The sequence below is a fragment of the Chryseobacterium piscicola genome, assembly GCF_900156685.1.
In the GTDB taxonomy this organism is placed as follows: domain Bacteria; phylum Bacteroidota; class Bacteroidia; order Flavobacteriales; family Weeksellaceae; genus Chryseobacterium; species Chryseobacterium piscicola.
Genome location: NZ_FTOJ01000004.1, coordinates 173,015 through 230,685, shown reverse-complemented (window position 1 = coordinate 230,685; position 57,671 = coordinate 173,015). Strand labels below are relative to the sequence as shown.

Here is a 57,671-nt window from a genome sequence, read left to right as displayed (position 1 = left end):
AACGCCTTCATGATAAGGTTGACAGGCTTTTGATTGATGCGCCATGTTCTGGTTTGGGTGTTTTGAAAAGAAACCCAGACAGCAAATGGAAAATAAATCAGGATTTTATCGACAGAATCAAAAAAGAACAGCAACAGATCATTCAAGACTATTCTAAAATGCTGAAGATTAGTGGAAAAATGGTTTACGCTACTTGTTCTATTTTACCGTCCGAAAACAATAAGCAGGTAGATGAATTCATTAAAAACAATCCGAATTTCAAATTGATAAAAGACGAAAAAGTGATGCCTAGCGAAGGCTATGACGGTTTCTACATGGCTCTTATTGAGAGAGTTTCTTAATTAATCGAGCTTAATAAATATAAATCCGCTTCAAAATTATAGTTGAAGCGGATTTTTTTTTTCATTCTTCAGCACGACTTTATCAATAAATCGCCGTTGTTTACTCGATGAAAATAAATCAAGCCCATCAAAAAAAACATTACTAATCATTAAAACTTGAATATTATTAAATAATTTTTATTATTTTTAAACAATCATTACCATTTTAACAACATAATTTAATTTTAATATAAAAAGTATGAAAAAAATTCTATTCTCTGGCTTGCTTTTATCCGGCCTTTACGCCAGCGCACAAGTGAATGTTTCTGCATCAGCAGGCACACCAACCGCTACCTATACTACTTTAAAGAGTGCTTTTGATGCCATCAATTCCGGAACACATCAAGGTAATATTAATCTCAGCATAACTGCAAATACTACAGAAACCGCATCAGCAGTTTTGAACGCAGCTACCACATACACTTCAATCAACATTAAGCCTACAGCTGCAGTTACAGTTACAGGAGCTGTAGCTTCGGCACCATTGATCACTATTTTGGGATCAAACGTTACTATTGACGGCTCATCAACTGTGGGTGGAACAACCAAAGACCTTACTTTCAGCAATACTGCAACTACAGCAGCATCAGTAGTATATATGGGATCTGCGACAAGCACCTCGCCCCTTACAAACGTCACTGTAAAAAATTCAATTCTTACCAGCGGAGGAAACACAAGTACTAATTTTGTGATTGCCAATGGTGCTACTGCTGCCGGTTTCTTTAATAATATCACTGTACAGAACAACACATTTAATTCTGGGTATAACGGCGTTTTTGTTTTAGCTGATACAACTAGCGCAACTAACGGAAATAATTTATTGATTACAGGAAATACAATCACCAACAATTTTGTTCAAAACGGAATCTACATTGCTGGAGTGGGAGGCTCTTCTACGGTAACCAACAACAATATTGCGATTGTACGCCCAAGCAGCGGCACAACTACTACACCAGCAGCCTCAGTAGGCATTAACCTTGGAGCAGGCACCAATTCGGCATCCATATCAGGAAATACAATAAGTGTGAAAAACACAGCAACTTCAACTACAGGAATAAGCTATGCTTCAGGGATATACGTTACACCTGGAGCTACAAATGTTTTAACCAATGTATTCAACAACACTATTACCGAAATCAGCGGAATACTCACTTATATCAACAGTAATGGTATATATGTGGGAGGCGCCACATCAAATGTGAAAGTGTACGCCAATAAAATAAGTGGATTAAAAAACAACAACACCGGAGGCACCCCAATGCAGGGAATTTTATTAGGATCAAGCGCTACTGCTGCTAACGTAGTTGCTTATAATAATTTAGTTTCAGACATCCAAGGTACAGCAGCTTCTCAAGTAGCAGGAATTTATGTTTTTTCTGGTGGAGGGTATCGCATTTACAGCAATACCGTAAACCTTAATACTTCAAATGCAGAAACAGGAATAAGCACGGGACTCTATGTAGTTTCTACAGCAACATCACTCGATGTACGAAATAATCTTTTCATCAACAACAAAACAGCAGGAACACGTTATGCAATCTATTCTGCAGCTGCCAATACCGCGTTTTCAAACATTAATTATAATGATTATTACACCACAGGTACAGCTTTAGGTTTTATTGGATCTGCAAGAGCAACTTTAGCAGATGTGCAGACGGGGTTTGGTGGTAACGCAAATTCTGTAAATATATCTCCAGCTTTTGTAAGTGCTACAGATCTAAATTTGAATTCAACAGATATTGCTAATGCCAGTTTAAGCAATAGCGGAACACCACTTGCTGAGGTTACGATAGACTACGCCGGAGCTCCGAGAGGAACGGCACCAGATTTGGGAGCTTATGAATTTGCTTTTAGTCTTGCTGTAGCCGAGACAAGCAAAAAAGCACATGCCATTTCTGTATACCCTAATCCTTTTGCTGATTTTATTAAAATTTCTGATGTGAAAAATATGAAAACCATTAATATTTCAGACTTGTCTGGTAAAATTGTAAAAACTTTATCCCCGGCTAATGAGCTTGACCTCAGAGATCTGAATGCAGGAATTTATTTAATATCATTCCAATTTGATAACGGAACGTTTAAGACTACAAAAGTGATTAAAAGATAAGTTTTCAAAAATTAAAAACTCAGGATACGAAAAGCATCCTGAGTTTTTTAAAAAAAAAAAATTCTGATTGTCCTCAAACCGTCATAATTGAAAAGCCTTTGTATTCTTTGCTAAGTTTATGCCCTTACCGATAATTTTTTAAAAATATAATAAAATCAGTGACTTTTCAAATCTTAAATATAAATCTCCACCTTATCTAGCTCTATTCTGATCATCAAATTTCAATTGCTTTGTAGCCCCCTTCACATCGTTATTTCCAAATTTATAGGTGAGTGATAAACTCAAATTCCTGCTAATACCTTTAAAATAATATTGTGTACCGAAATCCTTATAAAACTCTGTACCTTTTTCTCTTTCTGTATTCAAAACATCATTCATTAAAAAATTGAGCATTAGTTTTTTATCCATTAAATTTAATTTTAACCCTGAATAAACTGAGGCAATACCTTTAAACGAAGTATTCCCCTCTTTGTACGGAATATTGCCCCAAGCTCCCAGCATGAACGAAATAGTTTTCGATTTATTGAGAAAAAAAGTATTGTCCACATTAAAATCTGAGCCGTAACTTCCAGGCATCTGAATGGCATCATCCACAAAAGTTTTTGATGTTACATAATAAGCATTTAGAAAGACATTAGCTTCCAGCCAGCTTAATTTTGTGTAATTATAACTCAGGCTGACACCAGTTTGGTTTTGATTATAAAAATTAAAGATGATGGTATATTTCATTCCGTTATCAATGCGCTGCAATCTGTCCCAATCATTTTTACTGTAATTGTGAAATGCGGTAATTGTAAAGTTATTTTTTAAAACATAGCTAAACTCTACATTATCGGTAAAAGACGGTCTCAAATAAGGGTTTCCTGAAGAATACTCGAAAGCCGAACTTATGTATTTGAAAGGATTGAGATCTCTGAACGAAGGTCTGTTAATTCTCTTAGAATAGTTTATAGAAAACGCATTATTATCATTCGGCTTATAGCCAATGTAAGCTGTTGGGAAAAATTTTCCGTAATGATTTTTTGTGGTTAGATTTTCATTGGGCGAAATTCCGGTGAGCTCGGTAAATTCATATCTCAAACCAGCTTTGACACTCCATTTTTCAGACAATTCATAATTACCAGAAACGTAGGCCGAATAATTATTTTCATCATAAAAAAAATTATTGCTTTGAGTAGAATTCATCGTTTGAATTCCATCATTTAAATCATAAAAATTAAAATAAGAATCATTTTTTATTTTGGTAAATTTCAAACCAGATTCTGTTTTAAACTTTTTAAAATTCTTTTCCAAATCCACCTGCCCAGAGTAAATTCTATACTGATTAATGGGATTAATATAAGTAGAAACCAACTGATCAGTTTGTGTATTGTAGAAGTCGTCGGCATTGGCATTATTTGAAATTAAATTCCCGGAAATACTAAGCTTACTGCCCAAACTATCTATTTTAAGGTCATAAAACAACGTTGCATAATGATTGTTTCTGTGATTAAGAGCCACGGCATCTGATGTAAAACGCCTTTCACCAGATTCGTCTTTAATTGAAGAAGAATTTTTCACCGTTTCCAACGGATTGGCAAAAAAATAGGTGTAGCTTCCTCCTATTGTGCTTTTATCACTAAGTTTATATTCCAACTTCCAATCTGTACTTTTATTTCGCAAATTATTGAAGAAATAGCTATCAGTATTCCAAAAGCTGTTATTGCCAGAACTGTATTCGTACCCTTTCATACGCCAATAGAAATTCCCGTCTGTGTAACTTGCAGACGCTGAAATTTTTTTGCCCTGATAATTAACCGTTGCTCCATATCTTGTAGAGACAGACGGAACATTCCAATACAGATTTTTCAGACTAGATTGCAGAGAAACATTCCACCCAAAACTTGTATTTTTCTTAAGAACAATATTGATAAGACCACTTTTTCCCTGCGCTTCGTATTTTGCAGGTGGCGTTGTAATCACTTCAATTTTCTGAATGTCATCGGATCGCAGATTTTTAAGATAATTTATCAGTTCATCACCCGAAATATTCAAAAGTCTGTCATTCACCATTACAGCTACTCCACTTTTCCCTGCAATGCTTATGCTTTTATCTGTAGTTCTTAGCATTGGGGTTTTTGCCAAAGCCTCCACAGCATCAAGACCTTGCGAGGCCACAGAATTTTCTACATTGAAAATCAACCGGTCAACTTTTCTCTCAATGATTTTCTTTTTACCCATTACCAAAACCCCTTCTATTTTATGCTCAGAAATTTTAGCTTTTTGTAAATCTGAATTGGGTATTTCTAAATTTCTATTCACATCGCCATCAACGTCTATTTCATCTGAAAGAATGAGTTCGCCATCATTAAAAACTTCTAAAGAATAATTTCCTTTCTCTTTGAGCTGAATTTTAAAATGACCTTTTTCATCTGAAATAGCCGAAAATTTTAACTGGTTCTTTTTAAGAATAATTTCAGCATAAGCAACCGGCTTTTTGTCTTTTAAAATAACATTTCCTTCAACATTTTGTGAAAAAATAAACGATGCCCAAAACAGCATCAACAGGAGAAAAAATCTAAACATTAAATTTGAGTTTGATAATAAGACAACACAATACAACCTTTTATTACATGTATCTTTATTTCTTTTACTCTATTTTCTGCAATTTCTTTTTATGAATATCATATATAAAGAAATCATCCCGATTGTAAATGATAATCTTACCCATTATCTTTTCGCGTGAGATACCAAAAGGGTACATATCCCTAGTACTATCAACTTCAATATCAGTCGCTTCATGATCTTCATTTCCATCAAAAAAGCTGAATAATTTTTCATTAGTGAAGACAACGAAAAAATTATTAGAATCAGATTGAATGTAATATTTAAAATCCCTCACCTTTAATTCATCTTTCCATAAATCCTTGTAAACATTATCAGATTTAAATCTCTCTAAGTTCATTTTAAAACAAAATTCGTTATTCACCCAATAAACTATTTGATCATTATCTTTAAAAACTAAATATAATGAAGTGAATGAAAATTTAACCGTTAAAATTTATCTTTGTGAAAATCATAATACATCATGCAAAAATCAATTTTCTTAGTTTGCTTCATACTTTTATCCATTTTAAATCACGCTCAAACGTATGAAATAGAGTACGAAAGCTCTTATAACGGAAAAGTACAAGCCGATCAACCCAAAACGGTAACATGGGTAAGCGAAACCGAAAATTACATTCTCAATACGAATATTAAAAATCAGAAAACAGAATTCCCTTTCGAAATCAGTAAAATCGAAAAACCCAGCAACACCATTATTTCCTACGGATTTTTAAATCAAAATAAAATTGTTTCCACTTCAGATGCAGAATCTATTGCGAAACAAGAATTTGAAGTAACTTCAGAAACCAAAAAAATTCTTGGCTACAGCTGTAAAAAAGCAGTCACCAAAATCAACTCAAACACCATTGAAGTTTGGTACAGCAATGATCTAAAATTGAAAGGCGGCCCATCAAGTCTCGGACAAAATCTAGGATTGGTTCTCCAGATTGAGAGAAACGGAAATTCTGCAACAACGGCAGTTTCGGTTAAAAAAATTAAGAAAACGGGGATTGAGAAAATCATCAATAAAGAACCTTCAAAATCAGATCTTTTAAGCTACAGAGATTTGCTTTGGAGAAGTAAATTTACCACAATAAAAGTTTTTGAAAATGAAACCATCAATTTCTCCGAAGAATCCAAATCAAACGACAGCATAAAAAGATTTGCCAACGGCACTGTTATTTTAAAGAAAGTAAAATTCCCAAAAATAACTGAAGGTGAAAATATCTTTGTTGAAGTGAAACAGCAATCCAACGGCGACGCTTACGACCGTACAGGAACGGTATTTTACATCCCCGAAGATAAAAAACAAACTTTCTTTGATGGACTTCAAAATGGTATAAAAACACTTCCACTATTTGAAAACGGTAACGGAAAACAATATTACGGCGTTACGGCAACAGAAAATTATCTTCCAGCTGTAGAAATGATGCGGTTTTTCACGTCTTTCGGTATCAATAAATTTAATCATATACAGTTAAAAGACAAAACATGGCAAACGGCAAGCCCGTTTCGTCAGGATATTACAGAGTTGAAACCAGCACTTTCAGAAAAAGAAATCTGGATAGGTACTTTCATTGGGAATTATGATAAAGGTGGTCACAAGGTAAGTTTAGATATTACCATTCACAAAAGTTCACAGCAAATACACAAAAACAATATCGTGATTCCGGTTTTCAGCACCATCAATATCATGGAAATGGCTGGTCAAGATTATGCCACCATGTTTAGTAGCGAAAAAGGCCTTGAGATGGAATTTACACTTGATAAAGAGATGAAAAACGTTACCATGCGATACATAACAACCGGACATGGTGGATGGGAAAATGGTGATGAATTTTTACCTAAAACAAATACTATTTTTGTGGACGGAATAAAAGCATTTTCATTCATTCCGTGGAAGTCAGAATGCGGTTCTTACAGGCTGTTCAACCCTGCATCGGGTAATTTTGCAGACGGTCTTTCTTCATCAGATCTCAGCAGATCAAACTGGTGTCCCGGCACCGTAACGAATCCTCAGTTTATAGAAATAGGAAATTTAAAAGCAGGAAAACATCACATTCAGGTTAAAATACCTCAAGGTGCTTCCGAAGGAAACAGTTTTAGCTCATGGAATATCTCCGCTGTTCTTTTGGGTAAAGACTAAAAAAACAAAACCTCCTTGCAATTGCTTGCAAGAAGGTAAAAACACAAATGATGAAAAAAAATTATTTCGGTCCAAAGTACGGGAAAATATTTGATATTCCATATACCCAATTACCATTATTTTTTAAAAAACTTTACTTTTCAATAAATTTTAAGCATTTAATATTAGTTGATTAAAAATTTCAACCAAATGCATTAAAATTAATTAAAAAAAATAAATTAATTAACAAATTACCACTATTTAATTTAAAATTTAAACCAATTCATATTTTTACTTGATATTTTTTAATTATAATTCTACTTTTGTTTTAAATAAATGAAATATGTGCGGAATTGTATGCTTGTTTGACGCTAAACAAAACACAGAAATCCTAAGACCTCAGGTTTTGGAAATGTCTAAAAAGATTCGTCATCGCGGCCCAGATTGGAGTGGTGTTTTTCAAAGTGAAAAAGTAGTTTTCTCTCACGAAAGATTGGCAATCGTAGATCCTTCTTCAGGAAAACAACCTTTATTTTCTAAAGACGGAAATATTGTTTTAGCAGTTAACGGAGAAATCTATAATCACAGAGAACTAAAAACAGAATTCCCCAACTACGAGTTTCAAACCGAATCAGATTGTGAAGTTATTATCGCTTTATACGAAAGACATGGCAAAGATTTTTTAGAGAAAATCAACGGCATTTTCGCATTCTCATTATATGATATAAAAAACGATGTTTACCTTATTGCAAGAGATCACATGGGAATTTGCCCGCTCTATCAAGGTTGGGATAAAAACGGAAACTATTATGTAGCCTCTGAACTTAAAGCTTTGGAGGGCGTTTGCAAAACCATAGAAACATTTTTGCCTGGTCATTACATTTATAGTCTTGAAGGATCAGAATTACAGCTGTGGTACAAAAGAGAATGGGAAGATTTTGATGCTGTAAAAGAAAATACTACAGACATTGCAGCCATCAGAAAAAGCCTTGAAGAAGCTGTACACAGGCAATTGATGAGCGATGTACCTTACGGAGTTCTGCTTTCCGGCGGCTTAGACTCTTCCATCATCTCCGCAGTTACTGCAAAATACGCAAGACAAAGAGTTGAAAGCGGAGACACACAAGAAGCCTGGTATCCAAGACTTCATAGCTTCGCTGTAGGACTGGTTGGCTCACCAGATCTTGAAGCGGCAAAAAAAGCAGCAGATCATATAGGCAGTGTACACCATGAAGTACATTTTACCGTTCAGGAAGGCTTGGATGCCATTCGTGATGTTATTTATCATTTGGAAACGTATGATGTAACCACAATCAGAGCTTCCACCCCAATGTATCTATTGGCTAGAGTAATTAAATCGATGGGAATAAAAATGGTGCTTTCCGGAGAAGGTTCTGATGAGCTATTTGGTGGATATTTATATTTTCATAAGGCTCCGAATGCAAAAGAATTCCATGATGAAACAGTAAGAAAACTCAACAAACTTCATCTCTATGATTGCTTGAGAGCTAACAAAGCTTTAATGAGTTGGGGAATTGAGGGAAGAGTTCCTTTTTTAGATAAAGAATTTATGGATGTAGCTATGAACGTGAATCCTGCAGATAAAATGATTAATAAATCTGAAGGGAAAATTGAAAAATGGGTTCTTAGAAAAGCATTCGAAGATCTTTTACCAGAATCTATTGCATGGAGACAAAAAGAACAGTTTTCAGACGGTGTTGGCTATTCTTGGATTGACAACTTAAAAGAAGTTGCCGAAAAATATGTGACTGATGAGATGATGACGAATGCCAAATTCAGATTTCCTATCAATACCCCACAGAACAAAGAAGAATACAGATACCGTACAATTTTTGAAGAACATTTCCCTAGTGAGACTGCAGCGTCAACTGTACCTTCTGTGCCATCTGTAGCCTGCTCTACTCCTATCGCTTTAGAATGGGATGAAGCATTTAAAAAAATGAATGATCCTAGCGGAAGAGCAGTCATTTCCGTACATGACGATTCTTATTAAAAAACTTGTACAATGGTGCGCAATCTGTCATAATTGAAAACCCTTTGTATTCATTAGCTAAGTTTACGCCTTTACCGATAATTTTTTAAAATTATTATGAAATCGGGGAATTTTAATTTGCATTCTTTAAGACGGTTGGTAGTTTTAAAAAAAACTTTTTGAAATCTTTGCGTTAAAAATCGGCATCATCATTAATAACGGACAATCACAAAAACTTTTAACAAAATTAAATAATTAATATCCCGCGAATTTTTATTCTCGGGATTTTTCTATTCTCTATTTTAAATCTTAATTTTGTAAAAAAAGAATCCAATGTCTAAAGTAAAAGTAGGAACTGTACAAATGTCGTGCGTTGCAGACAAACAGGCCAACCTCAATAAAGCCATAGAAAAAGTACGTGAAGCAGCAGCAAAAGGTGCTCAAATTATTTGCCTTCAAGAATTATTCACATCATTATACTTCTGCGATGTTGAAGATTATGATAATTTTAATCTTGCAGAAGCTATACCTGGACCTTCTACAGAAGCTCTTTCGCCCATTGCTAAAGAATTAGGCGTTGTGATTATCGCATCGTTATTCGAAAAAAGAACACACGGTTTATACCACAATACAACTGCAATTATTGATGCAGATGGAACTTACCTTGGTAAGTACCGCAAAATGCATATTCCGGATGACCCTGCTTTTTATGAAAAGTTTTACTTCACTCCAGGAGATTTAGGATACAAAGTTTTTCAAACAAAATTTGCTAAAATTGGTGTTTTGATTTGCTGGGATCAATGGTATCCTGAAGCTTCAAGAATCACTGCTTTGATGGGAGCTGAGATCATGTTCTATCCTACTGCAATTGGTTGGGCAACAGACCAAGATGAAGAAACCAATGCAGATCAGTACAATTCTTGGCAGACGATTCAGCGTTCGCATTCAGTAGCCAACGGTGTTCCTGTAGTTTCTGTCAACAGAGTTGGTTTTGAGCAAGATGGCGCAATGAAATTCTGGGGCGGAAGCTTTGTAACCAATGCACAAGGAAAACTCTTGTACTTAGGTTCGCATGATAAGGAAGAAGTAGAAGTTACAGAGCTTGATCTTTCGCAGACCGATTACATTCGCAAACACTGGCCTTTCCTCAGAGACAGAAGAATAGACAGCTATCAGCCTATTACTAAAAGATTTATTGACGAAGATTAAAATTGAATGAATTTACAAAATACACCAAAAAATTTAGGGTACAGATTTCCCGCAGAATGGGAACCGCACGAAGCTACTTGGCTAAGCTGGCCTCACAAGGAAGAATCTTGGCCAGAAAAACTGAATGAGATTTATCCTTTTTACTGTGAATTTATAAAAATACTTTCTCAGGATGAGTTTGTGAGAATCAACGTAAAAGATAATGAAATGCAAAAATTTGCGATGGATTGCATTATGCAGGCCGGAGCAAACATCGAAAATATAGAATTTTTTCTAAACGAAACCAACGATGCATGGTGCAGAGATCACGGTCCTGCATTTTTGGTGAATCCTAGTGCTGAAGAACAAAAAGTGATTGTTGATTGGGGTTACAATGCATGGGGAAACAAATACCCACCGTTTGATTTGGATGATGTAGTTCCTACCAAAATCGGGGAAGAATTTCAAATTCCTGTTTTTCATCCCGGAATTATTATGGAAGGCGGAAGTGTGGAATTTAATGGAAAAGGCACCATCTTAACATCGAAATCCTGTCTTTTAAATAAAAATAGAAATCCTCATCTTTCTCAGGAACAAATAGAAGAATACCTGAAAAGCTACTACGGACAAGAACAAGTTCTCTGGGTAGAAGACGGCATTGTAGGAGACGATACAGATGGGCACATTGATGATACCATACGATTTGTGAACGAAAATACCGTTCTTACCGTTGTAGAAGATAATCCTGACGATGACAATTACGGCATTCTTCAAACCAATCTTCAACAGTTAAAAGAAATGAAACTTTTGGACGGAACTCCTTTAAATATTATTGAGCTTCCAATGCCAGACCCAGTTATCTGGGACGAACAAAGACTGCCGGCTTCGTATGCCAATTTTTATATCTCAAATCATCATGTGATTGTTCCAACCTATCGCTGCGACAAAGATCCTATAGCTTTAGAAATCATTCAAAGATGTTTTCCGGAGAGAAAAGTAGTGGGGATAGATTCTACTGCAATTATTTGGGGATTGGGAAGCTTCCATTGTTTGAGCCAGCAAGAACCTGCAGTGCAATAAAAGCATAATTTTGCTTAAAATATTTCAGTTTTCATTCTTTAGCAACTATTTTTTGAATAAAATGAAGAATATTTTGATAATTTAACTAATAATTAAACTTTTTATATAATAAATAATTATATTTGAAAAGTTAAAAAATATTTATATCTATAATCTGTGTTTGTAATGAAAAGAAAAGTAAGTGTTTTGTTTGCTTTGTTGGCCGTGGGTATGGCTTTCGGACAAGGTAAATTCGGAAGATTTCTCAACTCAAAGAAACTCGCGCTCCAATATAAAACCATAAAAGAAAAGGAAAAAGAAGACTACTACCAGCAATATTACTGGCTGGTAAAAGCAGAACAGCTTAAAACTTACCCTCACCTTAAGGATGTAAAACCTGTGGTTTTGTACGAATTTGTAAAAAAAATAAATCCTCAAAATCCTACAAAAAAATTGGAAGGACAAGGCAAAGAAATCAGAGATAAAGCAGAACTTTCTTTGGATCAATATTTCAAAAACAAAAACTTTCAGAACAACGAAGTGTTACTTTACAACTTAGAAACGTATGTAGACCCTTCGAAAGGTGAATACTGGACTAAAGTTGATCCTGAAAAAATAAAAGAATTAGTTCCTAAAGAGTTTTTTGGATTTACATCTTTAAACAAAAAAACTCGCGAAGAAAAGAACTACTACCTTTGGATAGACAGAAAAAAAGACGATTTCAAGATTGTAGACATCATCCCGAACGAAAAAGACAACAAAGGATTTTACTCTTCGGTAAAGCAATATCTTCCAAAATATAAATTTGAAACGAAGTATATGCCGACAATGAAAAAAGGAACTAAAGCTGATAAAACAGATAAAGATTTCTTCTACATCATGCCGTTTGAGCAAAATAAAGATAACATAGAATACAAAACAGAAGATTTCGAAACCTATACACTTAGCCAAGTGAAAAGAGAAGGAGAAGCTTGGATTGGGGTTGAAAAACCTAGAAAATAATATTTAAAGTCTTGTGAGAAATCGCAAGACTTTTTGCTTTTTTTATAATGGTTTTAAAATTGCTTTTAAAATCATTTATTATTTATGCCCACAACTGTACCACCCCGCCAAACCGTAAAAAAAATCCTGCCACTCATCTTAGCAACTGCCATCTTTATGCAGATGCTAGATTCTACCATTCTAAACACTTCCCTTCCATCAATCGCAAGAGATTTGAATGAATCTCCGCTCAATATGCAGAACGCCATCATCAGTTACGTTTTAACATTAGCTGTATTTATGCCTGCAAGCGGATTTTTGGCAGACCGTTTCGGAACAAGAAAAGTTTTTGTTTGTTCTTTGGTTTTATTCAGTTTGGGTTCTTTATTTTGCGCAATATCACAGAATTTAACTCATTTGGTCATTTCAAGAGTCATTCAAGGAGTTGGTGGTAGTTTGATGACCCCTGTGGGAAAATTAGCATTAATTAAAACTTTCGACCGAAACGAACTTCTCAAAGCCATGAACTTTGCCATTGTTCCCGCACTTATTGGTCCGGTTTTAGGCCCGTTGGTTGGAGGTTATATGGTAGATTATCTTTCTTGGCACTGGATTTTTCTTATTAATATTCCGATTGGCATTTTAGGAATCGTTTTAGGTTTAAAATTTATGCCTAATTTCAGTTCTAGAGATACAGATTTTGATTTAAAAGGATTTTTAATTTTTTCTGCAGCTTCACTACTACTTTCCATATCCCTCGAACTTTTTGGAGACATGCAGAATATAACTCCAGTTCTGTTGGTTTTCATCTTAGGATTTTTGTTTCTGTACTATTATTACCGACATGCAAAAAGAGGCAACAATCCTATTTTTCCTCTAAATTTATTTCAGGTTCGCACATTTCGGGTAGGAATTGTAGGAAACCTTGCCACAAGATTAGGAATCAGTTCTGTGCCACTATTACTTCCTTTGATGATTCAAATTGCGTATGGGCAGTCTGCAGTGATTTCAGGGTGGATTATTGCGCCAATGGCATTAACAGCGATGTTCGGCAAATCTTATGTCATCAAAATTTTAAATAAATTTGGCTACAAAAAAACTTTAATGGTTAACACTATAATCATTGGAACATTAATCTGCTGTCTGGCAATTCCGAATATCCACACTTCCATTTATTGGTTTATTCCATTAATCGCAATTTTAGGATTTTTTAATTCGATACAATTCACATCAATGAATACCATTTCTATAGCTGATTTAAGAAACTTCCAAACCAGCAGCGGCAACTCCTTATTATCAGTAAACCAACAGCTCGCAATTGGATTCGGGGTAGCTTTCGGATTGATCGTTTTAAAAATTTATGAAAACAATACCCTGCTGATTGCTAACGAAATTCACAATGCTTTCCGCTACACTTTTCTCACCGTGGGTATTTTAACTGTTCTATCATCATTAGTTTTCAGAAGACTTCATGTATCAGACGGGAATAACATGAATTCGAAATAATAAATTTAATTAAATATCATTACTTATCACATATCAATTGAAAAAACCTATATTCTAACGTAATTTTGTTTTCAAATAAAAAGACAGACAATTATGAAAGCAGAATTTGAAAACATCGCACTCCATAAAACCGAAACAAGATTCGAGATCAATATCAATGGACATTTTGCGTTTATAGATTATCGTGAAGTAGGAGAAAAAATTGCATTAATTCATACAGAAGCAGAACTTGAATTAGCCGGAACAGGAGCCGCAGCGGCAGTTGTAGAAAAAACATTACATTATATTGAAGATCACAACAAAACTCTTCTTCCTTACTGCCCCTATGTTTTTGCTTACATCAAAAAAAATCCTGAATGGAAAAGAATTGTTGACCAAAAATTTGAAAAATTCCACAGTCTTTAGAAAAGTTTAATTAAATTTAAAAAAACTAAAACCTGAAAATATGATGTCAAATATAGGCCTTATTGTAGACGAAAGAGCTGCAGATATAGGCAATTTTTTAGTAGGTAGACTTTTACCTTTTCGTGAAAAACGTTCCGTGGGGCCATTTATTTTCATAGATCACATGGGGCCAACTTGCCTTAAAGAATTTCAAAATTTCGATGTGCCCCCACATCCTCACATTGGGCTTTCTACACTCACTTATCTATTTGAGGGTTCTATTTTTCATAGAGATAGTCTAGGATCCGCAACCGAAATAAAGCCAGGTGCCGTAAACTGGATGACCGCCGGAAAAGGTGTTGTACACTCAGAAAGAACACCAGAATATCTTAGAAATTCTCCTCAGTTTTTACACGGTTTTCAAATTTGGGTGGCACTTCCAAAAGAATTGGAGCAAAGTGAACCATCATTTTTCCATATTGAGGCAGATGAAATACCATCTTGGTCTGAAAATGATGCCGAATACAAACTCATTGCAGGCGAGGCCTTCGGTAGAAAATCAGCTGTTCCGGTTCATAGTCCGCTATATTTTGTTGAAATTAAAAGTAAAACAAAACAAAAGCTCAACATTGGGCATCATCTTTTTGGCGAAGTCGGAATGTATGTTTTGAAAGGATCTGTAAACATAGAAACAAAAGAATATGGTACGAAACAGCTTCTCATTGCAAAAAATGCATCACTTTGCGAATTTGAAATCAACGAAAACACTACAATTTATCTTTTCGGAGGAGAACCTTTTCCAGAAGAAAGACACATTTTCTGGAATTTCGTTAATTCAGACAGAGAAAAAATAGAACAAGCAAAAGTAAACTGGAAAGACCAGAATTATGAAGCATTTCCTTTGATTCCGGAAGATGATAAAGAATACGTTCCATTGCCTAAAGCTATTCTAAACAGAAAATAACATCATTTTTTTATTAACAGTACAAATTTTACAGATGAAAAAACTAATGCTTTTATCTTTACTATGCCTATTTTTTTTAGGAGGTGCACAAACAGCAGTAACTGAGCCTAAAAATAATCCCGCAGAATGGTCCAAAGAATATGAACCTTTTAAAATTGTAGGTAATCTGTATTATGTAGGCACTTACGATCTTGCATCTTATTTAATTGTGACCGATAATGGCAACATCCTTATCAATACAGGTTTGGCAGATTCTTACTCTACTATTAAAAAAAATATTGAAAAGTTGGGTTTTAAGTATAAAGACATTAAAATCCTTACCTTAACGCAGGCTCATTACGATCACATGGGAGCAATGGCTCAAATAAAAAAAGAAACTGGTGCAAAACTTTATGTAGATGCTAAAGATGCAGAAGAGCTGAAAAGTGGTGGGGAATCTGACTATGAATTAGGCAAATACGGTGTTACTTTCATGCCTGTACAACCTGATTTTCTTTTGAAAAAAAATGATAAAATAAAATTGGGGAATACAGTAGTAACCCTCCTCCATCATCCCGGCCATACAAAAGGATCATGCAGTTTCTTATTTGAAACTAAAGAAGGAAACAAAAATTATAAAGTTTTGATTGCCAATTTACCTTCAATTATTATTGATCATAAATTCTCTGATGTGAAGAAGTACCCTACTATTCAGAAAGATTACGCACAGACTTTTGAAGCGATGAAAAAAATAAATTTTGATGTATGGGTAGCTTCGCACGCAAGCCAATTTGATCTTCACAAAAAGCGAAAAGAAGGAGATACCTACAACCCAAAATTATTTATGGATAAAGAAAATTATTTTAAAAAGCTTAAAAATCTAGAAGACGATTATTTCGAAAAAATAAAGGAAGATTCAGCGAAAAAATAATTAATTCTGAATTTTCTTTTTTTAAATTTTAAAAACAAAAAAACATGAAAATAGTAGCATTTGCAGGAAGTAACCTCTTCCACATCTATCAATAGAGAGCTGGTAAAATTTGTTCTGAAAAATTTTCAGGAACACGATATTAACTTAATTGATCTTAATGATTTCACAATGCCAGTATTTTCTGTAGATTTAGAAAAGAAAGGTTTTCCTGATGAAGCGCATGATTTTTTAAAGCAAATTGAAGAATGCGATGTGATTATCTGTTCTTTAGCAGAACACAACCGTACTTATTCGGCAGCTTTTAAAAATATATTCGACTGGGCTTCGAGAATCAATGTAAAAGTTTTCCAAAATAAACCGATGCTGCTGATGAGTACTTCTCCGGGAGGTTACGGTGGTGGAAATGTAATGAATACAGCAAAAACTTTTTTTCCACAATTTGCAGCGGATGTAAAAGAAACTTTTTCATTACCTAAATTTTACGAAAATTTCGATTTGGAAAGTGGTGTTATCAACCCTGAAATACTAAACGATTTAAATAATAAAATAGAAAGTTTTAAAATTCAAATTGCTTCATTAAAATCTGAATGAAACTATAAGATTTATGGAACTTTTTTTAAACTCAAAAGATTTTCTAACATCTAACATCTAACATCTAACATCTAACAAAAAAATGGCTATAACTGTAAAAGCAAGTTTAGGTAAAACAAAATATTATACAGAAGTTGTGGCAGGCGAAAATAGCCTGATTACAGACGAACCCATCGATAAGGGCGGACAAAACAAAGGCTTTAATCCTTTTGAAATTCTGGCAACCTCTTTGGCAAGTTGCACTGCAGCAACCCTGAGAATGTACATAGACAGGAAAGAATGGGATGTTGAGAAAATTAACGTTGAAGTAGAATTGGAAAATCTTCCTTTGACAAAATTGGCTGTTTTTAAAAGAAATATTAGTTTTGAAGGAAGCATTTTGAGCGAAGAACAATTGAAAAAACTTAATTCTATCGCAGACGCTTGTCCGATTCATAAAATATTGACCAACGAAATAGAAATTCAAACCAAATTTCATAGTATGACACTAGTAAAACAAAACAACAACGAAAAAAACGGAAGCTTTGAAGCCTCAATTGACGGACAAAAAGCAGGATTAATGACCTACACTTGGGCAGGTGAAGACCGATTCATTATAGATCACACCGAAGTGGAAGAAGCTTACAACGGAAAAGGCGTAGGAAAAGAAATGCTGATAAAAGCAGTAGAATTTGCAAGAGAAAACGGCAAAAAAATCATTCCTCTTTGCCCATTTGCTAAGGCAACTTTTCAGAAAAATGAAGATTTGCGTGACGTTTTGTAGTATTACAATCAGAATTAAAATCTTAAAAACCTTTCACGAAATCTCGCTGAAAGGTTTTTCTTTTTTAACAGAAACAAAAAAAACTATATTTGCTAAAATTTAAAATCTAAGCATGAATCCCGGAACCACTCTTTTGCTATTTGTTTTTGTTTATTTCGTTGGTCTTTTGGTCATTTCTTATTTCACAAGCCGAAATTCTGATAATCAGTCTTTTTTCATCGGCAACAAAAAAAGCAAGTGGTGGCTCGTCGCCTTCGGGATGATCGGAACCAGCTTAAGTGGAGTAACCTTTATTTCCGTACCAGGAACTGTCGGGAAAATGACAGGAAGCGAATATATTTTTGGTGGTTTCGAATATTACATGATGGTGATTGGGTTTTTCATCGGATATTTTATTGTGGCTGCGATATTACTACCACTCTATTATAAGATGAATCTAACCTCGATCTACACCTATTTAGGGAAAAGATTCAATGTAGAAGCGCATAAAATTGGTTCCCTGTTTTTCATTATTTCCAGAGCGATTGGTGCAACTGCAAGGTTATATTTGGTAGTGAATGTTTTGCAGATTTTCTTGCTTGAAGGTTTAGGAGTTCCGTTTTGGGTAACCGCTTTGGTGCTTTTATTAATGGTGCTTTTATATACTTTTGAAGGGGGTGTAAAAACGATCGTCATTACCGATACTTTGCAGACTTCGTTTATGATCATCAGTTTAATTGCATGTATTGTTTACATTTTATCCAATTTAAATTTATCTTTTGGCGAAGCTTATACGATTTTAGAACAGAAAAATTATACTCATTTCATCAATTTTGATCCTAATTCCAAGACATTTTTCCTGAAAACCATTCTCGGCGGAATCTTTATTACCATCGCAATGACCGGACTAGATCAGGAAATGATGCAGAAAAATATTTCGGTTGACAATCTTCAGAATTCAAAGAAAAACATGCTGACTTTTGCAGGAACTCTGCTTTTTGTAAATCTTGCATTTCTATTTTTAGGAGGTTTGCTTTATCTTTTTGCTTTACAAAATGGTGCTGGTTATTCTCAAATCACAACTCTTGTTGAAGGTAAAGAAGTTGTTTCTAATATTTTCGGGTTCAAAGATGCTGCAGGAAATATCAAAAACGTAATGGGCGACGATTTATTTCCGGCTTTATCTCTTAATGGTTACTTCCCGATGACGATTTCTGTTATTTTTATTATAGGATTAATTTCGGCTCTTTTCCCTTCTGCGGATGGCGCATTAACGGCGGTTACAAGTTCATATTGTGTTGATTTGTTAAATTTAAATGAAGACAAAACAAGAACAGAAAAACAAAAGAAACATCTTCGTATGAAGATTCACTTAACGTTTACAGTAGTTTTCTTTATTTTAATTATGGTTTTCAAAGCGATTAACGAGAAATCTATTGTTTACCTCATCATGGAAGTTGCAGGTTACACTTACGGACCGCTTTTAGGACTTTTTGCTTTCGGAATCTTTACCAAATTTAAAATTTCAAGAAAATATTCTATTCTCGCAGTGACAATTTTAGCGCCTGTTCTTACATACTTAATAAATTTAGGGGTAACTACTTACACTGACTACAGAATTGGTGTAGAACTGATTATTCTGAATGGATTGTTGACTTTTGTTGGTTTGTGGTTGGTGAAGAATAAGAATTATTTGAGGTTGGTTTAAATTTCAACTCTAATTTTCACTACATCAACCTTATCAAGGTTTTAAACCTTGAGACTGTTCGAAAAAATATTAGCTATACTAATGGTTTAACAGAATGGAAAACATCTGACGGTAGAGTTTTAAAGAATTTAGAAACAAATATATTTCAATAAATTTAATAAGAAATAATATTACGCTTTATAAAAATCCGAGTTTAAAACTCGGATTTTTGCATTTCCATAAGCCGACAAAAAATTGTAAATTTGCATGCAAATAAATCCTAATATATGAGTAAAAGTATTGAAGAGCTGAAATCTCTTACAACACAAATCAGAAGAGACATTTTAAGAATGGTTCATGCTGTAAATTCAGGGCATCCAGGTGGAAGTTTGGGCTGTACTGAGTACTTCACAGCATTGTATGGTAAAGTAATGAACTACAATCTTCCTTTCACAATGGAAGGTAAAAATGAAGATCACTTCTATCTTTCAAACGGACATATTTCGCCAGTTTTCTATTCTACATTGGCTAGATTTGACTTCTTCCCAGTTGACGAACTGAAAACTTTCAGAAAGTTAGATTCAAGATTGCAAGGTCACCCAACTACTCACGAAGGTTTGGAAGGGGTAAGAATTGCTTCTGGATCTCTAGGACAAGGGCTTTCTGTAGCTTTAGGTGTTGCACAGGGGAAAAAATTAGACGGTGATACCTCTTTAGTTTACTCTCTTCACGGAGACGGAGAATTACAAGAAGGGCAAATATGGGAAGCTTTAATGTATGCTGCTGCCAACAAAGTAGACAACATTATTTCTACTATTGATTACAACGGACAGCAAATTGATGGAAGCACAGAAAATGTTCTTTCTTTAGGTAATCTTCATGCAAAACTAGAATCTTTCGGGTGGACAGTTTTAGAAGAGAAAAACGGTAACGACCTTGAAGCGGTAATTGCAATTTTAGAATTAGCAAAAACAGAAACAGGAAAAGGAAAACCAGTAGTAATCATCCTTCATACAGAAATGGGAGCTGGTGTAGATTTCATGATGGGAACTCATGCTTGGCATGGTAAAGCTCCTAATGACGAGCAATTGGATACCGCTTTCAAACAATTATACCTAGAAGCTCCTGCTGATTATTAATTATAAATGATAAATTATTATCGATAAATGACACGATATCATTGATCCTACATCATTTATCAATTATCAAAATTTAAATTCTCATGAAATATACATATACAGAAAAAAAAGATACACGTTCAGGTTTTGGGGCTGGTTTAGCTGAATTGGCTGATAAAAACCCAAATGTAGTTGCATTGTGTGCAGACCTTATCGGTTCTTTGAAAATGGAAAAATTCATCGAAAAAGCTCCTGAAAGATTTTACCAAGTAGGTATTGCAGAAGCAAATATGATGGGCCTAGCTGCAGGTTTAAGCATCACAGGAAAAATTCCTTTTACCGGAACTTTTGCCAACTTCTCTACTTCAAGAGTGTATGACCAGATTCGTCAGTCTATTGCCTATTCTGATAAAAATGTAAAAATATGTGCTTCTCACGCAGGTCTTACTTTAGGGGAAGACGGAGCAACGCACCAGGTTTTGGAAGACATCGGTATGATGAAAATGCTTCCGGGAATGACGGTTATCAATCCTTGTGATTACAACCAGACAAAAGCTGCAACTCTTGCGATTGCAGATCATCACGGTCCTGTTTATTTAAGATTCGGAAGACCAGCCGTACCTGTTTTCATTCCAGAAGATATGCCTTTCGAAATTGGGAAAGGAATTCTTTTACAAGAAGGAACAGATGTAACAATCGTAGCAACAGGCCACTTGGTTTGGGAATCTTTAGTTGCCGCTGAAGAACTTGAAAAAGAAGGTATTTCTTGCGAAGTAATCAACATCCACACAATTAAACCTTTAGATGAGGAAATCATCTTGAAATCTGTAGAAAAAACAGGGAAAATTGTAACTGCCGAAGAACATAATTATCTAGGTGGTTTAGGTGAATCAGTTGCAGGAATGTTGGCAAGAAAAAGACCTACAAGACAAGAATTTGTTGCCGTAAACGACACTTTCGGAGAATCTGCTACACCAGCTGAATTGATGAAAAAATATAAAATTGATGCGGATGCGGTAAAAGAAGCCGTGAAGAGAATTTTAGCTTAATCTATTGTTTTTAGCATAAAAAAGGAGGTCAAAAAATGACCTCCTTTTTATTTTATTAAAACTTCTTAGTTTACTTTATGCCAAGTTTGCGTTTTCACTGCAATCCCCATTATTAAAGCTTTCACTTTCAAAGTATTACCATCTCTCTCTATTTCTGTTTTGTAGCTTTTACCATCTTTAGGATTGGTAATCGTTCCGCCGCCAAATTCATCTCCGTCTCTAGAAAGACCTCTAATAATTTCTAATCCCATTAATGGCTTATTTTTACGGTCGTCTTTACATTTTACACAATTGTTGTTTTCGGGTTTTATAAGAAGTTGTACGATTTTTCCGTAGTATTTACCATCGTTTTTCTTAAAAATTTCTACTACAGATTTTGGCTTTCCGGTTTCATCATCAATGGTTCTCCATTTGCCTTCAATTTGTGCAAACGACATTACCCCAACAAGAGAAAATGCCAACGTTAACAGTAATTTTTTCATATTATAAAGTTTAATTCTAATTGATAAGATTTCTAAATTGTTAATTAGTTAAAAGTATAAATTAATTTTAAACACACCAACTTTTTTGCTATCCAAAGCATAAATAGTAATACTTTACAGACTTTTCATTTTTAAACACCATTCAGAAATCAATTGAGTTTACGGTGAATTACCCTATCCATATAATCCTGATACCAGGCTTTAGCGATAAGTTTTCCTTTTTCAACCTCGGGAGTTTTCAGTTGATCAATTTGGTTGTTTTCAAAACCTAAATCATCTTTAAAATAAACACCTGTAATATTTTTGCCATCAAATCTGTACATAAAGTTTCCGTAAATAAACTGCTCCGAGCTCCCGTCTGAATTCACAATCAAAGGCTGATATTGCTTCTCACTCAACAGACTTCTCCCCCAGCTTCTGATTTTTTTATTATAACCAATCAAATCTGCTAAATTTGGATAAATATCAATCTGTTGAGCCAATTCATTATTCACACCTTTCAGCTGATACGCCGGATTTGGAGAATAAAACAGCAGCGGAACAGCAAAACGGTTCATCGCTTTTTCATATTCCGGATAATAAACTTGGTTGGTATGATCTCCTGTAAACACAAAGATGGTATTATTGAACCACGGTTGTTTTTTAGCTGTTTCAAAGTACTTTTTAATCGCATAATCGGTGTACTGCATTGGCTCGTGCATTTCAATTTTTCCTTTTTTAAATTTCCCGTTGTATTTCTCAGGAATTTTGAAAGGATGGTGCGACGAAGCCGTAAAAACGGTCGACATAAAAGGTTTCTTTTTACCAACATTCTTAGCAAAATATTGCAAAAAAGGCTCGTCCCAAATGGCCCACATGCCATCGAAATCCTGCTGACCATTGTATTCATTCAGTCCGTAATAATTTTTAAATCCTAAAATATTTCCAAAACCTAAAAACCCCATAGAACCATTCGGAGCCCCGTGATAGAAAGAAGTTTCGTAACCCAAATCATTACAGACAGAAACAATCGACTGTATTTTTTGATTAGAATACGGCGAACTCGTAAAAGCATCCGTCAGACTTGGAATTCCCGCCAGAATACTGCTCATTCCGTGAATCGACTGACGTCCGTTGGCAAAAGTATTCGGAAAAATCAGACTTTCATTTGCCAGACTGTCGATAAACGGCGTGTACGAAACAAAATCTTTAATATTTTTATCTTTATTAAAAGCTCCCGAATATTCCCTTCCAAAAGATTCTACAATGAAAATAACAATATTGGGTTTATCCTGAACCTGTCTTTCATAGGTTTTGTATGGGAAAACATTTTCGTTAATAAATTTCTCATCTACAAAATGAACTTCCTTAAAATTATTGCTTCCCAAAGTTCTGAAAAATGAAAAAGTAGAATTCAAAACCAGATTTCCCTGAATCGGAGTTTTGACAAATTTGTTGGCATCTACAAGATTGATGGGGCGTGTACTGTGTTTAAAATCTCCCCTGATTCCGCCAACTATCAAGACTGCAGAGAGACACAAAATCAGGACTGACCACAAAAAATAAGGAACGAGTTTGACAGGTTTTCTGTAATTAACTTTAAATCTTTTGTAAAGAAAAACCCACAGAATCATTAAAATCACAAACCAAATAATCACAAAAGGATGTTCTTTACTGGAAGTTGTGAAAACTTTGAGAATATTGGTTTCATGCTGAGCCACCTGAAAAGCCGCAACCGTAAGCCTTGTCTGCGAAAATTTGTAATAAATAAAATCGCCGAAATTCATCATATAAGCAATGCCGTTGGTGATAAAATGAAGCCAGAAAAGAAACTTCTGATAACCACTTTTTGTATTGATGACAATTGGAATAAGGCTTAAAAAAACATAAAGCATATTCACATACAAAATCGCTGTGAGGTCAAACGCAATCCCGTGAAAAGCCAAATTCAGGTAGTCTGAAACGCTGTCTACTTTTATTAGATTTTTATTAAAAAACCAAAACAGAAGCCTTGCGATCTGATAAAAAACGAAAGCCAAAAAAATCCTATAACCTAAAATCAGAATTTCTTTTTTTCTGAATTCTTTGAAAAACTTCATCTTTAAATAATACTATTTTTTATAAAAAAAATTTAAATATTTTATCTGGTGCAAATTTACGTTAAATTCATAGCCTTGTCATTTTTAGTTCACATAAAATAAGTTTAAAATCGTTAAAAAATGTAATTTTGCGACTATGAATTTCATTAAAAACAATCTTGCCAATGCCATCACGCTGGGAAACCTTTTTTCTGGCTGTATTGGCGCAGTGCATTTGCTATTGGGCGATTATCAAACAACGGCAATCTGTATTATTTTATCATTGGTTTTAGACTTTTTCGATGGTTTTGTAGCAAGAGCTCTAAAGGCCAATTCCAATTTGGGAACTCAGCTTGATTCTTTGGCTGATATGGTAAGCTTTGGGTTGATTCCTGGTTTGGCGATGTTTAAAATGCTGGAGCCTTTCGGCAATGAAGTTTTAGGAATGCAGTTGCCTTTTGCCATTAAATATTTTGGATTTCTGATAACGCTTTTTTCTTGTTTGCGATTAGCCATTTTCAATCTGGATGAAGACCAAAAATATTATTTTAAAGGTTTAAATACGCCGAGCAATACTATTTTAATTTTTGGAATTTATTATTTTATTGAAACTATTTCTTTAGATTTTAACAAATTAAATTACATTTTAGCAGATATGCATGTAAAAGGTGGTATTTTAATTTTTATTACCATCTTAAGTTCATGGCTGTTAATCAGTCCGATCAAAATGATTGCAATGAAATTCAAATCGATGAAATTGCAGGATAATTATCCAAAATTAGCTTTATTAATTGGTGCAATTCTTATTTTACTCATCTTTAAAACAGTCGGAATTCCGTTGGTAATTCTCTACTATATCTTAATTTCAATTATATTTCAGAAACAATTAAAGTAAAAAACCGCAAGTTTTCCATTTTCAAATTAACACATTCTAAAATTTTCAAATTAACATAATGAACTTAAAACTACATAAACCGCTTTGTGTTTTCGATTTAGAAACTACAGGGATCAACGTCGGCAAAGACCGTATCGTTGAAATCTGTATTTTAAAAGTGAACCCCGATTCTTCAAGAGAAAGCAAAACCTGGAGAGTAAATCCTGAAATGCCCATCCCGAGAGAAGCAAGCGAAATTCATGGCATCTATGATGAAGACATCAAAGACGCTCCTACTTTTAAAGAAATTGCACCAAAAGTAGTTGAAATGATTACAGGCGCAGACTTGGGAGGTTTCAATTCTAACCGTTTTGATGTGCCTTTGTTGGCTGAAGAATTACTTCGTGCGGAATTTGATTTTGATTTAAGCAAATTCAAATTAGTAGATGCGCAAACGATTTTCCATAAAAAAGAACCTCGAAATCTGGGTGCTGCTTATCAGTTTTACTGTGGGAAAACTTTAGAAAACGCTCACTCTGCCGAGGCCGATGTTCTAGCGACTTTTGAAGTTTTGGATGCACAAGTGGGTAAATACGAAGATATTCCTAATGAAATCAACGCTTTGAGCGAGTTTACTTTTCATAATAAAAATGCTGATTTGGCAGGTTTTATCGGAATTAATGATAAAAATATTGCTGTTTTTAATTTTGGAAAATACAAAGGCCAAACTGTGAAAGATGTATTTATTAAAGACCTCGGATACTACGGGTGGCTTCAGAACGCCGATTTCCCGCTCTATACGAAGAAAGTTTTTACTAAAATTCAGCTTTCGAGTAAGTTTTAAAGCTGAATTATATTTTAGGATTTTGATTGATAGGATTTTGAAAAAACATAGAAATTGTTCTTTTATTTTTTGAGGAACGAAATTTGGAATGATTAAATAAAAAAAATGAGCGATTTAGTTAAATTCAAATTCTACGAAACTGCTTTAGAAGCTAACCGTGATAAACAAATTCTTTCTGAAAACGGAATCAACAGTTTTATTGCCAACGAACAGCTGATTCAATCAGATTGGTTGCTTTCTCAGGCTGTAGGTGGAATTCAGCTGCAGGTTTTTGAGGAAGATCTGGAAAAAGCAGCACAGGTGCTAAAAGACTATAAAGAAAATGATGAATTTGCTCTGGAAGTAGAACACACAATAGAAAATCCGGATTTCGATTTTGTCTGCCCAGAATGCGGCTCCAATCACTTGTACAAAGACGACAGCTCAACGAGTTTCTTTGGGATTTCCATTTTATCGAGCGAAAATTATGTATGCTATTACTGCGGGAATAAGTTTAAGCATTGAAAAGAGGTAAGCTAGGAAAAGGGTAATTGTTGTTTAACTGACTGGGTTTACATAAAAACGGTGTGATGCCTCTTTTTAGAATGATACTGAGAATTCTTTTACTACGAAGAGATGGATGAGAATGTTTGTTTTTTTTACGAAATGTTCTATACTCAATCTAATCCCTAGCCCCGATTGAAGCGGCATCCTTTTTTGCTTTTGATGAAATTTTCTTTTGTTGATAAATTTTCTGAAGCAAAAAAGATACAGCGGAAAGCGGGAATTAGCTCCTAAAAATGAGTAATAAGTAATAATTGAGGGTAAAATGAGATTACTTCGTTCCTCGCAATGACAAAATAAAATAATATGAAAATAATCTGCATAGGTAGAAATTATAGCGAACATGCCAAAGAATTGGGAAATGCAATCCCAGATAAACCTGTAATTTTCATGAAACCCGATACAGCGGTTTTGAAAGGTAATGATTTTTATATTCCTGAATTTTCGGATGATGTGCATTACGAGCTGGAAATTGTTGTGAAAATCTCAAAAGGTGGAAAGTATATCCAAAAAGAATCTGCAAATAAGCATTATGAGGAAATAGGTTTGGGAATTGATTTTACGGCGAGAGATGTACAAAGTGATTTAAAATCAAAAGGGCTTCCTTGGGAATTGGCGAAAGGTTTTGACGGCTCTGCGGTGGTTGGAAACTTCTTCAGAAAAGAAAATTATAATCTCGAATCCCTCAATTTCTCACTAATGAAAAACAAAGAAAAAGTGCAAAATGGGAATTCTAAAGACATGATTTTTGCAATTGATGATATCATTGCGTTTGTTTCTCAATATTTCACGTTAAGAGTTGGAGACCTGATTTTTACAGGAACTCCTGAAGGGGTTGGAAAAGTTTCTGAGCATGATATTTTGGAAGCTTATCTTGAGGATAAAAAAGTTTTTGACCTCCGCATTTTTTAAAATTCTGTTTTCGGCATTATTTTTTGTATCTTTAGAATAACCAAGAACCTCAAAAATTTAAAGTTATGATCAACATTGTATTGCCGGTAGATTTCGGAGATAAAACAGAACACTTAGTAGAAGGAGCAATAAAATTTGCAAAAGAGCTGGGAGCAAAAATCAATCTGATTCATGTTGCCCCAATGGAAATTGGTTTTGCAATCGGCGATATGGGCTACCAATATTTTCCTGAGATTGAAGAAAATGAAATTAGAGAGGAGCTGGTGCTTCTCAACAAAATAAATCAGAGAATTCTTTCGCAAGGTGTAGAATGTGAGCATCTTCTGAAGCAAGGCATTGCAAAAGACATTATTCTGGAATATGCCGACACTAAAAATGCCGACTACATTGTAATGGGTTCCCATGGCAGAAGCGGAATTTATGATGTTTTTGTGGGTAGTTTAACCAAAGGAATAACCAAAGATTCTAAAATTCCTGTTTTGGTATTGCCGATACATGAATAAAAGTATAAACGTAAAAAGACCGATCAAATAATATTTGACCGGTCTTTTTCTATATAACCAATTAATTAACCTTCTTTTTTGTAGATCGTAGGATCGTAATAAGGATGTTTTCCTTCTGTAGGAGAATAATAATCTTTGTCTTTGTCTCCTCCAAGAGTAACAACCAACACGTAACACCAGTACGTAAAAAGCACGCAGCAAATGATAAATAAAACCCAGTTTAATACGTTTCCGAAGGTGTTATAAAACTCGAAAGACCATTTGAAAACTTTGCTTAAGAATAGAAAGAAAGACGTCATTATTTTCCTTTTTTAAATTAACTTTGCACAAATTTATAAAAAATGTTTAGATTACTTTCAAAAGAAAGCAATATTTTTTCAATACCAGTTTACATTGGTTTTCTTCTTTTAATTGTAATCATATTTAACATTCTTGATTTCAGTACTTTAGGCGCTACTACTACTGCTATTACTTTTTTTGGTGTTGCTCTAGCTTATTTCTGTTTTAATAGTATTGCACTGAATTATCACACACATTTACCACTTCTGCTCTACACATTTTTTATTTTCGGTCTTTATCCCGGTCATGTTGATCTTGGTGTAGCCATAGCTTTACTTACCAATTCTTTTCTTTTATTATTACTTACCAGTACCAATGAAGATCTTCGAAAAAAATCATACGTTTTGGTAGGAGCCATTATTTCACTTAATTTTATTTTTCTTCCTACTACTTGGCCAATGGCTGTTTTTGTTCTTATCCATGTCATTGCGACTTCAGAGCGTATCGGCCTCAATATATTCAGGTTTTTACTCGGAGTTTTATTAATTTCTCTAAGTTATTTTTCTGTTGCCAATTTTTTAGATTTGAAACAATGGAATGACATTTATTTTCCATTTGGGAATATGTGGATTATAGAAGACTTTTCCGTTTTCATGCCGCTAATACCTATTGCATTGATGCTGATGTATGCTGTGTATGATCATTTCAAATATTACAATCAGAAAAGCCCGATAAGCCGTTATAAGTACACCTTTTTGCTCGTATTTTCTTTGGCGCAGCTCTTAACAGTAATTTTGTACATGAACAAGAATTATGAATATCTTCTGCTTCTTGCTTTTCCGGTAACGATTATTCTGAGCAGAATGCTGAGGTTTTTGCCTAAATATTGGATGAAAGAAGCAAGTTTGTGGATTATTATTGCCAGTTTAGTTTCTTACAGAGCCTTACTGCAGCTCAATTTAATTTAAAAACTAAATTCAAAAAAGCAATCTAAGAATATAAGAAAGACTGGTTCTAAACTAGCGTATCTTCTTTTTTTCAAGCAATACTTTTGATAATTTTGCGACAGAAAATAGGCTAAGCCTATTTTCAGATTTACTTAATAAAAGATTATGATTCAAATAGATGATAAATTAATTTCTGAAGATATTTTTTCTGAAGAATTTGTTTGTAACCTTAGCAAATGCAAAGGTGCATGTTGTGTAGAAGGTGATGTAGGAGCTCCTTTAGACAAAGAAGAACTTGAGATTTTAGATCGTATTTATGATAAAGTGAAACCTTATCTTACCGCTGAAGGTGTAAAAGCTTTAGATGAACAAGGTACTTGGGTTACCGATCCAATGGACGGAATGTATGTTACCCCAATGGTAGAAAACCGTGAATGCGCCTATGTCACTTTTGATGAAAGAGGTATCACGAAATGTGGAATAGAAAAAGCTTACGAAGATGGTGCTATTGATTGGCAAAAACCAATTTCCTGCCATTTATACCCTATCAGAATTACAGAATATTCTACTTTTTCTGCTTTAAATTATCATGAATGGACCGTCTGCAGTGATGCCTGTACTTTAGGAAAAGAACTTCAAGTTCCCGTTTATAAATTCCTAAAAACACCGCTAACACGTAAATACGGAGAAGATTTTTATACTACTCTGAGCGAAGTTGCTGAGGAATGGAAGAAGGAGTATGGGAAATAGTTGTTGGTTTTTGGTTGATAGATAGCGAATAGATAAATTCTACTTTTTAATTTAAAATTTCCTGATGTTCTAACGGCACGATTTAATAAAAATAAGATTGCATACAATGTTTTAATTAGGAACAAAACATTACAATAAACAAACAACCGCAGAAAAATTTCTGCGGTTGTTTTCATCTATAATCGACTAAGATTATTTTACTGCGGTAGTTTTTACTGTTGCAGCAGCTTCTTTTTTAGGAGCACTTTCCCACCCATCTTCTGGCATTAAAGTTGCAACTACTCTGTTTTTAGTCAGATATTTCTTAGCAACATCCTGTAGATCTTTTACCGTAAGTGCTTTTACTTTCTCCTGATAATTTAAGATTTCATACTTATCGCTTCCGTCCAATTGGTTTTTAGATAAAGCATTCATCCAATAGTTATTATCTTTGATGTCTGTTTTATAATCATTCATTTCGCCTTCTTTGTACTTATCAAGATCTTTTTGCTCAGGACCTTTGTCTATCAGTTTCTGAAGTTCTGCGATAGCACTTTTCGTTAGTTTATCTGCATTTTCCGGTCCGCAAGGGAAACTTAGACTGAAGTTATAATTTCCGAAAGGAACTTTATACATTCCGCCTCTGGCTCCACCGCCATAGATTCCGCTTTCGTCTTCTCTTAATTTCTCAATCACTTTGATGGTTGCCACTTCACCTAAAGCTGCAAGTGCCAAAGCCTCTTTTTCGTTGTAAGGAGTTTCTCCTGAATAAACAATTTGCACCATACTCTTAGGATCTTTTCCTTTTTTGTAGACTTTGGTATGATCTCCTGTGATGCTTCTGTACCCCGTATCTTTGAAAGTAGTGGTTTTTCCTGTAGTTGGAAGACTTGCGATGTATTGTACAACTTCATTCTTAAATTTGGCTTCATCAATATTTCCTACAAAATAGAAATGAAAGTTTCCTGCATTGGCAAATTTCTCTTTGTAAACATCGTACGCTTTTTTATAGTTCGTTGCCGCCCAGTCTTTCTCCATTGGAATAAGACCTATAAATCTTGGGTTTTTCTGATTCGTAAACTTAGCGTGCTCACTTGCAAAATACGTCTGTGGATTAGACAAAAGATTATCCAACATCGCAGATTGCTTCATTTTATAAGCATTGAATGCTTCAGGATTGTAATTTAGATTAGTGAAATAAGCATACATTAATTCCATTGCAGTACCTAAATCTTTTTGGCTAGATCTCCCAAAAACACCTTCTAAAGTTCCACTGATGTAAGGATTTACACTTACTTGTTTTCCTGCTAAATAATTTGTAAGATCTGCTTTAGAAGCACCTGCCACACCCGCTTCACTTAAAGCCTGATAAGCAAACTGAGTATTGTTATAATCTGTATCATTTAACAATGAATTTCCTCCTAAACTTCTTGCAGAGAACACAATTTCATCATCTTTAAAATCGGTCTTTTTAAAAGTTACTTTTGCGCCGTTGCTCAACGTCCACGTTGTTGTACCCAATTGAGCATCGGTTTCAGTTTTAGCTATTTTACCTTCAGATTTGAATGGTTTTACTAAATTCTTAATGGTTGCTTTTTCTTCGTAAGGTTTAAGATCAGCTACTTTTACATCATCGAAAGTTTTAAGGACTAAAGCCTCCGTAGGCATCGTCACATTGTCTTTTTTTGGACCAGTAATGATGATTACCCTGCTGTCTTCTTTCACCATCTTCTTGATGATGTCATTGGTCTGAGCTAGTGTTACTGTTGGCAAAAACGTTTTGGTATCTTCATATTCCCAGGCAATTCCCGGCATTGGTTCTTTCTCCAGAAAGTTTCTTACGTACTCGTCTACCAACATATCGCTTTCTGTTTTGTCGCGGTTATTGTAAGATCTTTCTATATTAGACATAATCTGAGACTTCGCTCTGTCTAATTCACTTTGTGTGAAGCCAAATCTTTTTGCTCTTTCGGTTTCTTCTAAAAGCACTTTCAAAGCGTTGATTTGATTTCCTTCTTTTACCATTGCAAAACCCTGGAATGCTTCCTTGGTTCTTCCCACTACACCACCATGATATACAGATCCGAAAGTAAACGGTGGATTATTAGAGTTGATCAATTCCCTTAAACGGTTATTCAACATTGTAGTGGCAACGTTTTCTACCATGCTTTGGTTATACTGCTGTACCGTGACATCCGGCTGGTAAGACTCCGTATCTTTCATCATGAACTGTACCATAGAGTTGGTAGCGTCAGGATCGGTTTCTATTGCCACTAAAGTCTCTTGGTGGTTCGGTAAATCATAAATCTTTCTTTCTCTTGGTTTTGAAGGATTTTTATATTTGCTGAAATTTTCTTTAATTTTCTTTTCAACCTCATCTACATTGATGTCTCCTACCACAACCAATGCCATTAAATCTGGTCTGTACCAGTCTTTGTGGAATTGTCTGATTACATCCGGCTTAAAGTTTTGAAGAACTTCTTTTGTACCAATAGGCAATCTGTCGGCATAATGTGATTTGTAAAGCATTTTTGGGAAATATTTATCCCTCATTCTTTTATCTGCTCCCAAACCTAATCTTAGCTCTTCCAACACAACCCCTCTTTCTTTGTTGATCTGCTCGTCAGTCAACGTTGCGTTGAATGCCCAATCTTCCATTACTTTAAGACCCGAATCAAGATTTTCTGGCTTGTCTAGAGGTACTGGAAGCATGTAAACTGTTTCGTCAAAGCTTGTGTAGGCATTAAGGTGCTGACCAAATTTCACTCCGATAGACTGTAGAAAATCTACTAATTTGTTATCTGGGAAATTTTTGGTTCCGTTGAAGTTCATATGCTCCATAAAGTGAGCAAGACCTCTCTGGTTTTCATCTTCTAAGATAGATCCGGCGTTGATAGCCAATCTGAAGTCTACTTTTTTCTCCGGTAAATTATTTTTTTTGATGTAGTACTTCATTCCGTTTGGAAGAGTACCTGTTTTTACAGAAGGATCCAATGGGATATTCTGCGCGAATGAAATAGAAGACATCAGAACTACTGCAGCAACTGATAATAAAATTTTTCTCATGCTTTTGTTGTTTTTAATTGTTGTTTTTTAACGAGATAAAATTAAATAAATTATTCACGTGTAAAAGAAAATCAACCCCAAGCATGAGTTAAAATTTAGTTAAATAAAAAAACCGGAATAAAATCCCGGTTCATTATAAGCACTTTACAACATTAAAATAAAGTTTTTAGCTTTTCAAAATAAGTTTAGTTGATTTTAAAATCTGCATCACTCACGCCAGAGTTAAGCATAACTTTTGTAGTGATGATCTTTACTTGCTGCCCGTTTCCTTCTGCATCAATCTGTTCAGCGAATTTTATTCCGTCTACGGTTATATAATTTTTTATTATTGCATTTCCCTCTTTAGTTTCAGATTTATACAAAAGACCAGTATTGGCATCAAAGAAAAATTTTCCTTTTTCAGAATTCAAAATATTGTATTTTTTGCCATCTATTTGCTCTGATGTAACAGCTGTAAAAGTAGAAGCATCATAACTTAGAGCATCTATGACTTTAGATTTTTTTAGATCCTCTATTTTATCTGCCGGGATATCCATTTTAGTTCCCATTTGCTCAAAATAACCTTTTACGCCATCAAAAACCTGTGTCATTTCTTGCCCCATCACGCTTTGTACAGACTTGAATTTGTTGCCCATCTTCTTGGTCGTCATTTTGATTTCCATAGATTGTACAGTCATTGTGTTTTCTAAGATTACGGTTTTCACCGCTTCAAGCTTTTCTCTACCACCAAGAGCTGCCCTATAATTATCGATTACTGTTTGGGCACTTATTTGAGATTTTGCTGAAGATGTTTCCGCTTTTACAGAAGTTTTCTGCGCTGCTAAAGGTGCCGAAAGTGTGACAGCCAATATAAATGGAAGAATAATTTTTTTCATTTTAAATTAAATTTTAGTGAAGTAAAGATATGAAATTTGAATTGCAGAGAAAGAGTTGCTTTGTACCACAAAAATTCGTCTTACTTGGGGCTATAGAGATTCGTAGAAAACCACTGGCTGCGCAAAGATTCTCTCGACTTTGGAGCAACAACTTTCAAAAAAAACAATTGTGAGGCCTGCTGAAATTAAAAAGCCGGCATGAGCGGAACGCTCGCAGCAGCGAAATCAGCAATATCTAGTACAAACAACAAAACCCACCAAAGCGGTGGGTTTTGAAATATTTTAAAAGATAAAATTATTTCTTCAATTCTTCCAAAAACTCGTCGTGAGAGATGGCAGTTTCTTTTTTAGTCGCTTTTTCTAGGATCACGTCTTTCAACTTAGCCATAGCCACTTCAGAAGACAATTGTCTTACCTGCTCTTGGTCTTTCAGCATTTCAACAGCATATTTCTGGATTTCTTCGTCACCTAAGTGGTGAATTCCGTAGATTGCCAACTGGTTTCTTACCAACTGCTCAGCTTGTCCAAGAACATCTGTATAATCAATTTTCACATCATTTTCAGACATCAGTTTACCTTCGATGATCTGGTATTTCAATTGATTTTTTTCTGCTTCCAAAATTCCTTTTGCCTGCTCTTCAGTCTGGATGTTTTCATTAGAGAATACCAACCATTTCGTAAGGAAAGTTTCAGGAAGTTTCACTTCTTCTTTTTCAGTAATCTGCTCCAACACTTTGTTTACGAAGTGTACGTCTGCATTTTGCTGGAAATATTCGTCTAATTCAGTTTTTACTTTTTCTTTAAGCGCTTCTTCTGTAGTAATGTTTCCTTCACCGTACACTTTATCAAAAAGGTCTTGGTTTAGCTCAGCTAATTTCAAGCTGTAGAAATCTTTTACTTTTACTTCAACTTCTGCGTGGTGTAAATGCTCAGCTTCTTCTTTTGAGAAACCTAATTCTTTTGCAAGATCTTCGTTTTCTGCTAAGGTTTCTTTAGAAACTTTTACAGAACCGTCCATATCCAAAGACTTCACCAATTCAAAAGCTGCCTTATTTTCAGCATTAATTACCGCATTTTTCGGAGCGTGGTTGTGCTCACCTTCTGCACCTTCTTCAATTACCTGAGTAATTTCTAAAGCTACATAAGAATCATCACCCATTTTCTCTTGAGGCTCTTGCTCTGCGAAACGCTTCTGCATATTTTCAATGCTCTTGCTGATTTCTTTGTCTGAAGCTTCTACTTTGTAGTGAGGTGCTTCATATTTAGCAAGATCTATAGAGAATTCTGGTTCGAAACCAACTTCAAAAGCCACTTCAATCTTCTCTGCATTGTGGTTGAATTCGTTTACCGGCTGAGGAACAGGCTGACCTACCAATCTCAGTTTGTTGTCGTTTACATAATTATTAAGAGCATCAGAAACCTGCTTGTTGATTTCTTCGAAAGCAATACCTGCTTCATATTGTCTTTTAACCATGCTCAACGGCACTTTTCCTTTTCTGAAACCAGGAACCTGTGCGTTCTTAGCATAGTTCATCAACTGCTTTTCTACTTTATCTTTGTAGTCAGATTTTTCTAATGTAACAGTAAGCAATGCACTTACATCATCATGATTTTGAGCTGTAACGTTCATTATCGATTAAAATTTTAGGTTGCAAAAATATGAATTTTTTATTAAAACAAGCGATTCCATTTGTTATAATACGTTAAAATAAAAAGACATTACCGAAATAATGTCTTTTTGTGATATTAAATTATATCTGAATAAGATTTTAATGTACATCTACTGTAATATCTACGTCTGTTTCTCCTCCTTGAGTTTGCCCTAATTGGTTGGTAGCTGAAGGATAATTTTGATTAACTGAAGTAGGAGTATGAATTAATTTGACATTCATTTTCCCTGTTGTCTGTGTAGAATTGATTTTCCATTCAGATTTCAAGCCTAATTTTTGTCCGTCTGTTCTTACGATATCGTTTGCTGCTCTTAAAACAACGATATCAGCATTTGCCGGGGCGAACGTGATGAAGTGCTGGTCTTTTTCTTCCATAATTTCATCAGTAGAATCGTAATGATCATCATGTTTGATCTGGAAATCCAGTTCAGCAAAGTAAGTATCTCCTGCGTGCAAATGCAAATGAGCGTCTGCAACTCCGGAAATTACATTTACTGTCTGTACATCTGCAGCATCTGTCTTATTGGTAAGCTTCAAAACTATTCTCCCTATCTCGTCGTGCTCGTGTACATCTTCCGGAACTGCGTCGTCGTCATTTCTACAAGAGAAGATGAATAGTGCTGCGAATAAAACTAATGTAATGTTGAATATTTTTTTCATTTTAAATTTAAATTTAAGTTTTAATAATAATAATAATAATTAGAAATTGTATTTTACAGTAACCACGAAATTTCTTCCTGGCTCATACATATAATATCTGAGGCGGTTGAGATACTCGCGGTATTCTGTGTTGAATAAGTTGCTGATTTTGAGATTAAGATTCAGATTTTTAGCGAGGTCTGCACCCATAGAAACATTGAAAAGAGAAAACGCTGCAGGAGTGGAACTGAAATCTACTGTCTCACTTCGTTCTACGCCCTCTTTTATAAACGTCACCGGAAGATTTCTGATTGGGAAACGATTTTGTTTTAATGTATTTTCGTTTTCCAGATTGATGTAGAAATTTTTAGGTTTGTTTAAACTTAGCTGAACAGAATTTCTCAGTTTTGCAGGCATCATCAAAATCAACGGTTCGTTATTTGAAAAATCATCACCTTTCAGAATACTGAATCCTGATTTCCATTTTAAATGATCTGAAATTGATAATTCTGCATCGGCATCTATTCCAAAAATCCTCGCTTTAATCTGCTGATAAGACCAGACAGGAAAAACGCCGCGGTTGGTATTTAAAACACTTGTAGGGATTTGATTAACAAAATTATCAGATATCATCAAATACGGATTGGCTTCAATATGAAGACCTTTCAAAACATTGAACTGAGCATCTAATGAAAGATTGACATTGTAGACTGTTTCTTTTTTGATGTTTAAATTTCCTTCTTCCATGATTGCCGCCGAATGATGCAATCCGTCTGAGAAAAGCTCTGCCGGATTGGGGGTTCTTTCTGCTCTTGAGAGATTCAGTTTTAATTCTAAATTTTCAAAAGGTTTGTAATCTAAACCAAGATTGACCGAGAAATTATGAAAATCGAGGATAGGTCTTGTTAAAGTTCTGCTTCCCGATTCATTGACGAAAAACTCAGGGAAAATTTCTGAGTAATTATCATTCCATTTGTCTGAATCATAATATTTGTAGGCATCATATCTGCTAAAATCATATCTTACAGCAGCTTCCGCATTGAGTTTTGAACTGAATCTGTATTTAAAAACGGAAAATGCACCGGCATCATAACGATAATAATCCGGAATTAGTCGTCTTGCTTTAGTGGCTGGATTGGGGAAATTATCTTGAAACGCTCCTGAAATTCCGCTTTCCAAACTCCAATTGGCACGTTCGAGAAGATGAACCAAACTTGCAGAATGGGTTATTAATCTTAAATCCATTGATGGTAGATTACTTAGTTCTCCTCTTCTGATGTCGTATTCTTTTCTTCTGTTGAGCTGAAAACTGTATTGGAATGTAAGTTTGCCAAAATCTGCAAATCTTCTGTATGCAGAAATTTTAACAATGTGATGCATCACTTCTTGTTTTGGGTTGTCTATATCATGTGTAAAATTATTTAGATAATAAGACTGCCCGAAATTCACGGCATTGTAGAAATCTTCTGGACTAGCCAAATGCGCTCCTCTGTAGATTCCAAATTCCTGATTGATTCCGCTGTATGCCACATCAAATCCTTGAATAAAGCTTTGCTTTCCGAAAGAAAAATTAAAGGAACTAAATTCCTGTCCGGTATTCTGCAATGTGTTGTGAGGCACATATTGGTCTCCGGTTTTTCTATAGGTTCCACCTGTTTTTACAAACCATTGGTTCTTCCAGGCTTTTGCTACGCTGGCACCTATTTCTGCACCTCTACCATTGGAAATCCCAGACAATCTGATATTCCCCAAGATGGTGTCTTTTTTAGGCAAAATTGAAGGTTCTAAAATCACTACTCCGCCAACTCCCTCATTGCCAAACTTCAATGCCGATGCACCTTTAATGACGTCTATATGCTCAAAATCATTCACATCTATATTGGGAGCGTGCTCTACTCCCCATTCTTGCTCTGCCATTTTCACTCCGTTGTTGAGTGTAGAAATTCTGCTTCCGTAGAGACCTCGAATGACTGGTTTTGTAATATTATTTCCGGTTTTCAAGGTTGAAACTCCGGAAATTTTTGACAAAAGATTTCCTAGATTTTCGGTAGAATTTCTTTCAATTTCAGATTTATCTAAAGTTGTTATTATTACAGAACCTTTTGTTCTGTGTCTTCCGTGAATGGTAACGGTCTGAATTTCTCCTACGTGGTGTTCTAAAATAATTACCAGATGCAGATCTCTGTTTATTTCCACATTTTCAGTGTAGTCATTGCAGAGTAGATGCTTGGCAACAAGTTGATATTTTCCAGCGGGAAGATTGGGGAATGAAAACCGTCCGTTTTTGTCGGTTTTAGATATGAAATTTCCGATTTTTACCTCAGCGTTTTCGAGCATTGTTTTATCGTGAAAATCTTGAACAGTTCCCTGCACGCTATATTTCTGTGCAGACACCAATGCTAATCCGAAAAAGACCAACAATAGATTGATGATGTATTTCATTACGATTTTTATAAAATGTATAATGTAAAAAGTACGTTGTATTTATGTGTTTTTTGAATTAGATTAAAATGTATTCTTATAACAGCGAATTACAGCAGCCCGACTTGAACGGAGCTCTTTTTGTTATTGCGATTGTATAATAGTCTGATAGATTACTACACTGTGTTCGCAATGACAAAAAAGCGGGAGTGGAAGGCGGAAAAGCTGCCCAAATAATCAATAGGAGAAAATTCTATGGACGTTTCTGAGTTTTGTCTTTTGCTTACTACTGCTGTGTTATCATGCTGAGATTTCGGGTTTATGAAGTTTGTTCTGTAATTTTGAGGGTACAGTTGTTCAATTCCGAAAACTTAAGCGTTGAAAAAAAATAGATTTAATTAATTCAAGAAAGATTTCTCAAAGTTGGTTTAACGCTTGAGAAATATAGAATTTATGAAATTGCGGGAGGCCCCCGAAGTTGAAAAGTAAATTTAGTTTGTGACCAGATTTGCTCTTGTAGGGTTAATATCTGCTCAACTTCATGTGTATGTTTGATTGTAGTGAAGCTAAATTCGTCTGGTAAAATGGTATTCGCAGTGGCTAAAAAGTGACAAGCAAGACAATCTCCGGCTTTTTCTTTGTCGTCTGTTTTAGAAATGGAGTTTTCTGATTTTTTCAAGTTAAATCCCGCAAAAACATCGGCAGTATCATGACTGTGAAAGCTTGATGAAAACAATGCAAAAAAATAGATCCCAAACATCAGTTTGGAGATCAATCTCTTGAGTTGTCTGCTTTCCTTAAAAATCATGGGACAAAAATAAGAATATATTTTAGAATTAAATCGCAATATTATGTTAAATGAGGTTGGATTTTTTCGTTATTAACCGGAAGCACCTACAGAGCTGTGTATTTTGAATTAAAAACTCTAGATAAAAACAAAAAAAAAGATGAACCTAAGTGCATCTTTAAATATTTATTCTTGAAATTAATTCAACTGTGTAGCTAGATGTTCCCATTCCTGCAAAGCTAGATCAAGTTCTTCTTTGGTTTTATTATAGTTTTCTAAAGTTTCTTCAGAAGGATTTTCTTTTGTAAAAGAGGCTTCAAACTCTTCTATCTTTAGTTCGAGGTCTGAGATTTTTTCTTCAACCTTCTTCAGTTTATTCTGAATGCTTTTCTGCTCTTTAGTAACAATTGCATTAGGCTGAAGTTCAATATTTGGTTCAGATTTAACCTTAACCTTAACCTCAACATTGGGCTCATCACTGTGAAGTTTTGCTTTTTCTGCTGAAATTTCTCGGATGCTTTCTTTTTGTCTGAACACAAGATATTCGTTGATGTCGCCTAAGAATTCTTTCATTTTACCATCACGGAATTCATAGATTTTATCACAAAGACCTTGCAAAAACTCTCTATCGTGAGAAATTACAATTAATGTACCTTCAAATTTCTGTAAAGCCAGTTTGATAATCTCCTTAGACTGAATATCTAAGTGATTGGTTGGCTCATCCATAATCAACGTATTGAACGGACGTAGAAGCAATTTACACAATGCTAAACGGTTTCTTTCTCCTCCGGAAAGTACTTTTGTTTTTTTGTTTACTGCTTCTCCTTGAAAAAGGAAAGACCCTAATAAATCTCTTACTCTTGGTCTTGTTTCTTCGGTTGCAGCATCTTCTGCTTCTTCTTGAACGGTTTTATTAGGCGTTAACACTTCTTCCTGATTCTGTGCAAAGTAACCAATATTCACGTTGTGACCTAAGTTCCAATTACCTGAATAATCTTTTATGTCTCCCGAAAGAATTTTAGCTAAAGTAGTTTTCCCTTGTCCGTTTTGCCCTAGAAGTGCAATTCTGTCACCTCTCTGTACAATAAAATCTACATCATCAAAGATTTGTTTTTGCCCGTAAGATTTCCCAAGATTTTCAGCTTCGAAGATAACTTTACCGGGAACTTGTGACTGTACAAAACGAATATTGAATTTTGAAACATCTTCGTTATCAATTTCAATTCGTTCTATTTTATCTAATTTTTTAATCAAAGATTGAGCAAAAGATGCTTTTGTAGCACTTGCACGGAATTTATTGATATTATCTTCCATCTGCTTCACCTCTGCATCTTGATTTTTCTTAGCCTGAACCAATTTCTCACGGCGGTCTTCACGCATTACCAAATATTTAGAATAATTGGCTTTATAATCATCTACTTTTCTGTTATTTACATCAAAGGTTCTATTGCAAACGGCAGTCATAAACTGTTTATCGTGACTTACCAGAAGAATTCCCCCTGGGTAATCTTTTAAAAAGTTTTCTAGCCAGATGATAGATTCCATATCCAAGTGGTTGGTAGGCTCATCCAGAAGCATTAAATCATTTTTCTGAAGAAGTAGCTTAGCCAGTTCTATTCTCATCCTCCAACCTCCAGAAAACTCATCGGTGATTTTTTGAAAATCGTCTGCTTTAAAACCTAACCCGAATAATACTTTTTCTATATCTCCTTCCAAATTATAGGCATCGTGGTGCATCAAAAGGTCGTTAAGATCGGTCATTCTATTGATTAAATCTGTGTAAGCGTCGCTTTCGTAATCTGTTCTTACAGTCAACTGGTGATTTATTTCTTCTAATTCATCTTTCCAGGCGTTGATTTGTTCAAAAGCTTGCATGGTTTCGTTCCAAACGGTTCTTCCTTTCACAAAATCAAGATCTTGTTTTAGAAATCCTATGGTAATACTTCCTTCGGGAACCACGTTGCCTTCATAGAAAGTAATTTCTCCGGAAAGCATTTTCAGAAGCGTAGATTTCCCTGCTCCGTTTTTACCTACCAAACCTATTTTATCATCTTTTTTGATTGTAAAATTGACGTTTTGAAATAAATAATTTCCTGAATGATGTAATCCTAAACCTTGAACCGAAAGCATTTGAAATGAATATTAAAAAGTGAATAATGAATCTGAATCTTTTTCGGGTGCAAAAGTACGGAAAAAATAAGATTTTACTAAAAATAAAAATGAGTCGCCAAAAAGACGACTCTAAAACAGCTATTAATAAAAACAATTAATTTTGTTGCAAAGTTGGCTCTGTATAATTTTCTGGTAATTCACTTTTTGCAAGAGTTACAATTTTTGTAACCTCAAATACCAATGGTCCGGTTTGAATAATTGCAAATCTACTGTCACTTGTACCGATAGAATCGTGAAAAGATTTTGCTTTTATTACTCCTTGCGGCGTTGTTACTTCTGCAGATATATCTTTCAAGAGACAAATTCCTCTGCTTGAAGCACTCCATGTAGCGCCTGTAGTTACACTATAATCGTCATCTGAGCAGAAAACGCTTACATAATTCACATGACCTTTTGCATTAAAAGATGTTGAATTGACTATAGTTACAACTGAATAAGACATGATTTTGTGATTTTTGATTATTAGTTTCCTACTCTGTTTAGGTTTTTCAGATTTCACCTTGTTCATTTCTTTTTGAAGCTTCTATTTTTTTTGAACAAGACAAAGTAACGCCACAAAAAACACTTTTCATAGCGTATAAATTACCAAATAAAAAATTCCGCATTTCTACGGAATCAGTATTTTTTATCTAGCTCAAAAATATTATGAATAATAGCGTAAACCACAATGCCTATTGAATTTTTCACACCCAGCTTTTCTACAATTCTCTGCCGGTGGCTTTCCACAGTTCTGGGACTAATGAATAATTTATCTGCAATCTCTTTATTGGTAAATTCTTGACAAATAAGCTTTACAACATCTTTTTCCCTTTCTGAAAGGTCATCTTCCAAATCAAAAAGTGTTTTTTGTTTAGAAGCATTTCCTTTGTAGGTAATGAGCATTTTAAGGTCTTCTTCCGAGAAATAAACACCGTTTTTATAAACCGTTTTTACAGCGTCAATGAATGTTTTTCTATCTGAATTTTTAGGTAAAAAAGCAGAAACTCCCATCTTTATCATGTGACCAAAAACCGAGGTTTTATAATGAGAAGAAAGTATAATGATTTTCAAATCTGGGTATTCGGATTTTAAAATATCTACCAGCTGAAAACCATCCATCGGCTGCATTTGTATATCACTAAGAACCACGTTTGGGAAATCTTTTGCAGGAATTTGCTTTAAAGCCTGTAGAAAACTTTCCCCATTATTTGCCATCAAATTTACTTCGATTTCTTTATCACTTGAAAGGAGCATTTTTACCCCTTCAAGAATCAGCTGTTCGTCGTCTACTAAAGCTAATTTTATAATTTCATTCATTGTTGAGAGGTATTTTAATAATTAGTCTACTGCCTTTCCCTATAACACTTTTCCATTTAAAAAAAGCATCCATAGATTGAAGTCTGGATTCTATATTTTTTATTCCCATTCCTTTTTTCACTTGTTCATAATCAAATCCGGTTCCGTTATCTGATATACAAACAAAAAGCCCTCTTTCAGAATTTCGCACAATAATTTTAACTTCAGAAGCACCAGAATGCTTTATTACATTCGTTGTAAACTCTTGAATAATTCGGTAAATCTGCACTTCCACAAAAATGTTTTTTTTATGATAAGGCTTTGTTTGAAAGAGCGTAATATCTACTTTATTGGAAAGATTGGCTATTAACTCTTCCACATACAATATAAATCCTAATTTCTCTAGATTGACAGGGTAAAGGCTATGCGAAATTTTCCTTGTAGAATCTACCAATTCTTTAATTTGACCCGAAATTACATTTGAAGCATTTTCGTCTTCAATTTCAATATTTTGTAACCATAAAGACAAGATGTTGAGGCGATTTCCTAAATCATCATGTACCGCAATTGCAATGCGTTTCCTTTCCTCCTCCTGCGCTTTCACGTTTTCCAGAGCTAGATCTTTCTGATGTTGAATTTTAGCTAAATTCTGGTCATCTTTTTCTTTAATAATGCGGTCTACAAAAGTTTTGTAGGCAAGCAAAATAAAAAAAACGATAATTGCGAGCATCACAATTATTAAACCAAGCAATTTTATATTTAAGGTTACTTCTTTAATTTTACAAAAGTATATGTAATTAAACTATACAACACTGCAGCAAAAAAACAATTGATACCTGTAATTAAATACACGCTTTCCAATGAAAGGTTTTTAAGCTGAGATTGTATTACAAAAATGAGTATAGATACAGAATAATAAAAAAATATCCCTGCATCTACCAAAACAAACCTCTCTACTTTTTTCACTTTTTTGATCTGCATAATCAAAAATATTGCAGCCAAACAAATGATGATGATATTTGAAATTACTTTTGCTATATCATGATTAAATTTTATTTTTAACCCAAACACTACAATCCAAAAAGCAGTGGCCAATAAAGCAGGCAAAGCTATAAAAAGTCTATTTACATTTAGTTTTCCTATAAAAAGGCTTGTGAGAAGAAAAAATTCTCCTGCGATGTAAATAGGATACATGAAAGAGAGATCCTTAAATTCATAACCTGTAGTTAGCACAAAAACAGTCATTTCAATTAAAAAAAGAAAAAAAATATAAAAAATATACATTTTTTCTTTTTTTGCGAAATAACCAAACTTCCCAAAACCCAAAACAGAATTGATGAAAAGTAAAATGTAATTGATATTTAAAAAAATAGTATAAAAAGTAGACATTACACTTATTTAGTTTACTCCCAAATCCATAACACTACAAAGCGGCGGACAAGGTTTTGCGTAGTCGAAAGTGTTAGATTCTATTTCAATACTTTGATTACTTAATTGATCTGGAGCTGAAATAAAAATAAGCGCAGGAAGTTGTTTCTGATAAATTTCAGAGTATTTTAACCCGAATATGCAAAAAAACATAATTCCGCTTTCTGCTATTAATATTTTGCCTGCAGGAACATAGAATTTTGTAAAAATATCTTTGCCTTTACTCTGTTTGTGCTCTGCATAGAACCAGTCTTTAGCATTGTTTTGCCAAGATTCTATAGAATCTACTGCTTTATCCTGCTCCATCACAGGTTTATTTACAACTGGAAAAAAAACATCTGCATCGTGATCTATTTTTCGCATTGATTTAGAAAATACTGATTTTTTAACGACTGTATAAGTCTGTTTTTCATTAAGATTCAGATCTTCTTGCAATAAAGCATATACCGAAAACCCATAACTCTCTAATGTTATAGGATGACCATTTTCGTCTAACGGCACGGGAATCATAAGCAATTCGTTGTTTTCTGAAACTCCAATTTCTACACAAAAATCGTTATTTCTATTGTAATTTTGAAGTTCAATAATTTGTGAATGATAAAGGGCAAAAACTGAGTTTTCTTTAAAAAGAGATTGAATTTCTAAAAGATTTTCACGGCATATCCGCCATTTTTGAACAGCAGCATTATACTGTTCAGGCTGTAGTTTACCCATTGCAATAGTTTATGTTTAGTTTTGTATAAAAGTACCAATTCTAAACAAGCTATACAAACAGAGTGCAGAAATTTAATGATTTTTTACTGTCACATGGAAGCAACTTTGCTGTTTTTCTTTGATATATAAAATTTTCCCTTCTTTATAATAATATTCAAGCACTTTTTCGAGGGCTGCTTCCAATTTGGGATTGCTTTTTAAAACACCATTAAAACGCACATAAGATATATCAAAAGAATTCCCATAATTATGAGAACTCACTCCTAAACTTGCATTAGAATTTACTTTTCTTAATCTGCATTGATCTTCTAATGTTCTGGTAACAGAAGTTACTATAAAATGAGCACCACCCGTATTTTTACTAAATCTTAAACCAATACGCTCCAGACTCAAACTTGCTTTTGATACCAGCCAAGGCCTACTGTAATCTAATTTCTGCACCCGAAATCCTGCGCCAGACTTTTTTACCTTATGAAATTTTCCCTTGTTGATGTATTTTGTAACAGTAGAAGAGTTTTTAAGAATTTTCACATTAAAACTTTTGGCCGCGTCCAAATGAGGCTTGTAAAGAAGCGTTGGTTCCACTTTTAAAATTTCCTTTAAATCATAACAAGAAATTGTCTTCTCTGCAGCCTGACTGTAAAATATTTGATAAGTAATGATAGCAATGAGGTAAAAAAGCTTCTTCATTTTGGATCATTTTAAAATTGGTAACGTAAAAATAAAGTTTTTGGAGTCGTCAAATATATTAATATGCTATAAAACCATAATAATTTACGTTTGCATATATTATATTAAATTTAGTTAATTAAATAAATATTTAACCATAAAAATACCACAAACATTTAAAATAAAATATTTAAAATAAATAAAAAACAAATTATTAATTTTTGTACTTTAGCTTTCTAATTTAAAAATACATTAAAAAATGATTTCAAACACTTCAAAATTTGTTGCCGAAATGATCGGCACTATGGTACTTGTACTAATGGGTTGCGGAAGCGCAGTAATCGCTGGCGCAGACGGTACCACAGGCGTCGGTCTTTTAGGAATTTCCTTCGCATTTGGTCTTAGCGTTGTGGCGATGGCTTATGCAATAGGGCATATCTCCGGATGCCATATTAACCCTGCTATTTCTATTGCAATGGTAGCAGCGGGCAGAATGAAAATGAGTGAAGCAGTAGTTTACATACTTGCACAAATAATCGGAGCTATTTTAGGAGCAGGAATTCTCTACCTTATTTTCACCAACCATCCTGGTGCTGCAATGGGACCTTGGGCTTTAGGATCCAACGGTTGGGGAACAGGATATCTTGATCAATACAATATGACCGCAGCTTTTGTAGCTGAATTTATTTTCACCTTCATCTTTTTGATGGTAATTTTGGGATCTACTTCTACCAAAAACATCAATGGAGGTTTTGCCGGATTGGCAATCGGATTGGCTTTGGTTTTAATTCATATTGTTGGAATAAAAATCACGGGGGTTTCTGTAAATCCTGCAAGAAGTATCGGACCAGCGATTTTTGCGGGCGGTCAGGCACTTTCACAATTGTGGCTGTTTGTTGCGGCTCCGGTTTTGGGGGGTATTGCTGCAGCTTTCACTTATAATTTACTGATTGAAAGACCAGAAAGAGCTTAAGATTATTTATTCTAAAAATCAAAATCCTGCATAAATTATTTTAAGCAGGATTTTTTATTTTGCTTTCTTGATTTCGAAAGGATTTTTAAAGATCAGCTCTTCATGTTTTCCTTTGATTTCCATTTTTCTATATAAAAGATTTAACGCCATTTTTCGGATGAACAAATCTTTATCGGTAAGATTCCAATACAGATCTTCGTGTACTTTTTTTGGTTGTCGGATGAGATAAAATTCCGTTTCCCAGGAGTCTACATTGTGATAAAATTCGATAATCCCACAATGCTCAGGAATTGTGGAATGCTCAATCATTCCCATAGGCAGTAAAAAACTGAAGGCATTGCAAATATAATCGCCACAGCAGATTTTATCATGCTTCAGGAATTTTTCACCTGTAGAACTGTTGACGTAAGATTTTTTAAAATCATTCTTAAAATCACTTTTAGAAAGTTTTACTTCAATTTCATGACTGAAACCTTCCGCATTGATAATTAAAATATCAGCTTCCCAATCTGCCTGAAAATGGTTGGTCAGCACAATCTCTTTCTCAAAATCACATTGAGAATGAATGTAGGCGTGAACAAGTTCTTCTATCTTTAACATGTTTGAGAGCGAGGGGGTTTTAGGGTGAGTATTAAATAAAACACTTCAAATTAAAGGAAAAAATTGACAATTATTAGCTTGATTTCAGGTGAGAAATAAGTTGAGCTTACAAACCTTGAACTTTTTCAATCTCCAACAATCTTACTTTCTATCCTCAATCCCAATCAATTGATTAAGAGACTGCAACCACGAATATCTGAGTGATCTATTCTCCCTAAGACCTGAAATTGATCATCTGTAATTTTCCCCAAATCTTGGGTTGCAATGAATGAACAAGAGTGAATATTTGCCAGATCAATAATATTAATAGCTCCCGTTCTTCCTTGTTTTTCGTAACTGAAAGGATCTTCCACATTTCTTATCAAAACCCGCATCCAGTTTGGGCATTGATAGATGTTTTCACCTAAAGAATAAGCTTGTGAAAGCAATTCTGTCATAGAATATTCTGAATAAATTTTATCTGTTTTCAAACCTTCCTGCAAAATTTTCAGCAATTCGTCTTTGGTCATTTCTTCTTTTCTTCCTTTCATACCACCTGTTTCGATAACTGTCAGAAATTTTGAGAATTGGAGGGTTTGAGCGTTGGAGTTGCAGAAATCGAGGAAATCTAAGAGGGCAAATGAAACACCGAAGAGAATCACTTTTCTATTCTTTAATTCATTTAAAAGTTGAAATAAATCTTCGTGATTGTACAAAAAATATCCGTTTTCAGGTTTGTTTGATTTCTTCATTAGAAAATCAACCATGTAAATAAGCGACGAATTTTGTTTCTCTAGATAGCTTGGTAATAATCCCAAGAAAATAAAATCTTCAGGCTTTCCAATGAATTGCTCGAAGCTTTTGTAAATACTATCTTGATACATTTTTTCATCTGCAATAAAATGTTTAGAAAGATTCATCTGCGTAGTTCCGGAGCTTTGAAAAAATAAATTCGTTGAAATATTTTTATCTAAAATTTGATGATTTTTAAACATTTCAATGGGCAAAAAAGGAATTTTTTCTACCTCAACAATATCATTCGGATTTATCCTTAAATAATCAACAAATTTCCTGTAAACTTCAACGTTTTCGTATTGATAGCGAAAGGTTTCCAAACAGTGTTGTTTGAATTCTTCTTCCGTTTTTATATTAAAAATATTCTGCTCCATTTTTTTTTACAACAAAGTTTGCAAGGGATTTTCGTGAGGTTCACAAAGAAAGTTGTTCTTTATAAAAAAACTTTCTGAAACTCGTGGTTAATATTCTTTCAATTCAAACCCAGTTCCATCAAAAACACCGTAGGTAAAGTAAGAAATCCAGTCGCCCAGATTGATGTATTTTGAATTTTCTTTCAAATCTAAAACCATCGGCAAATGACGATGACCATAAATAAAGTAATCTATTTTTTCTGTTTCTAATTTCTTTTTAGAATAGATAATCAAAAACTCTTTGTCTTCTCCCAAAAAAGCCTTGTCTTCTTCTCCCGAAATCATTTTATTTTTCTGAGACATATACAAAGCAATTTTCATAGCAATATCAGGATGAAGCCATTTGAAAAACCATTGCGCAACAGGGTTGGTAAAGACCTTTTTCATTCTTTTATACCCTTTATCTCCTGGTCCTAAACCGTCTCCATGAGCGAGCAAAAATTGTTTACCTCCCATTTCAAAATATTGTTTTTTGTAAAAAACGGTACACCCAATTTCTTCTTCCAAATAATCTTTCATCCACAAATCATGGTTTCCCACAAAAAAATAAACCTGAATTCCGTGGTCTTTTAGCTCTGCTATTTTTCCGAGAACACGTACGTATCCTTTGGGAATAACGTGAGTCCATTCGTGCCAGAAATCGAATAAATCGCCCATCAAAAATAAAACCTGCGCATCTTTTTTAATTTGATTCATCCAACGAATGAATTTTTCCTCACGCAGTTTACTTTCCTTCGGATTTGGAGCTCCAAAATGCTGATCTGAAGCAAAGTACACTTTTTTTCCGGGTTCTAAATTAATGGTTGTTTTTAGCACCTTTTCTTTTTTTTAATTCAGGAAAAACTTATTGGTTATCTTCTGCAAACCATTCTCCATAAGAGTTTTCTGTTTCGTGTAGTTTTAAGTAAGCCAAAGAAACATCAACCGGAAGTTTTGATTTTATTTTTGCAGCGATGGCGTACAACATATTTTCACAGGTAGGCTGAAAGTTGCAGTAAATTACTTTCTGACCTTTATTTTCTAATTCTTCGCCCATTTCTCTGTGTGGAGAAACACCATTGATCAATACTGAATGATCCCAGACATCCACAATTTCTGCTTTCACAATAGATTTAATATCTCCGAAATCTACAACCATTCCGTTTTTGGGATTTTCCAGATCATTGATTGGCTTTCCTTTCACAGTGACGAAAAGTTTGTAAGAATGTCCGTGCATATTTTTACATTTCCCATCATAATTATATAAAACATGAGCGGTCTCGAATGTAAAAATTTTTGTAATACGTATCATGGTGCAAAGATAGAGAATTTGATTAGAAAATTGGAATCATATCGTTTGGCGGAACTATTTATTAAAAAAAAATTATTAATTTTAATTTTAAACACAAATAATGATTTTAGATTTATTATTCCCTAATCGTTGCATTAATTGCAATAGAATTATTGATGGAGATTTGCTGGTTTGCAGCATCTGTTTTGATCAAATTCACTTTACCCATTTTGATTTTTGCCTTGAAAATAGCTTGAAAGAAAGATGTAAATTATTATTTCCTGTAGAGAACGCTTACGCATTAATGCAGTTTGAAAAAGAAAATCTGAGCAGAAAAATCATCCATGAACTGAAATATAAAAGCCGAGAAAAAACCGGCAGTACATTAGCCGGTTGGGTGATAGAAAAATTGGATTTTAAAAAGAACAAACCGGATGTATTTGCCTGCGTTCCACTCCATCCGAAAAAAGAAAAGGAAAGAGGCTATAATCAACTTCACTTGTTCACAAAAACACTTTCTGATTTTTATGGAATTCCTTTTGAGCATAACTTACTAAAAAGAAATCATTATGCTAAAGCGCAAGCCTTAAAAGATAAAAAACACCGTTTGGAAACTCAAAATATTTTTTCTTTGACCAAAAATATTTCCAATCAACACATATTATTAATTGATGATGTTTTTACCACTGGAAATACTTTAGCAACAATTGCCTGGGAAATCTTGAAAGAAGGAAATAACAAAGTGAGTATTCTGGTAATGGCGGTTGATGAGTGATTGGTTTTCAAGGTTTTAGAGTTGAATAATTGTAATGCGAAAGTGCAGAATTCAATGTTAATTAATCTTTATTCTTATTTACTATTTCTTTTACACTGAAATAAAATATTCTGATTGAAAAAAATATTAATAAAATTCCGAAAAAATAAAATACTGTTGGTTTTTATTCAGCAGGAATTATAAACAAAAAAATTCCTCCAAATAAAAGAAATACAGCAACGCCGAAATTATTTTCTACATTTCCTAAACCAACTTGTACAATTCCGTAGAGAAATTATTTAATGATTTTAAATATCAACTTTTAATCTTTCTTTAAAATTATCGCTGCAGTTTTTCACCATAGCTCAAATCTCCTGCATCGCCCAAACCTGGAGTAATATATCCTTTCGCTGTTAAATTCTCATCAATCGCGCCAACCCAGATTTTTGCCTCCGGATAAGCTTTTTCAATTGTTTCAACACCTCGTTTTGATGCAATTGCTGCAACGATGTGCAGCTGAGAAGGTGTTCCGTTGGTTAATAAATCTTTGATGGCTTCAATTAAAGAAGCTCCGGTTGCCAACATAGGATCTGCGACGATTAAAGGTCTCCCGTCGATATTTGGGCAGGTTAAATAATCTTGTTTTATTGAGAAATAATCATTCGCATCGTGCTTTCTGTATGCGGCTACGAAACCACAATCTGCTTTGTCTAAATAATTTAAAATCCCTTCAAACAAAGGAACTCCGGCTCTTAAAATTGTGGTAATCACTGGCTGAACGGCAATTTCCTGAACTTTAATTTTATCTAACGGGGTCTGAATTTCAATTTCTTTTGTTTCTAAATCTTTCGAGATTTCAAAAGCGGCAATTTCTCCTATGCGTTCCATGTTTCTGCGGAATCTCATTCGGTCGTGCTGAATTTCTACGTTTCGAAGTTCGTTAATCCATGAATTAACTAAAGAAAAAGTTTTAGAAAGCTCTACAGTCATCATTTTTATTATTCTGTTGACAAAATTAAGAAATTTAAAATAAAATCCCTCTCAGAAAATTTTCTGAAAGGGATTTATTTTATGATTTTAAATCGCAATTAATTCGATTATTTTTGTCTGAAATACACTTCAATTGGAACTCCGGTAAATCCGAATTGTTTTCTCAATTGGTTTTCGGTAAATCTTTTATAAGCTTCTTTTACGTACTGTGGTAAATTACAGAAGAATACAAACTGCGGCGATGGCGTTGGAAGCTGCACACAATATTTAATCTTGATGTATTTTCCTTTATTTGATGGTGGTGGTGTTTGCTCAAAAATAGGAAGCATGATTTCATTCAGCTTAGAAGTTTTTATTTTTTTCTTACGGTCTTCATAAACAATCATTGCCATTTCAACAGTTTTCAAAATTCTCTGCTTGGTCAACGCTGAAACAAACAAAATTGGAACATCACTGAACTGTCCTATTTTATCTCTGATTGTTTTTTCGAAATCTCTTACGGTATTGGTTGTTTTATCTTCTACCAAATCCCATTTATTAACAACGATTACGATTCCTTTTCTATTTTTCTGAGCCAAACCGAAAATGTTCATATCTTGAGATTCCCATCCCAAAGTTGCATCAACCATGATGACAACTACGTCAGAATATTCAATCGAACGGATTGATCTCATTACAGAATAGAATTCTAAATCTTCATTTACTTTAGATTTACGACGCATTCCGGCTGTATCTACCAAAACAAACTCGTGCCCAAATTTGTTATAAAGCGTTTGAATACTATCTCTTGTAGTTCCTGCAACATCTGTTACTATATTTCTTTCCGCATCAAGCAAAGCATTCGTCATTGTAGATTTCCCTACATTGGGACGACCTGCAATAGTGATTTTTGGCAACCCTTCGAAAGGATCTTTATAATCTGTAGTTGGGAAATCTCTTACGATATCATCCAAAATCTCACCTGTACCAGATCCTGTTGCAGAAGACAATGTATAATATTTATCAATTCCTAACTGGTAAAATTCTGTAGCAGCTACTTCTTCTTTTGCAGAATCTACTTTATTGATTACAATATAAGTCGGCTTGTTTGATCTTCTTAGCATTTCGTGGATTTCATAATCCGTATCTGTAAGACCTTCTTCTACATTCAGCATAAAGATAATTGATGTAGCTTCGTCAATAGCCAACTGAACCTGCTTAGAAATTTCTTCCTGAAACACATCATCGTTGTTTACATCATAACCTCCGGTATCTATAACGGTAAAATCTACACCATTCCAATCAGATTTTCCGTAATGACGGTCTCTGGTTACACCTGCAGTAGAGTCTACAATAGCCTCTCTTCTTTCTAAAAAACGGTTAAATAACGTGGATTTTCCTACGTTGGGACGACCAACAATAGCGACAATATTTGACATAAAAAATGTTTAATAATCCTTCGACAAAGCGATAGGACAAGATTATCAATGAGTTACTCCAACTTTTGGAGCTCAATTTTTTGCAAAGGTAAGCTAATTTTAGCAAAATCGGCTTTTTTAAAGCAACCAAAACTACATAATATTATTTTTCACTGGTAAAACATTAAAAAAAATATTAAAAATTAAATCCCTGTAAGTCAATATATAAAGAATTTAACAGTAATTTTATCTTGCTGAAATTTTTAATTTTGAAATTTATTATATAATTTCGCAGTCAGAATAAAGACCCATGGTGTAACGGTAGCACTCTGGTTTTTGGTACCATCAGTTGGGGTTCGAATCCCTGTGGGTCTACACTAAAACAAAAGCAACTCGCTAATTTACAGCAAGTTGCTTTTTTATTTCACCCACTTCAAGCCATCAATTTTATAAAAACCGTCCTGAATACTCTTAATTGAATCTATTTGTATTATTAAATAATCCCTAGTGAATACGAAACTATTTTAACAGACATGAATGGAATTCGGAATTAAAATTAAATAATTACTGAAGTAGTGCCCAAATCCCAACTCCAATACCTGCGTAAGCTAAAACCGTTATAATATCTGCAACTGGCTGCGAGAAACGTTTTTCCGCAATAGATTCAGCATCAATTTGATTCTTATGGAATTTTAGAATTTCTTTGGGTCTCTTTACGGGGTGCGCAACGAGACTGTCACTCTCCCATTTGTCTACAATTACTTTATAAGCTCTGCCATCAACCTTTATTCTATAATTTTTTGTAGGCTGGAGTTTTTCATGAATATTTACCGGAACTGACGCGGCATTACTAAAGGCTGGCTGTGTTTTCTGACTTTGCATTTCAGCTGTTTTAGCAGGCATTTGAACAGACGCAACATTAGAAACGCCAATGTTTTTTTTCTCTTGTTGATTATTTTGCAATGGTAACTCAGCTGGTTTTTTAACCTGATAAGTATAGCAACTCATGAGAGAAAACAGTATAGCTATGAGATAAATATTCTTTTGCATTTTTCAAATTTAAGAATTAAACGTATTATTTTGCATTTTGTTTTCGAAGTTTTTGTTTTCAAAAATAATAAAGCCACCAAATTAGAATTTCAGTGGCTTTATTATTTATTAAAAAAATACTTTTACTTCAGATCAAACCTATCCAATTCCATTATTTTTTCCCAAGTTTTTACAAAATCTTTTGCAAATTTTTCTTTAGCATCAGATGAAGCATACACTTCTGCTATAGCCCTAAGCTCTGCATTAGAACCAAAAACCAAATCTGCACGAGTTGCGGTCCACTTTTTCTCGTTTGAATTTCGGTCACTTCCTTCATACAATTCTGCATCTGTAGAAACTGCTTTCCATTGTGTATTCATATCCAAAAGATTCACAAAAAAATCATTGCTTAATGTTTCTGATTTTTGAGTGAGAACTCCATTTTTCGATCCGTCGAAATTAGTATTTAAAACGCGCAAACCGCCAAGAAGAACTGTCATTTCAGGAGCTGTAAGCGTTAAAAGCTGAGCCTTATCAATTAACAGTGACTCTGTAGATAAATTTTCTTTCCCTTTTCTATAATTTCTAAAACCATCAGCTATCGGCTCTAAATAACCTACAGACTCCACATCTGTTTGTTGCTGAGAGGCATCTGCTCTTCCCGGATTGAATTTAACTTTCAATTCAAAACCACCATTAGCCGTTGCCTTTTCAACGCCTGCATTTCCTGCCAGAACAATAAGGTCAGCCAATGAAACTTTTTTGTTGCTAGATTGAGACTCATTAAATTTTTTCTGAATATCTTCAAGCACATCCAACACTTTTTGAAGCTGTGGAGGATTATTCACCACCCAATATTTCTGCGGAGCTAAACGAACTCTTGCTCCATTAGCACCACCGCGTTTATCACTTCCTCTGAAAGTAGAGGCTGATGCCCAAGCCGTAGAAACCAATTCAGAAACATTTAACCCTGAATTTAGAACTTCAGATTTTAAATTTTGAATATCATTTTCATCAATCAAATCAAAATCAAACTCCGGTATTGGATCTTGCCAAATTAATTCCTCCGCAGGAACTTCTGCACCTAAATATCTTGCTTTTGGGCCCATATCTCTGTGCGTTAGTTTAAACCAAGCTCTTGCGAAAGCATCAGCAAACTCATCAGGATTTTCGTAAAAACGTCTAGAAATCTTCTCGTAAGCAGGATCTAATTTCAAAGATAAATCCGTCGTAAGCATAGTAGCTCTATGCTTCTTTGTAGAGTCAAAAGCATCAGGAATTATTTTTTCGCCATCTTTTGCCACCCATTGATGAGCTCCCGCCGGACTTTTGGTTAATTTCCATTCGTTTTCAAATAAATTTTTAAAAAAACCATTGCTCCATTGAGTTGGGGTTTGCGTCCAGGTTACTTCAAGTCCGCTGGTAATAGCATCTTTTCCGCTTCCTGTACCAAAAGAATTATCCCAGCCAAAACCTTGGGATGCCAAATCTGCAGCTTCAGGCTCTTTTCCAACATGGTCGGAAGATCCTGCACCATGTGTTTTCCCGAAAGTATGTCCCCCGGCAATCAAAGCCACAGTTTCTTCATCATTCATAGCCATTCTCGCAAAAGTATCTCTAATGTCTCTTGCGGCAGCAATGGGATCTGGATTTCCGTCTGGACCTTCAGGATTCACATAGATTAAGCCCATGTGTGCTGCTGCCAATGGTTTTTCAAGATCTCTGCTGTGTATTCCACTTGTTGCATTTTCATCGGACGAAACAACACCATGAGCATTTAAGCCAGATTTTCCGTCAGAATAACGCTCGTCATTTCCGAGCCAAGTATGTTCTGATCCCCAATATACATCCTGATCTGCTTCCCATACATCTTCTCTTCCTCCTGCAAAACCAAAAGTTTTAAAACCCATTGATTCCAAAGCTACATTTCCTGTAAGAATCAATAGGTCTGCCCAAGAAATTTTGTTTCCATACTTCTGTTTTATTGGCCATAGAAGTCTTCTTGCCTTATCTAGATTCACATTATCTGGCCAACTGTTGAGTGGTGCAAATCTCTGCTGCCCTCTTGCTCCGCCTCCACGCCCGTCGAAAACACGGTAGGTACCAGCACTGTGCCATGCCATCCTTACAAACAAAGGACCGTAATGACCAAAGTCTGCAGGCCACCAATCTTGAGAATCTGTCATTAAAGCTTGAAGGTCATTTTTTAAACCTTTATAATCTAAAGAATTGAAAGCTTCAGCATAATCAAAATCTTCGTCCATCGGATTAGAGAGTTTTGAGTGCTCTCGTAAGATATCTACTCTTAATTGCTTTGGCCACCAGTCTCGATTATCTGTTCCGCCTCCAGCTACCGACTGATTAAGTTGGCCATTGTAAAAAGGACATTTATTGATGTCTCCATTTTGGTTTTCCATATTTAAATTTTTAATGTTTGATGTAAATATAAGGTGTTTTGATTATGTATTTAATCTATTGATAATATTTTTACGATTTATAAAAACTATCGAAATAGTGAAGTAAATTTTCCCTTTTAAATTACTCAATAATTAAAAAATAAATTATTAAGCCCGAAAAATATTTAGACTTTTAAATTTCGTTGATGTAAATCATTAAGTTTATACTTGCTTTTTTAACTTGTAATAACTTTTGATATGGTTAAAAATCTGTTTAAAAATAATTAAAATATAAAATATTTCCTTTTAGGATCGGGGGAATAATTTTGATGAAATTTAAACAAACTCTTTTTAAAAAAAATAATTCTAGTATGATCTAAAATTAATAAAAAAGCAGATGAAAACAGTTCTCAACAGAACATTTTAACCAAAAATTAAATTCGGGTACTAAATTTAGATTTATTCTAAGCTGTAAAATGATTAATTTAAACTTTAATAAAAATTGGTAAGAACATTGCAGGTTACATTGTATCTTGTAAAAAAGAAAGATTATGTTTAAAAAAATACTGGTTATCGTTTTGGTAGGATTTATTATTATTCAGTTTTTCCCGATTGACAAGACGAATCCTCCGTTGGAACCTGGAATGGATTTTTTAAGAATAAAAGATACTCCGCCAGATATTGCAAAACTAATAAGAACATCTTGTTATGATTGCCATTCTAACGAAACAAAATATCCTTGGTATGCAAGCATTGCACCATCATCCTGGTTTCTGAAAAGCCATGTAAGTGAAGGAAGAAAGGAGTTGAATTTTTCTACTTTTGCCACCTATGAAACTGCAAGACAAATTCATAAAATGGAGGAGGTAACAGAAATGGTTGAGAAGAAAAAAATGCCTCTTGATTCTTATTTCTTAGGTCATCAGGATGCCAAACTTTCGGATGAAAATAGGAAAAAACTTGTTGAGTATTTTAAATTTCAAATAAAGGAAACAAAAATTAAAAACAATTAAATCTTGGAAAACTGGGAAAACAAACATATTATATTTTTTGACGGAGACTGCGGCGTATGCAATTTCTGGGTACAATGGATTTTGCAAAAAGACAATAAAAATCAGTTTATGTTTGCTTCGCTGCAGTCTGATTTTGGACAGAAGTTTTTAAGTGAGAGAAATTTAGATCAAAAGCAATTCAACACCCTGTATTTGTGGAAATTTGGTTCTTATTATTTAATTAAATCTAATGCGATTATAAAAGTTTTAGATTTATTGGGTGGGTTCTACAGTTTAGGAAGTTGGATTGGAAAAATAGTACCAAAGTTCATTAGTGACCAAATCTACGATATGATCTCAAAAAACAGAATGAAAATAAGCAATCAAAAATGTTTTTTGCCAACCCCAGATGAAAGGAAAAAATTTATTGAAGTTTAAAAACGCTTTAATATCATTAAATATTTTTAAACTTTAAATATTTTTTAAGCATTTTTTTTATTAATCCATATATTTGCAAACTATGGAATACAATACCCAAAAAACTCAGCTTCTTTTGCCGGAATATGGCAGAATCATACAACAGTTGGTTGAGCGTTGCAAAGACCTTCCTACAAGAGAAGAAAGAAGCGAAATGGCGATGGCAATCATCGATTTTATGGGGCAAAGAAATCCTCATTTAAGAGACGAAGAAAATTATAAACATAAACTTTGGGATCATCTTTTTATTTTGGCAGATTATAATCTGGATGCAGACTCACCCTACCCTTTCCCAACAAGGGAGCAGCTTGCTGAAAAGCCTCAAAGAATGGAATATCCTAAACTTCAAG

General features: G+C 34.3%; 53 protein-coding genes, 1 tRNA gene and 2 pseudogenes (2 of these 56 running past the window's edge). 30 read left to right on the top strand and 26 right to left on the bottom strand.

The window, feature by feature from the left end; genetic code table 11:
- Nucleotides 1-341, top strand: the 3' portion of a protein-coding gene (locus tag BW939_RS08495) for an RsmB/NOP family class I SAM-dependent RNA methyltransferase (protein WP_076451598.1). It extends 865 nt beyond the left edge of the window; 341 of the gene's 1,206 nt are visible here — the last part of the coding sequence; its start codon lies off the left edge, out of view; its stop codon occupies nucleotides 339-341.
- A 238-nt stretch (nucleotides 342-579) separates the two neighbouring features.
- A complete protein-coding gene (locus tag BW939_RS08490; protein WP_076451597.1) occupies nucleotides 580-2,487 on the top strand; it encodes a T9SS type A sorting domain-containing protein in 1,908 nt (635 codons plus the stop codon).
- 192 nt (nucleotides 2,488-2,679) lie between these two features.
- Here BW939_RS08490 and BW939_RS08485 read toward each other — a convergent pair whose 3' ends face one another.
- Entirely contained in the window at nucleotides 2,680-5,052 is a 2,373-nt protein-coding gene (locus BW939_RS08485; protein ID WP_076451596.1) for a TonB-dependent receptor, read from the bottom strand.
- 64 nt (nucleotides 5,053-5,116) lie between these two features.
- Nucleotides 5,117-5,431 (bottom strand): hypothetical protein, encoded by a 315-nt coding sequence (locus BW939_RS08480; RefSeq protein ID WP_076451595.1) that lies wholly within the window; start codon nucleotides 5,429-5,431, stop codon nucleotides 5,117-5,119.
- 123 nt (nucleotides 5,432-5,554) lie between these two features.
- Here BW939_RS08480 and BW939_RS08475 point away from each other — a divergent pair, with 123 nt between their 5' ends.
- From BW939_RS08475 to BW939_RS08405, 15 genes and pseudogenes are all read left to right on the top strand, one after another.
- Nucleotides 5,555-7,219 (top strand): GLPGLI family protein, encoded by a 1,665-nt coding sequence (locus BW939_RS08475; RefSeq protein WP_076451594.1) that lies wholly within the window; start codon nucleotides 5,555-5,557, stop codon nucleotides 7,217-7,219.
- 322 nt (nucleotides 7,220-7,541) lie between these two features.
- Nucleotides 7,542-9,212 (top strand): asparagine synthase B, encoded by a 1,671-nt coding sequence (asnB, locus tag BW939_RS08470; RefSeq protein ID WP_076451593.1) that lies wholly within the window; start codon nucleotides 7,542-7,544, stop codon nucleotides 9,210-9,212.
- Nucleotides 9,213-9,524: 312 nt separating this feature from the next.
- Nucleotides 9,525-10,400: a carbon-nitrogen hydrolase gene (locus tag BW939_RS08465; protein ID WP_076451592.1), complete on the top strand. Its 876-nt coding sequence runs from the start codon at nucleotides 9,525-9,527 to the stop codon at nucleotides 10,398-10,400.
- 6 nt (nucleotides 10,401-10,406) lie between these two features.
- Nucleotides 10,407-11,459, top strand: a complete 1,053-nt coding sequence (locus tag BW939_RS08460) for an agmatine deiminase family protein (RefSeq protein ID WP_076451591.1) — start codon at nucleotides 10,407-10,409, stop codon at nucleotides 11,457-11,459.
- A 165-nt stretch (nucleotides 11,460-11,624) separates the two neighbouring features.
- On the top strand, nucleotides 11,625-12,440 hold the full coding sequence (locus BW939_RS08455; protein ID WP_076451590.1) for a hypothetical protein: 816 nt from the start codon (nucleotides 11,625-11,627) through the stop codon (nucleotides 12,438-12,440).
- Between the two features lie 84 nt (nucleotides 12,441-12,524).
- Nucleotides 12,525-13,925, top strand: a complete 1,401-nt coding sequence (locus BW939_RS08450) for an MFS transporter (RefSeq protein WP_076451589.1) — start codon at nucleotides 12,525-12,527, stop codon at nucleotides 13,923-13,925.
- Between the two features lie 93 nt (nucleotides 13,926-14,018).
- Nucleotides 14,019-14,330, top strand: a complete 312-nt coding sequence (locus tag BW939_RS08445) for a GNAT family N-acetyltransferase (protein ID WP_076451588.1) — start codon at nucleotides 14,019-14,021, stop codon at nucleotides 14,328-14,330.
- A gap of 43 nt (nucleotides 14,331-14,373) precedes the next feature.
- Entirely contained in the window at nucleotides 14,374-15,273 is a 900-nt protein-coding gene (locus BW939_RS08440) for a pirin family protein (RefSeq protein ID WP_076451587.1), read from the top strand.
- Nucleotides 15,274-15,307: 34 nt separating this feature from the next.
- Complete coding sequence (bla, locus tag BW939_RS08435; protein ID WP_076451586.1) at nucleotides 15,308-16,183, top strand: subclass B3 metallo-beta-lactamase; 876 nt, start codon at nucleotides 15,308-15,310, stop codon at nucleotides 16,181-16,183.
- Nucleotides 16,184-16,227: 44 nt separating this feature from the next.
- Nucleotides 16,228-16,774: pseudogene (locus BW939_RS08430) on the top strand (NADPH-dependent FMN reductase).
- Between the two features lie 82 nt (nucleotides 16,775-16,856).
- A pseudogene (locus BW939_RS08425) lies at nucleotides 16,857-17,246 on the top strand (OsmC family protein); the annotation flags it as partial.
- 9 nt (nucleotides 17,247-17,255) lie between these two features.
- The gene (locus tag BW939_RS08420) at nucleotides 17,256-17,537 is read left to right on the top strand and encodes a GNAT family N-acetyltransferase (protein ID WP_076451676.1); all 282 of its coding nucleotides are present in this window, start codon (nucleotides 17,256-17,258) and stop codon (nucleotides 17,535-17,537) included.
- 112 nt (nucleotides 17,538-17,649) lie between these two features.
- Nucleotides 17,650-19,224 carry a sodium:solute symporter gene (locus tag BW939_RS08415; RefSeq protein WP_076451585.1) on the top strand — a complete coding sequence of 525 codons (1,575 nt, stop codon included), beginning with the start codon at nucleotides 17,650-17,652 and terminating at the stop codon, nucleotides 19,222-19,224.
- A 266-nt stretch (nucleotides 19,225-19,490) separates the two neighbouring features.
- Nucleotides 19,491-20,342 (top strand): transketolase, encoded by an 852-nt coding sequence (locus tag BW939_RS08410; protein WP_066678764.1) that lies wholly within the window; start codon nucleotides 19,491-19,493, stop codon nucleotides 20,340-20,342.
- A gap of 83 nt (nucleotides 20,343-20,425) precedes the next feature.
- The gene (locus BW939_RS08405) at nucleotides 20,426-21,370 is read left to right on the top strand and encodes a transketolase family protein (protein WP_076451584.1); all 945 of its coding nucleotides are present in this window, start codon (nucleotides 20,426-20,428) and stop codon (nucleotides 21,368-21,370) included.
- Between the two features lie 65 nt (nucleotides 21,371-21,435).
- Here the strand turns inward: BW939_RS08405 and BW939_RS08400 are convergent, their stop codons facing one another.
- Nucleotides 21,436-21,852 (bottom strand): DUF2147 domain-containing protein, encoded by a 417-nt coding sequence (locus tag BW939_RS08400; protein ID WP_076451583.1) that lies wholly within the window; start codon nucleotides 21,850-21,852, stop codon nucleotides 21,436-21,438.
- Between the two features lie 149 nt (nucleotides 21,853-22,001).
- Nucleotides 22,002-23,930 carry an LTA synthase family protein gene (locus BW939_RS08395; RefSeq protein ID WP_076451582.1) on the bottom strand — a complete coding sequence of 643 codons (1,929 nt, stop codon included), beginning with the start codon at nucleotides 23,928-23,930 and terminating at the stop codon, nucleotides 22,002-22,004.
- A 136-nt stretch (nucleotides 23,931-24,066) separates the two neighbouring features.
- Here BW939_RS08395 and BW939_RS08390 point away from each other — a divergent pair, with 136 nt between their 5' ends.
- The 5 genes from BW939_RS08390 to BW939_RS08370 all read left to right on the top strand — a co-directional run bounded on the left by BW939_RS08390 (nucleotide 24,067) and on the right by BW939_RS08370 (nucleotide 27,585).
- Nucleotides 24,067-24,804, top strand: coding sequence for a CDP-alcohol phosphatidyltransferase family protein (locus BW939_RS08390; RefSeq protein ID WP_076451581.1), 738 nt, complete (start codon nucleotides 24,067-24,069; stop codon nucleotides 24,802-24,804).
- A gap of 58 nt (nucleotides 24,805-24,862) precedes the next feature.
- Nucleotides 24,863-25,627, top strand: coding sequence for a 3'-5' exonuclease (locus BW939_RS08385; protein ID WP_076451580.1), 765 nt, complete (start codon nucleotides 24,863-24,865; stop codon nucleotides 25,625-25,627).
- Nucleotides 25,628-25,732: 105 nt separating this feature from the next.
- Nucleotides 25,733-26,131, top strand: a complete 399-nt coding sequence (locus tag BW939_RS08380; protein WP_076451579.1) for a putative signal transducing protein — start codon at nucleotides 25,733-25,735, stop codon at nucleotides 26,129-26,131.
- Between the two features lie 345 nt (nucleotides 26,132-26,476).
- Nucleotides 26,477-27,082, top strand: coding sequence for a fumarylacetoacetate hydrolase family protein (locus tag BW939_RS08375; RefSeq protein WP_076451578.1), 606 nt, complete (start codon nucleotides 26,477-26,479; stop codon nucleotides 27,080-27,082).
- A 65-nt stretch (nucleotides 27,083-27,147) separates the two neighbouring features.
- Nucleotides 27,148-27,585, top strand: a complete 438-nt coding sequence (locus BW939_RS08370) for a universal stress protein (protein ID WP_076451577.1) — start codon at nucleotides 27,148-27,150, stop codon at nucleotides 27,583-27,585.
- Between the two features lie 65 nt (nucleotides 27,586-27,650).
- Here the strand turns inward: BW939_RS08370 and BW939_RS08365 are convergent, their stop codons facing one another.
- On the bottom strand, nucleotides 27,651-27,884 hold the full coding sequence (locus BW939_RS08365) for a DUF6341 family protein (RefSeq protein ID WP_076451576.1): 234 nt from the start codon (nucleotides 27,882-27,884) through the stop codon (nucleotides 27,651-27,653).
- A 42-nt stretch (nucleotides 27,885-27,926) separates the two neighbouring features.
- Here BW939_RS08365 and BW939_RS08360 point away from each other — a divergent pair, with 42 nt between their 5' ends.
- Nucleotides 27,927-28,832 (top strand): DUF6427 family protein, encoded by a 906-nt coding sequence (locus BW939_RS08360; RefSeq protein ID WP_076451575.1) that lies wholly within the window; start codon nucleotides 27,927-27,929, stop codon nucleotides 28,830-28,832.
- Between the two features lie 144 nt (nucleotides 28,833-28,976).
- Nucleotides 28,977-29,561, top strand: coding sequence for a DUF3109 family protein (locus BW939_RS08355; protein WP_076451574.1), 585 nt, complete (start codon nucleotides 28,977-28,979; stop codon nucleotides 29,559-29,561).
- Between the two features lie 192 nt (nucleotides 29,562-29,753).
- Here BW939_RS08355 and BW939_RS08350 read toward each other — a convergent pair whose 3' ends face one another.
- The 13 genes from BW939_RS08350 to BW939_RS08290 form a co-directional block, all read right to left on the bottom strand.
- The gene (locus BW939_RS08350; RefSeq protein WP_076451573.1) at nucleotides 29,754-32,606 is read right to left on the bottom strand and encodes a M16 family metallopeptidase; all 2,853 of its coding nucleotides are present in this window, start codon (nucleotides 32,604-32,606) and stop codon (nucleotides 29,754-29,756) included.
- A gap of 185 nt (nucleotides 32,607-32,791) precedes the next feature.
- Entirely contained in the window at nucleotides 32,792-33,481 is a 690-nt protein-coding gene (locus tag BW939_RS08345; RefSeq protein ID WP_076451572.1) for a hypothetical protein, read from the bottom strand.
- A 295-nt stretch (nucleotides 33,482-33,776) separates the two neighbouring features.
- Nucleotides 33,777-35,111, bottom strand: coding sequence for a trigger factor (locus BW939_RS08340; protein WP_076451571.1), 1,335 nt, complete (start codon nucleotides 35,109-35,111; stop codon nucleotides 33,777-33,779).
- A 139-nt stretch (nucleotides 35,112-35,250) separates the two neighbouring features.
- Nucleotides 35,251-35,811: a hypothetical protein gene (locus BW939_RS08335; protein ID WP_076451570.1), complete on the bottom strand. Its 561-nt coding sequence runs from the start codon at nucleotides 35,809-35,811 to the stop codon at nucleotides 35,251-35,253.
- Nucleotides 35,812-35,850: 39 nt separating this feature from the next.
- Nucleotides 35,851-38,232 (bottom strand): TonB-dependent receptor, encoded by a 2,382-nt coding sequence (locus tag BW939_RS08330; RefSeq protein ID WP_076451569.1) that lies wholly within the window; start codon nucleotides 38,230-38,232, stop codon nucleotides 35,851-35,853.
- 430 nt (nucleotides 38,233-38,662) lie between these two features.
- On the bottom strand, nucleotides 38,663-39,019 hold the full coding sequence (locus BW939_RS08325) for a hypothetical protein (protein WP_076451568.1): 357 nt from the start codon (nucleotides 39,017-39,019) through the stop codon (nucleotides 38,663-38,665).
- A gap of 177 nt (nucleotides 39,020-39,196) precedes the next feature.
- Entirely contained in the window at nucleotides 39,197-41,128 is a 1,932-nt protein-coding gene (locus BW939_RS08320; protein ID WP_076451567.1) for an ABC-F family ATP-binding cassette domain-containing protein, read from the bottom strand.
- Between the two features lie 136 nt (nucleotides 41,129-41,264).
- Entirely contained in the window at nucleotides 41,265-41,612 is a 348-nt protein-coding gene (locus BW939_RS08315; protein WP_076451675.1) for a hypothetical protein, read from the bottom strand.
- Between the two features lie 173 nt (nucleotides 41,613-41,785).
- Nucleotides 41,786-42,466 (bottom strand): response regulator transcription factor, encoded by a 681-nt coding sequence (locus BW939_RS08310; protein WP_076451566.1) that lies wholly within the window; start codon nucleotides 42,464-42,466, stop codon nucleotides 41,786-41,788.
- Entirely contained in the window at nucleotides 42,459-43,196 is a 738-nt protein-coding gene (locus tag BW939_RS08305; RefSeq protein WP_228417162.1) for a sensor histidine kinase, read from the bottom strand. The genes BW939_RS08310 and BW939_RS08305 overlap by 8 nt, the downstream gene beginning before the upstream one ends.
- A 14-nt stretch (nucleotides 43,197-43,210) precedes the next feature.
- Nucleotides 43,211-43,834 carry a hypothetical protein gene (locus BW939_RS08300; protein WP_076451565.1) on the bottom strand — a complete coding sequence of 208 codons (624 nt, stop codon included), beginning with the start codon at nucleotides 43,832-43,834 and terminating at the stop codon, nucleotides 43,211-43,213.
- Nucleotides 43,835-43,843: 9 nt separating this feature from the next.
- Entirely contained in the window at nucleotides 43,844-44,587 is a 744-nt protein-coding gene (locus BW939_RS08295; RefSeq protein WP_076451564.1) for a hypothetical protein, read from the bottom strand.
- Nucleotides 44,588-44,659: 72 nt separating this feature from the next.
- On the bottom strand, nucleotides 44,660-45,277 hold the full coding sequence (locus BW939_RS08290) for a DUF5715 family protein (protein ID WP_076451563.1): 618 nt from the start codon (nucleotides 45,275-45,277) through the stop codon (nucleotides 44,660-44,662).
- Nucleotides 45,278-45,515: 238 nt separating this feature from the next.
- On the opposite strand from BW939_RS08290, the gene aqpZ reads away from it, so the two are divergent.
- Nucleotides 45,516-46,229, top strand: coding sequence for an aquaporin Z (aqpZ, locus tag BW939_RS08285; protein WP_076451562.1), 714 nt, complete (start codon nucleotides 45,516-45,518; stop codon nucleotides 46,227-46,229).
- A gap of 54 nt (nucleotides 46,230-46,283) precedes the next feature.
- Here aqpZ and BW939_RS08280 read toward each other — a convergent pair whose 3' ends face one another.
- The 4 genes from BW939_RS08280 to BW939_RS08265 all read right to left on the bottom strand — a co-directional run bounded on the left by BW939_RS08280 (nucleotide 46,284) and on the right by BW939_RS08265 (nucleotide 49,307).
- A complete protein-coding gene (locus tag BW939_RS08280; RefSeq protein ID WP_076451561.1) occupies nucleotides 46,284-46,829 on the bottom strand; it encodes a hypothetical protein in 546 nt (181 codons plus the stop codon).
- A gap of 164 nt (nucleotides 46,830-46,993) precedes the next feature.
- Nucleotides 46,994-47,977 carry a LuxE/PaaK family acyltransferase gene (locus tag BW939_RS08275; RefSeq protein WP_076451560.1) on the bottom strand — a complete coding sequence of 328 codons (984 nt, stop codon included), beginning with the start codon at nucleotides 47,975-47,977 and terminating at the stop codon, nucleotides 46,994-46,996.
- An 87-nt stretch (nucleotides 47,978-48,064) separates the two neighbouring features.
- Nucleotides 48,065-48,832: a UDP-2,3-diacylglucosamine diphosphatase gene (locus BW939_RS08270; RefSeq protein ID WP_076451559.1), complete on the bottom strand. Its 768-nt coding sequence runs from the start codon at nucleotides 48,830-48,832 to the stop codon at nucleotides 48,065-48,067.
- Nucleotides 48,833-48,860: 28 nt separating this feature from the next.
- The gene (locus BW939_RS08265; RefSeq protein WP_076451558.1) at nucleotides 48,861-49,307 is read right to left on the bottom strand and encodes a 6-pyruvoyl trahydropterin synthase family protein; all 447 of its coding nucleotides are present in this window, start codon (nucleotides 49,305-49,307) and stop codon (nucleotides 48,861-48,863) included.
- 100 nt (nucleotides 49,308-49,407) lie between these two features.
- On the opposite strand from BW939_RS08265, the gene BW939_RS08260 reads away from it, so the two are divergent.
- Nucleotides 49,408-50,061: a ComF family protein gene (locus BW939_RS08260; protein ID WP_076451557.1), complete on the top strand. Its 654-nt coding sequence runs from the start codon at nucleotides 49,408-49,410 to the stop codon at nucleotides 50,059-50,061.
- 318 nt (nucleotides 50,062-50,379) lie between these two features.
- Here the strand turns inward: BW939_RS08260 and upp are convergent, their stop codons facing one another.
- Together upp and der are read right to left on the bottom strand one after the other, a co-directional pair.
- A complete protein-coding gene (gene upp / locus BW939_RS08255; protein WP_185115875.1) occupies nucleotides 50,380-51,030 on the bottom strand; it encodes a uracil phosphoribosyltransferase in 651 nt (216 codons plus the stop codon).
- 107 nt (nucleotides 51,031-51,137) lie between these two features.
- On the bottom strand, nucleotides 51,138-52,448 hold the full coding sequence (gene der, locus BW939_RS08250; RefSeq protein ID WP_076451555.1) for a ribosome biogenesis GTPase Der: 1,311 nt from the start codon (nucleotides 52,446-52,448) through the stop codon (nucleotides 51,138-51,140).
- A gap of 283 nt (nucleotides 52,449-52,731) precedes the next feature.
- Between der and BW939_RS08245 the strand changes: the two genes are divergently transcribed.
- A tRNA-Gln gene (locus BW939_RS08245) sits at nucleotides 52,732-52,802 on the top strand.
- A gap of 189 nt (nucleotides 52,803-52,991) precedes the next feature.
- On the opposite strand, the gene BW939_RS08240 is transcribed toward BW939_RS08245, so the two are convergent.
- Both BW939_RS08240 and katG read right to left on the bottom strand, forming a co-directional pair.
- On the bottom strand, nucleotides 52,992-53,477 hold the full coding sequence (locus BW939_RS08240; RefSeq protein WP_076451554.1) for a hypothetical protein: 486 nt from the start codon (nucleotides 53,475-53,477) through the stop codon (nucleotides 52,992-52,994).
- 122 nt (nucleotides 53,478-53,599) lie between these two features.
- Nucleotides 53,600-55,873 carry a catalase/peroxidase HPI gene (gene katG / locus BW939_RS08235; protein WP_076451553.1) on the bottom strand — a complete coding sequence of 758 codons (2,274 nt, stop codon included), beginning with the start codon at nucleotides 55,871-55,873 and terminating at the stop codon, nucleotides 53,600-53,602.
- Between the two features lie 530 nt (nucleotides 55,874-56,403).
- Between katG and BW939_RS08230 the strand changes: the two genes are divergently transcribed.
- The 3 genes from BW939_RS08230 to BW939_RS08220 form a co-directional block, all read left to right on the top strand.
- Entirely contained in the window at nucleotides 56,404-56,865 is a 462-nt protein-coding gene (locus tag BW939_RS08230) for a heme-binding domain-containing protein (RefSeq protein WP_076451552.1), read from the top strand.
- A gap of 3 nt (nucleotides 56,866-56,868) precedes the next feature.
- Nucleotides 56,869-57,282 carry a thiol-disulfide oxidoreductase DCC family protein gene (locus BW939_RS08225; RefSeq protein ID WP_076451551.1) on the top strand — a complete coding sequence of 138 codons (414 nt, stop codon included), beginning with the start codon at nucleotides 56,869-56,871 and terminating at the stop codon, nucleotides 57,280-57,282.
- A gap of 82 nt (nucleotides 57,283-57,364) precedes the next feature.
- A protein-coding gene (locus tag BW939_RS08220; RefSeq protein WP_076451550.1) for a DUF4290 domain-containing protein crosses the window boundary here: on the top strand, nucleotides 57,365-57,671 show its start. 362 nt of this gene lie beyond the right edge of the window; the window shows 307 of its 669 coding nt (coding positions 1-307); it begins with the start codon at nucleotides 57,365-57,367; its stop codon lies beyond the right edge, outside the window.

Bases quoted from the DNA above. Each gene is read 5' to 3' on its own strand.
- BW939_RS08490 (WP_076451597.1), top strand. From the start codon at position 580: ATGAAAAAAATTCTATTCTCTGGCTTGCTTTTATCCGGCCTTTACGCC.
- BW939_RS08485 (WP_076451596.1), bottom strand. From the start codon at position 5,052: ATGTTTAGATTTTTTCTCCTGTTGATGCTGTTTTGGGCATCGTTTATT.
- BW939_RS08480 (WP_076451595.1), bottom strand. From the start codon at position 5,431: ATGAACTTAGAGAGATTTAAATCTGATAATGTTTACAAGGATTTATGG.
- BW939_RS08475 (WP_076451594.1), top strand. From the start codon at position 5,555: ATGCAAAAATCAATTTTCTTAGTTTGCTTCATACTTTTATCCATTTTA.
- asnB (WP_076451593.1), top strand. From the start codon at position 7,542: ATGTGCGGAATTGTATGCTTGTTTGACGCTAAACAAAACACAGAAATC.
- BW939_RS08465 (WP_076451592.1), top strand. From the start codon at position 9,525: ATGTCTAAAGTAAAAGTAGGAACTGTACAAATGTCGTGCGTTGCAGAC.
- BW939_RS08460 (WP_076451591.1), top strand. From the start codon at position 10,407: ATGAATTTACAAAATACACCAAAAAATTTAGGGTACAGATTTCCCGCA.
- BW939_RS08455 (WP_076451590.1), top strand. From the start codon at position 11,625: ATGAAAAGAAAAGTAAGTGTTTTGTTTGCTTTGTTGGCCGTGGGTATG.
- BW939_RS08450 (WP_076451589.1), top strand. From the start codon at position 12,525: ATGCCCACAACTGTACCACCCCGCCAAACCGTAAAAAAAATCCTGCCA.
- BW939_RS08445 (WP_076451588.1), top strand. From the start codon at position 14,019: ATGAAAGCAGAATTTGAAAACATCGCACTCCATAAAACCGAAACAAGA.
- BW939_RS08440 (WP_076451587.1), top strand. From the start codon at position 14,374: ATGTCAAATATAGGCCTTATTGTAGACGAAAGAGCTGCAGATATAGGC.
- bla (WP_076451586.1), top strand. From the start codon at position 15,308: ATGAAAAAACTAATGCTTTTATCTTTACTATGCCTATTTTTTTTAGGA.
- BW939_RS08420 (WP_076451676.1), top strand. From the start codon at position 17,256: ATGACACTAGTAAAACAAAACAACAACGAAAAAAACGGAAGCTTTGAA.
- BW939_RS08415 (WP_076451585.1), top strand. From the start codon at position 17,650: ATGAATCCCGGAACCACTCTTTTGCTATTTGTTTTTGTTTATTTCGTT.
- BW939_RS08410 (WP_066678764.1), top strand. From the start codon at position 19,491: ATGAGTAAAAGTATTGAAGAGCTGAAATCTCTTACAACACAAATCAGA.
- BW939_RS08405 (WP_076451584.1), top strand. From the start codon at position 20,426: ATGAAATATACATATACAGAAAAAAAAGATACACGTTCAGGTTTTGGG.
- BW939_RS08400 (WP_076451583.1), bottom strand. From the start codon at position 21,852: ATGAAAAAATTACTGTTAACGTTGGCATTTTCTCTTGTTGGGGTAATG.
- BW939_RS08395 (WP_076451582.1), bottom strand. From the start codon at position 23,930: ATGAAGTTTTTCAAAGAATTCAGAAAAAAAGAAATTCTGATTTTAGGT.
- BW939_RS08390 (WP_076451581.1), top strand. From the start codon at position 24,067: ATGAATTTCATTAAAAACAATCTTGCCAATGCCATCACGCTGGGAAAC.
- BW939_RS08385 (WP_076451580.1), top strand. From the start codon at position 24,863: ATGAACTTAAAACTACATAAACCGCTTTGTGTTTTCGATTTAGAAACT.
- BW939_RS08380 (WP_076451579.1), top strand. From the start codon at position 25,733: ATGAGCGATTTAGTTAAATTCAAATTCTACGAAACTGCTTTAGAAGCT.
- BW939_RS08375 (WP_076451578.1), top strand. From the start codon at position 26,477: ATGAAAATAATCTGCATAGGTAGAAATTATAGCGAACATGCCAAAGAA.
- BW939_RS08370 (WP_076451577.1), top strand. From the start codon at position 27,148: ATGATCAACATTGTATTGCCGGTAGATTTCGGAGATAAAACAGAACAC.
- BW939_RS08365 (WP_076451576.1), bottom strand. From the start codon at position 27,884: ATGACGTCTTTCTTTCTATTCTTAAGCAAAGTTTTCAAATGGTCTTTC.
- BW939_RS08360 (WP_076451575.1), top strand. From the start codon at position 27,927: ATGTTTAGATTACTTTCAAAAGAAAGCAATATTTTTTCAATACCAGTT.
- BW939_RS08355 (WP_076451574.1), top strand. From the start codon at position 28,977: ATGATTCAAATAGATGATAAATTAATTTCTGAAGATATTTTTTCTGAA.
- BW939_RS08350 (WP_076451573.1), bottom strand. From the start codon at position 32,606: ATGAGAAAAATTTTATTATCAGTTGCTGCAGTAGTTCTGATGTCTTCT.
- BW939_RS08345 (WP_076451572.1), bottom strand. From the start codon at position 33,481: ATGAAAAAAATTATTCTTCCATTTATATTGGCTGTCACACTTTCGGCA.
- BW939_RS08340 (WP_076451571.1), bottom strand. From the start codon at position 35,111: ATGAACGTTACAGCTCAAAATCATGATGATGTAAGTGCATTGCTTACT.
- BW939_RS08335 (WP_076451570.1), bottom strand. From the start codon at position 35,811: ATGAAAAAAATATTCAACATTACATTAGTTTTATTCGCAGCACTATTC.
- BW939_RS08330 (WP_076451569.1), bottom strand. From the start codon at position 38,232: ATGAAATACATCATCAATCTATTGTTGGTCTTTTTCGGATTAGCATTG.
- BW939_RS08325 (WP_076451568.1), bottom strand. From the start codon at position 39,019: ATGATTTTTAAGGAAAGCAGACAACTCAAGAGATTGATCTCCAAACTG.
- BW939_RS08320 (WP_076451567.1), bottom strand. From the start codon at position 41,128: ATGCTTTCGGTTCAAGGTTTAGGATTACATCATTCAGGAAATTATTTA.
- BW939_RS08315 (WP_076451675.1), bottom strand. From the start codon at position 41,612: ATGTCTTATTCAGTTGTAACTATAGTCAATTCAACATCTTTTAATGCA.
- BW939_RS08310 (WP_076451566.1), bottom strand. From the start codon at position 42,466: ATGAATGAAATTATAAAATTAGCTTTAGTAGACGACGAACAGCTGATT.
- BW939_RS08300 (WP_076451565.1), bottom strand. From the start codon at position 43,834: ATGTCTACTTTTTATACTATTTTTTTAAATATCAATTACATTTTACTT.
- BW939_RS08295 (WP_076451564.1), bottom strand. From the start codon at position 44,587: ATGGGTAAACTACAGCCTGAACAGTATAATGCTGCTGTTCAAAAATGG.
- BW939_RS08290 (WP_076451563.1), bottom strand. From the start codon at position 45,277: ATGAAGAAGCTTTTTTACCTCATTGCTATCATTACTTATCAAATATTT.
- aqpZ (WP_076451562.1), top strand. From the start codon at position 45,516: ATGATTTCAAACACTTCAAAATTTGTTGCCGAAATGATCGGCACTATG.
- BW939_RS08280 (WP_076451561.1), bottom strand. From the start codon at position 46,829: ATGTTAAAGATAGAAGAACTTGTTCACGCCTACATTCATTCTCAATGT.
- BW939_RS08275 (WP_076451560.1), bottom strand. From the start codon at position 47,977: ATGGAGCAGAATATTTTTAATATAAAAACGGAAGAAGAATTCAAACAA.
- BW939_RS08265 (WP_076451558.1), bottom strand. From the start codon at position 49,307: ATGATACGTATTACAAAAATTTTTACATTCGAGACCGCTCATGTTTTA.
- BW939_RS08260 (WP_076451557.1), top strand. From the start codon at position 49,408: ATGATTTTAGATTTATTATTCCCTAATCGTTGCATTAATTGCAATAGA.
- upp (WP_185115875.1), bottom strand. From the start codon at position 51,030: ATGACTGTAGAGCTTTCTAAAACTTTTTCTTTAGTTAATTCATGGATT.
- der (WP_076451555.1), bottom strand. From the start codon at position 52,448: ATGTCAAATATTGTCGCTATTGTTGGTCGTCCCAACGTAGGAAAATCC.
- BW939_RS08240 (WP_076451554.1), bottom strand. From the start codon at position 53,477: ATGCAAAAGAATATTTATCTCATAGCTATACTGTTTTCTCTCATGAGT.
- katG (WP_076451553.1), bottom strand. From the start codon at position 55,873: ATGGAAAACCAAAATGGAGACATCAATAAATGTCCTTTTTACAATGGC.
- BW939_RS08230 (WP_076451552.1), top strand. From the start codon at position 56,404: ATGTTTAAAAAAATACTGGTTATCGTTTTGGTAGGATTTATTATTATT.